46 protein-coding genes and 8 pseudogenes (1 of these 54 running past the window's edge) are annotated in these 57671 nt (G+C 57.2%); 31 read left to right on the top strand and 23 right to left on the bottom strand.

Annotation, left to right across the window (positions count from 1 at the left end):
- Together prfH and AU509_RS11855 are read right to left on the bottom strand one after the other, a co-directional pair.
- Positions 1–77, bottom strand: the beginning of a protein-coding gene (gene prfH, locus AU509_RS11860) for a peptide chain release factor H (RefSeq protein ID WP_094118419.1). It extends 541 nt beyond the left edge of the window; only the first 77 of its 618 coding nucleotides appear in the window; the start codon lies at positions 75–77; the stop codon falls past the left edge of the window.
- Positions 74–1194 (bottom strand): annotated as a pseudogene (locus AU509_RS11855) (RNA ligase RtcB family protein). The gene prfH and the pseudogene AU509_RS11855 overlap by 4 nt, the downstream one beginning before the upstream one ends.
- Before the next feature lie 167 nt (positions 1195–1361).
- On the opposite strand from AU509_RS11855, the gene bsmA reads away from it, so the two are divergent.
- Positions 1362–1904: a biofilm peroxide resistance protein BsmA gene (bsmA, locus tag AU509_RS11850; protein ID WP_244200989.1), complete on the top strand. Its 543-nt coding sequence runs from the start codon at positions 1362–1364 to the stop codon at positions 1902–1904.
- A 23-nt stretch (positions 1905–1927) separates the two neighbouring features.
- Positions 1928–2209 (top strand): hypothetical protein, encoded by a 282-nt coding sequence (locus tag AU509_RS11845; protein WP_085651124.1) that lies wholly within the window; start codon positions 1928–1930, stop codon positions 2207–2209.
- A gap of 48 nt (positions 2210–2257) precedes the next feature.
- Here AU509_RS11845 and rlmB read toward each other — a convergent pair whose 3' ends face one another.
- The 3 genes from rlmB to nsrR all read right to left on the bottom strand — a co-directional run bounded on the left by rlmB (position 2258) and on the right by nsrR (position 6040).
- Positions 2258–2989 (bottom strand): 23S rRNA (guanosine(2251)-2'-O)-methyltransferase RlmB, encoded by a 732-nt coding sequence (gene rlmB, locus AU509_RS11840; RefSeq protein ID WP_085651123.1) that lies wholly within the window; start codon positions 2987–2989, stop codon positions 2258–2260.
- A 137-nt stretch (positions 2990–3126) separates the two neighbouring features.
- Positions 3127–5571 (bottom strand): ribonuclease R, encoded by a 2445-nt coding sequence (rnr, locus tag AU509_RS11835; RefSeq protein WP_094118417.1) that lies wholly within the window; start codon positions 5569–5571, stop codon positions 3127–3129.
- A gap of 43 nt (positions 5572–5614) precedes the next feature.
- Complete coding sequence (gene nsrR, locus AU509_RS11830) at positions 5615–6040, bottom strand: nitric oxide-sensing transcriptional repressor NsrR (protein ID WP_100053524.1); 426 nt, start codon at positions 6038–6040, stop codon at positions 5615–5617.
- A gap of 482 nt (positions 6041–6522) precedes the next feature.
- Between nsrR and AU509_RS11825 the strand changes: the two genes are divergently transcribed.
- The 4 genes and pseudogenes from AU509_RS11825 (at position 6523) to codA (ending at position 11098) form a co-directional block, all read left to right on the top strand.
- Positions 6523–8103 carry a methyl-accepting chemotaxis protein gene (locus tag AU509_RS11825; RefSeq protein ID WP_094118415.1) on the top strand — a complete coding sequence of 527 codons (1581 nt, stop codon included), beginning with the start codon at positions 6523–6525 and terminating at the stop codon, positions 8101–8103.
- Positions 8104–8395: 292 nt separating this feature from the next.
- A pseudogene (locus AU509_RS17840) lies at positions 8396–8551 on the top strand (cytosine permease); the annotation flags it as partial.
- A gap of 80 nt (positions 8552–8631) precedes the next feature.
- Positions 8632–9867, top strand: coding sequence for a PucR family transcriptional regulator (locus tag AU509_RS11815; RefSeq protein ID WP_094118413.1), 1236 nt, complete (start codon positions 8632–8634; stop codon positions 9865–9867).
- Positions 9864–11098: pseudogene (gene codA, locus AU509_RS11810) on the top strand (cytosine deaminase). The gene AU509_RS11815 and the pseudogene codA overlap by 4 nt, the downstream one beginning before the upstream one ends.
- Positions 11099–11151: 53 nt before the next feature.
- Here the strand turns inward: codA and AU509_RS11805 are convergent.
- On the bottom strand, positions 11152–11472 hold the full coding sequence (locus AU509_RS11805) for a hypothetical protein (protein WP_094118412.1): 321 nt from the start codon (positions 11470–11472) through the stop codon (positions 11152–11154).
- A 339-nt stretch (positions 11473–11811) separates the two neighbouring features.
- On the opposite strand from AU509_RS11805, the gene AU509_RS11800 reads away from it, so the two are divergent.
- The 7 genes and pseudogenes from AU509_RS11800 to AU509_RS11770 all read left to right on the top strand — a co-directional run bounded on the left by AU509_RS11800 (position 11812) and on the right by AU509_RS11770 (position 16293).
- Positions 11812–12543 (top strand): YggS family pyridoxal phosphate-dependent enzyme, encoded by a 732-nt coding sequence (locus tag AU509_RS11800; RefSeq protein ID WP_094118411.1) that lies wholly within the window; start codon positions 11812–11814, stop codon positions 12541–12543.
- Between the two features lie 34 nt (positions 12544–12577).
- Positions 12578–13399 (top strand): pyrroline-5-carboxylate reductase, encoded by an 822-nt coding sequence (gene proC / locus AU509_RS11795; RefSeq protein ID WP_085651115.1) that lies wholly within the window; start codon positions 12578–12580, stop codon positions 13397–13399.
- Between the two features lie 57 nt (positions 13400–13456).
- Positions 13457–14011, top strand: coding sequence for a YggT family protein (locus AU509_RS11790; protein WP_085651114.1), 555 nt, complete (start codon positions 13457–13459; stop codon positions 14009–14011).
- Positions 14008–14313 carry a DUF167 family protein YggU gene (gene yggU, locus AU509_RS11785; RefSeq protein WP_085651113.1) on the top strand — a complete coding sequence of 102 codons (306 nt, stop codon included), beginning with the start codon at positions 14008–14010 and terminating at the stop codon, positions 14311–14313. Before AU509_RS11790 ends, yggU begins: the two co-directional genes overlap by 4 nt.
- A gap of 7 nt (positions 14314–14320) precedes the next feature.
- Positions 14321–14913, top strand: a pseudogene (gene rdgB / locus AU509_RS11780) (RdgB/HAM1 family non-canonical purine NTP pyrophosphatase).
- Positions 14906–16042, top strand: a complete 1137-nt coding sequence (gene hemW, locus AU509_RS11775; RefSeq protein ID WP_094118410.1) for a radical SAM family heme chaperone HemW — start codon at positions 14906–14908, stop codon at positions 16040–16042. The pseudogene rdgB and the gene hemW overlap by 8 nt, the downstream one beginning before the upstream one ends.
- 122 nt (positions 16043–16164) lie before the next feature.
- Positions 16165–16293: an entericidin A/B family lipoprotein gene (locus tag AU509_RS11770; protein WP_085651110.1), complete on the top strand. Its 129-nt coding sequence runs from the start codon at positions 16165–16167 to the stop codon at positions 16291–16293.
- A 214-nt stretch (positions 16294–16507) separates the two neighbouring features.
- On the opposite strand, the gene AU509_RS11765 is transcribed toward AU509_RS11770, so the two are convergent.
- From AU509_RS11765 to aas, 3 genes and pseudogenes are all read right to left on the bottom strand, one after another.
- Complete coding sequence (locus tag AU509_RS11765; RefSeq protein ID WP_085651109.1) at positions 16508–16981, bottom strand: GNAT family N-acetyltransferase; 474 nt, start codon at positions 16979–16981, stop codon at positions 16508–16510.
- A 28-nt stretch (positions 16982–17009) separates the two neighbouring features.
- Positions 17010–18205: pseudogene (gene lplT, locus AU509_RS11760) on the bottom strand (lysophospholipid transporter LplT).
- Entirely contained in the window at positions 18202–20364 is a 2163-nt protein-coding gene (gene aas, locus AU509_RS11755; RefSeq protein ID WP_094118409.1) for a bifunctional acyl-ACP--phospholipid O-acyltransferase/long-chain-fatty-acid--ACP ligase, read from the bottom strand. Before aas ends, lplT begins: the two are co-directional and overlap by 4 nt.
- 622 nt (positions 20365–20986) lie before the next feature.
- On the opposite strand from aas, the gene AU509_RS11750 reads away from it, so the two are divergent.
- A complete protein-coding gene (locus AU509_RS11750) occupies positions 20987–22009 on the top strand; it encodes a LacI family DNA-binding transcriptional regulator (protein WP_085651106.1) in 1023 nt (340 codons plus the stop codon).
- A gap of 13 nt (positions 22010–22022) precedes the next feature.
- Here AU509_RS11750 and AU509_RS11745 read toward each other — a convergent pair whose 3' ends face one another.
- From AU509_RS11745 to lysA, 4 genes are all read right to left on the bottom strand, one after another.
- Positions 22023–23189, bottom strand: coding sequence for a CdaR family transcriptional regulator (locus AU509_RS11745; protein ID WP_085651160.1), 1167 nt, complete (start codon positions 23187–23189; stop codon positions 22023–22025).
- A 94-nt stretch (positions 23190–23283) separates the two neighbouring features.
- Positions 23284–24456 carry a glycerate kinase family protein gene (locus AU509_RS11740; RefSeq protein WP_217809397.1) on the bottom strand — a complete coding sequence of 391 codons (1173 nt, stop codon included), beginning with the start codon at positions 24454–24456 and terminating at the stop codon, positions 23284–23286.
- 11 nt (positions 24457–24467) lie between these two features.
- Positions 24468–25775, bottom strand: a complete 1308-nt coding sequence (locus AU509_RS11735) for a GntP family permease (protein ID WP_085651104.1) — start codon at positions 25773–25775, stop codon at positions 24468–24470.
- Between the two features lie 272 nt (positions 25776–26047).
- The gene (gene lysA / locus AU509_RS11730) at positions 26048–27310 is read right to left on the bottom strand and encodes a diaminopimelate decarboxylase (protein ID WP_094118408.1); all 1263 of its coding nucleotides are present in this window, start codon (positions 27308–27310) and stop codon (positions 26048–26050) included.
- Between the two features lie 128 nt (positions 27311–27438).
- Here lysA and AU509_RS11725 point away from each other — a divergent pair, with 128 nt between their 5' ends.
- Complete coding sequence (locus AU509_RS11725; RefSeq protein ID WP_094118439.1) at positions 27439–28389, top strand: LysR family transcriptional regulator; 951 nt, start codon at positions 27439–27441, stop codon at positions 28387–28389.
- A 46-nt stretch (positions 28390–28435) separates the two neighbouring features.
- On the opposite strand, the gene AU509_RS11720 is transcribed toward AU509_RS11725, so the two are convergent.
- Both AU509_RS11720 and AU509_RS11715 read right to left on the bottom strand, forming a co-directional pair.
- On the bottom strand, positions 28436–28972 hold the full coding sequence (locus AU509_RS11720; RefSeq protein ID WP_094118407.1) for a hypothetical protein: 537 nt from the start codon (positions 28970–28972) through the stop codon (positions 28436–28438).
- The gene (locus tag AU509_RS11715) at positions 28921–29217 is read right to left on the bottom strand and encodes a hypothetical protein (RefSeq protein ID WP_094118406.1); all 297 of its coding nucleotides are present in this window, start codon (positions 29215–29217) and stop codon (positions 28921–28923) included. The genes AU509_RS11720 and AU509_RS11715 overlap by 52 nt, the downstream gene beginning before the upstream one ends.
- Before the next feature lie 276 nt (positions 29218–29493).
- On the opposite strand from AU509_RS11715, the gene dusA reads away from it, so the two are divergent.
- Both dusA and pspG read left to right on the top strand, forming a co-directional pair.
- The gene (dusA, locus tag AU509_RS11710) at positions 29494–30546 is read left to right on the top strand and encodes a tRNA dihydrouridine(20/20a) synthase DusA (protein WP_094118438.1); all 1053 of its coding nucleotides are present in this window, start codon (positions 29494–29496) and stop codon (positions 30544–30546) included.
- Between the two features lie 161 nt (positions 30547–30707).
- The gene (gene pspG / locus AU509_RS11705) at positions 30708–30932 is read left to right on the top strand and encodes an envelope stress response protein PspG (protein ID WP_094118405.1); all 225 of its coding nucleotides are present in this window, start codon (positions 30708–30710) and stop codon (positions 30930–30932) included.
- A gap of 404 nt (positions 30933–31336) precedes the next feature.
- On the opposite strand, the gene AU509_RS11700 is transcribed toward pspG, so the two are convergent.
- Entirely contained in the window at positions 31337–32320 is a 984-nt protein-coding gene (locus tag AU509_RS11700) for a quinone oxidoreductase (RefSeq protein WP_085651098.1), read from the bottom strand.
- A gap of 119 nt (positions 32321–32439) precedes the next feature.
- On the opposite strand from AU509_RS11700, the gene dnaB reads away from it, so the two are divergent.
- Together dnaB and alr are read left to right on the top strand one after the other, a co-directional pair.
- A complete protein-coding gene (gene dnaB, locus AU509_RS11695) occupies positions 32440–33849 on the top strand; it encodes a replicative DNA helicase (RefSeq protein ID WP_085651097.1) in 1410 nt (469 codons plus the stop codon).
- An 18-nt stretch (positions 33850–33867) separates the two neighbouring features.
- The gene (gene alr / locus AU509_RS11690; RefSeq protein WP_094118404.1) at positions 33868–34953 is read left to right on the top strand and encodes an alanine racemase; all 1086 of its coding nucleotides are present in this window, start codon (positions 33868–33870) and stop codon (positions 34951–34953) included.
- A 129-nt stretch (positions 34954–35082) separates the two neighbouring features.
- On the opposite strand, the gene AU509_RS11685 is transcribed toward alr, so the two are convergent.
- A complete protein-coding gene (locus tag AU509_RS11685) occupies positions 35083–35334 on the bottom strand; it encodes a YdgH/BhsA/McbA family protein (RefSeq protein ID WP_094118403.1) in 252 nt (83 codons plus the stop codon).
- Positions 35335–35574: 240 nt separating this feature from the next.
- Positions 35575–36339, bottom strand: coding sequence for a transporter substrate-binding domain-containing protein (locus AU509_RS11680; RefSeq protein ID WP_085651094.1), 765 nt, complete (start codon positions 36337–36339; stop codon positions 35575–35577).
- A gap of 322 nt (positions 36340–36661) precedes the next feature.
- Here AU509_RS11680 and AU509_RS11675 point away from each other — a divergent pair, with 322 nt between their 5' ends.
- From AU509_RS11675 to AU509_RS11665, 3 genes and pseudogenes are all read left to right on the top strand, one after another.
- Positions 36662–37129, top strand: coding sequence for an Lrp/AsnC family transcriptional regulator (locus AU509_RS11675; RefSeq protein WP_094118402.1), 468 nt, complete (start codon positions 36662–36664; stop codon positions 37127–37129).
- Positions 37130–37387: 258 nt separating this feature from the next.
- Entirely contained in the window at positions 37388–38002 is a 615-nt protein-coding gene (locus tag AU509_RS11670) for a YitT family protein (protein ID WP_094118401.1), read from the top strand.
- Positions 38003–38064: 62 nt separating this feature from the next.
- A pseudogene (locus AU509_RS11665) lies at positions 38065–39257 on the top strand (amino acid aminotransferase).
- Positions 39258–39435: 178 nt separating this feature from the next.
- Here AU509_RS11665 and AU509_RS11660 read toward each other — a convergent pair.
- Positions 39436–41127 (bottom strand): methyl-accepting chemotaxis protein, encoded by a 1692-nt coding sequence (locus tag AU509_RS11660; protein WP_094118400.1) that lies wholly within the window; start codon positions 41125–41127, stop codon positions 39436–39438.
- Between the two features lie 1412 nt (positions 41128–42539).
- Here AU509_RS11660 and AU509_RS11655 point away from each other — a divergent pair.
- Positions 42540–43916, top strand: a complete 1377-nt coding sequence (locus AU509_RS11655; protein ID WP_244200992.1) for a sensor domain-containing diguanylate cyclase — start codon at positions 42540–42542, stop codon at positions 43914–43916.
- A 22-nt stretch (positions 43917–43938) separates the two neighbouring features.
- On the opposite strand, the gene AU509_RS11650 is transcribed toward AU509_RS11655, so the two are convergent.
- Both AU509_RS11650 and uvrA read right to left on the bottom strand, forming a co-directional pair.
- Positions 43939–44358, bottom strand: a complete 420-nt coding sequence (locus AU509_RS11650) for a secondary thiamine-phosphate synthase enzyme YjbQ (protein ID WP_085652927.1) — start codon at positions 44356–44358, stop codon at positions 43939–43941.
- 82 nt (positions 44359–44440) lie between these two features.
- Positions 44441–47271, bottom strand: a pseudogene (gene uvrA / locus AU509_RS11645) (excinuclease ABC subunit UvrA).
- Between the two features lie 234 nt (positions 47272–47505).
- Between uvrA and ssb1 the strand changes: the two are divergent.
- The 8 genes and pseudogenes from ssb1 (at position 47506) to AU509_RS11605 (ending at position 55665) form a co-directional block, all read left to right on the top strand.
- A complete protein-coding gene (gene ssb1, locus AU509_RS11640) occupies positions 47506–48051 on the top strand; it encodes a single-stranded DNA-binding protein SSB1 (RefSeq protein WP_094100823.1) in 546 nt (181 codons plus the stop codon).
- 867 nt (positions 48052–48918) lie between these two features.
- Positions 48919–49143: a hypothetical protein gene (locus AU509_RS17835; RefSeq protein ID WP_254901569.1), complete on the top strand. Its 225-nt coding sequence runs from the start codon at positions 48919–48921 to the stop codon at positions 49141–49143.
- Positions 49144–50139: 996 nt separating this feature from the next.
- Positions 50140–50895 carry a GH12 family glycosyl hydrolase domain-containing protein gene (locus AU509_RS11630; RefSeq protein WP_244200993.1) on the top strand — a complete coding sequence of 252 codons (756 nt, stop codon included), beginning with the start codon at positions 50140–50142 and terminating at the stop codon, positions 50893–50895.
- A 191-nt stretch (positions 50896–51086) separates the two neighbouring features.
- On the top strand, positions 51087–52496 hold the full coding sequence (gene dalD / locus AU509_RS11625; RefSeq protein ID WP_094118397.1) for a D-arabinitol 4-dehydrogenase: 1410 nt from the start codon (positions 51087–51089) through the stop codon (positions 52494–52496).
- A 1-nt stretch (position 52497) separates the two neighbouring features.
- Positions 52498–52914: a SemiSWEET family sugar transporter gene (locus AU509_RS11620; protein ID WP_085652932.1), complete on the top strand. Its 417-nt coding sequence runs from the start codon at positions 52498–52500 to the stop codon at positions 52912–52914.
- A gap of 297 nt (positions 52915–53211) precedes the next feature.
- Positions 53212–53907, top strand: a complete 696-nt coding sequence (locus tag AU509_RS11615) for a metal ABC transporter ATP-binding protein (protein WP_099045407.1) — start codon at positions 53212–53214, stop codon at positions 53905–53907.
- Complete coding sequence (locus AU509_RS11610) at positions 53904–54758, top strand: metal ABC transporter permease (RefSeq protein ID WP_100053523.1); 855 nt, start codon at positions 53904–53906, stop codon at positions 54756–54758. Before AU509_RS11615 ends, AU509_RS11610 begins: the two co-directional genes overlap by 4 nt.
- Before the next feature lie 29 nt (positions 54759–54787).
- Positions 54788–55665, top strand: a pseudogene (locus tag AU509_RS11605) (metal ABC transporter substrate-binding protein).
- Positions 55666–55728: 63 nt separating this feature from the next.
- Here AU509_RS11605 and yacL read toward each other — a convergent pair.
- Positions 55729–56091 (bottom strand): protein YacL, encoded by a 363-nt coding sequence (yacL, locus tag AU509_RS11600; RefSeq protein WP_085652933.1) that lies wholly within the window; start codon positions 56089–56091, stop codon positions 55729–55731.
- Positions 56092–56333: 242 nt separating this feature from the next.
- On the bottom strand, positions 56334–57671 hold a 1338-nt coding region (locus AU509_RS11595; protein WP_100053522.1), incomplete at its 5' end, for a bifunctional aconitate hydratase 2/2-methylisocitrate dehydratase.

The following is a 57671-nucleotide window of genomic DNA, read 5'->3' as shown; positions in this document are numbered from 1 at the left end:
AGCGTGTGTAATGCCTTGGCGGTCGCCAACATGCACTCATCAGGCCCTTGCGCGGCGGAGAGTTGCAGAAAAATCATGCGGCACCTCCCCGCGTTTTATACGTTAACAACGGCTTCAAACGCGCGATTGGCGTGATCAGTCCCGCCCCTTCCAGAGACGCGATCACCGTATCAATCGACTTGTACGCCTGAGGCGCCTCCTGAAACATCAGCTGTTTATCCTGACAGATGACGCGACTCCCCAGCGCGGTACGCGCCAGATCCTGCATGCTGTAGCGCTGCTCAAGGCGCGCCTTGCATTCGGTACGCATCCATTTGCGGCCTGCGCCGTGCGCCAATGAGTACAGACTGACTGCATCGGGCCGCGGCTGTACCAGATAGCTGTAATCGCCGCGAGAGCCGGGGATGACGACCGGACCGGCATCGGACGGCGTGGCGCCCTTGCGGTGCAGCCACCCGGCCTCGCCGTCGATGGTGGTCGACGTCACCAGATTGTGAGCCACATCCAGCAGGCTTCGCCGTCCGTGTGCCACCGCTGCAACATACGCAGGGCAATGCACTGCCGATTAACCTCGGCAAAGCGCAGCGCCTGTTGATGCTGCCGCCAGTAATCATCAGCGTCGGGCGTCCCCTCCCGCAAACCTTGATGCCCGTGCTTTCGGACGTGCTGCTCCAAAATGGCCTGACCTAGCCCTCGCGACCCGCTATGCACAAGCAGCAAGAGTCGCCGGGCGTCCGGCATCATTTCTTCAAAGAGTGACGGCTGGTAGACCTGATCCACCTGTTGCAGCTCGGCAAAATGATTACCGCCGCCAAGGGTGCCGAGAGAAAACCGGTGCGGCAGCATATCGTCGTCGAGGTCCGGCACGTCGTCCAACGGACCATCGATATTGCCCAATCTTTTCTCCAGCTTATCCAGAGAAATTTTGCCGGCAGATAAGCCGGTGCGCCATAACGCCATGCCACAGCCGATATCGTTACCGACCAGCGCAGGGTAAAAACGGCGGAGAGAGAAAAAAGCGGCCCCAATGGGATAGCCGCGCCCCGGATGCAGGTCCGGCATGCCGGACACCCGCGCCATATCCGGCAGACCGGCTGTAGCGGTCAATTGCTGAATGGCGGTATCATCAATCCAGGTGTTTTGCGACGCGATCACATTCACGCACGCAGAAATAGAGCGAATTGTATTGCCCATAGATCAATCCTAATGATCAATTGAAAAAGATTTCGTGGGCAGGCAGAAGCCGGAACAAGACGCAAAGAAACAGAAAACTGCGGTGATTAATCCTGACATTGCCTGCAAAGGGTTGAATGTGAATAAGTCATACTGAACCTCCTTTGCAATGCGATAGGTGAGTGGAAATGGAAACAGCAGAATATTACGACTGCGATAAGGCAATTGGCAAGCAAAAAACGACAGCCATTAGTCAATCCACCAGCGAAAAGTGCCACACAAAAGGCGAAAAACCAGCAGAGTCATCCACGCACCAGCAGGCAGCGAAGATGCTGTTGACGGAGCCTCAGCCTTTTCAGCGAAAATGTTCAGCGATTTTCTTTTTGGCGCGCAGCGCATTACAACGGACACGTCAGCGACTGGCGATATTTTCATGTTCTCTGCTACTCTCCGCCTGCGGCTTGAACACGCCAGAACCCGCGCCGCCGCCCGGTCAACAGGCGATTGAAATCACACGGCAGCAAAGCTTTTCACTGGATAGAATCGACACGCTTTCTGTTATCGTGCGGGGGAGTCCCGATGACGCGGACCGAGAAGTGAGGCGCCAGGCTAATCAGCGCGGCGCGCAGTATTACCGGATTGTCAGCCGGATGGAGAGCGAAGCGCTCAACCCCGGCGTCTGGAGAGCCTTTGCCGTGCTATACAGGCAGCCGGCGGTCCAGAAACCCTGAAACCACCCGATTGAGAGGATGTAATGAAGAAAATATTGGCCATCGCCGTTCTGCTGTTCAGTGCGGGTTCCGCCACGGCAGCCACCGCGCCCTGCCGCAGCCTGGAATGGAATTTATGGGTAGAGTCCGAACTGAATATCCTCGGCCAATCGCAAATCAGCGTGCAGATTGGTTCGACGACCTGGCAACAGGCCGTAGAGAGTAAGCTGGCGGCGAAATCCTGGCCGAACAAAACCTCTGTACTGTGGTGTAACGCGGTAGAACAGCGCATCGCGGCCAAAGCCTCGTCGACCGCCGCCAAATAAGCGAATCATCCAGCGGGAGCCAGCTTGCTCCCGCCATCACACCCCGTCTTAGCTGCGCTGGCGCACCGCTTCGAACAGGCATACGCCGGTGGCGACCGACACGTTCAGCGAAGAGACGCTGCCCGCCATCGGAATGCTGATCAGCTCATCGCAATGCTCGCGCGTCAATCGACGCATTCCTTCACCTTCCGCCCCCATTACCAGCGCCATTGGGCCGGTCAGCTTGCTTTGATACAGCGTATGGTCAGCCTCGCCCGCCGTTCCCACAATCCACACGTTGTGCTCTTGCAGCAAACGCAGCGTACGCGCCAGATTGGTCACGCGAATCAGCGGCACGCTTTCCGCTGCGCCGCAGGCGACTTTCTTCGCCGTGGCGTTCAGCTGTGCGGAACGGTCGCGCGGAACAATCACCGCGTTCACGCCCGCGGCATCTGCGCTACGCAGGCAAGCGCCCAGATTATGGGGGTCGGTCACGCCGTCCAGCACCAGCAGGAACGGTGCTTCGTGGGCAGCCAGCAGCTCAGGCAGATCGTTTTCCTGAAACTGTCGCCCCGGCTTAACGTTGGCGATGATCCCCTGATGTACGGCACCCTCGACTTTGCTGTCGAGCCACTGGCGGTTGGCGACCTGCACGGCGATGCCGTTGGATTCCAGCTCGGCGACAACCGGCTGCAGACGACGGTCTTCCCGACCTTTCAGAATGAAGACTTCGAGAAAACGCTGTGGGTCGCGCTCCAACAGGGCTTTAACCGCGTGGATACCGTAAATAATTTCGCTCATTGATACTCTTTTGACAGATATAACGGGCGGTAAACCGCCCGCGATGTTGATAATGGAGACGCTTCGCTGCGCCTGACGACACGCCCATCAGCCAAGTTTCCCCTCGCCGACGCTGCGCTGATCGCCAGGCGTCAGACCTATTCCGCGGCGGGCTTTTTGCCTGCGCGTTTGGCCTTGGTGGCGGCGGCGATCTTACGCGTTTTCTGCACGTTCTTTTTGGCTCTGGACGGCGCTTTTTTCCCGCCGTCAGCTTTCTTGACGCCGTCGTTATCGTTGCGGAACGCGCTGTCCGGCTCAAAGTTGACGTGCTTGTTGGCAGGCTTACGACGACGAGGGGATTTATTGTCTTTCCCGTCGCCCTGCTTCATCCGGTCACGCGCCGTTTTTCCTTCACCGCGCACTTTGCGCGTGGAAGAGACCAGTGCGAAGTCGATATTGCGCTCGTCCATATGCACCGCTTCGACGCGGATTTCGACTACGTCGCCCAAGCGGTAAACCTGACCGCGTGATTCGCCAATCAGACGCTGGCCGATATTATCATAGCGATAGTAGTCGTTATCCAGCGACGAAACGTGCACCAGCCCATCGATAAACAGGTCGTTGAGACGGACGAAGAAGCCGAACCCGGTAACGCTGGAGATCACGCCGGTGAAGACTTCGCCCACATGATCCTGCATGAAGTCGCATTTCAGCCAGTCGGCCACGTCACGCGTCGCTTCATCCGCACGGCGTTCCGTCATGGAACAGTGCTGACCCAGTTGCAGGCATTCCGCCATATCGCTATGCCAGCCGCCGGTCGCGGTGGAACGCGCTTTACGGTCGCTCAACAGATATTTGATCGCCCGGTGCAACGAGAGATCGGGATAGCGGCGGATCGGCGAGGTGAAGTGCGCATAAGAAGTCAGCGCCAGCCCGAAGTGGCCGCGGTTTTCCGGATCGTAAACCGCCTGCTTCATCGAACGCAGCAGCATGGTCTGCAACATGTCGCGGTCCGGACGGTCGGCCAGCTGCGTCATCAGCTCCGCATAGTCCTGAGGCTGTGGCTTCATACCGCCTTTCAGCGTCAGGCCCAGCTCGCCCAGCACGCTGCGCAGCGCCAGAACGTGGTCTTCGGTAGGACGATCGTGGACGCGGAACAGCGCAGGCTCTTCGTGTTTCTCAACGAACTTGGCCGCCGCGATATTCGCCAGGATCATGCACTCTTCAATCAGCTTGTGCGCATCGTTACGCACCACGGCTTCCACGCGATCGATACGGCGATCGGCGTTGAAGATAAACTTCGCCTCTTCCGTTTCAAACGCGATGCCGCCTCGTTGTTCACGGGCTTTATCCAGCACTTTGTACATCTCGTGCAACTCTTCCAGCGCGCCGACCAGCGGCTGGTAATGCGCGCGCAGCGCTTTGTCGCCCTGCAGAATGTTCCACACCTTGGTATAGGTGAGACGCGCGTGAGAGCTCATCACCGCTTCGTAGAATTTGTAGGAAGAGAGACGTCCCTGCGCGGAGATGGTCATCTCGCACACCATGCACAGACGATCCACCTGCGGGTTCAGGGAGCACAGGCCGTTGGAAAGCGCTTCCGGCAGCATCGGCACAACCTGAGACGGGAAGTAAACCGACGTGCCGCGGGCGCGCGCTTCGGTATCAAGCGGCGTCTCCGGGCGTACATAGTAGCTTACGTCCGCAATCGCCACCCAAAGACGCCAGCCGCCGCCGCGTTTCTTCTGGCAGAAAACGGCATCATCGAAGTCACGGGCGTCTTCGCCATCAATGGTGACTAACGGCAGCTGACGCAAATCGATGCGACCCTGTTTGGCGCTCTCAGGCACTTCGCTGCTGTATTCGCCGACCTGTTCTTCCACTTCGGGCGGCCAGGCGTGCGGAATATCATGGGTGCGCAGCGCGATATCCACCGCCAGCCCGGTCCCCATGTTGTCGCCCAGCACTTCCACAATCTTACCGATCGCCTTGGAGCGACGCGTGGCGCGCTGCGTCAGCTCGACCACCACGACCGATCCCATACGGGCGGTGGATACCGCCTCAGGCGGGATCAGGATATCGAAGCTCAGACGACTGTCGTCCGGCACCACGAAGCCCGTACCGGCTTCGGTAAAGTAACGGCCGACGATCTGGCTAGTCCGCGGCTCAAGAACGCGGACGATACGTCCTTCTCTGCGGCCTTTACGATCTTCGCCGAGGGGCTGGGCCAGTACGACGTCGCCGTGTATCGTTGTTTTCATCTGTTCGGCAGACAGGTACAGGTCGTCCTTGCGACCCTCGACGCGCAGGAAACCGAAGCCGTCGCGATGGCCCATGACCGTACCGCGAAGCAAATCCAGTTTTTCAGGCAGGGCGTAGCATTTACGGCGGGTGAAGACCAGCTGGCCGTCACGCTCCATCGCTCTCAGGCGGCGACGCAGCGCTTCTTGTTGTTCGTCAGACGTCAGTTCCAGATCTTTGGCCAGTTCTTCACGACTGATAGGGGTATCTCGCTTGGCGAGGTGCGCCAGAATGTATTCTCGGCTAGGAATCGGTGATTCGTACTTTTCTGCTTCTCGTTCGAGAAATGGGTCTTGTGACATTAAGTTTCCTCCGTTGTCATCGGCAGGTGGCTGAACGGATTGCTTATTCAACCAGAAGTAATTGGTATAGCGGCGGATTTTCTTTCACCATATCAGCCAGCGTGTAACTGTCCAGCTCCTGCAGGAAACTCTGCACTGCCTGATGAAGGGCCTGCTTGAGACGGCAGGCGGAAGTTATGTGACACGCATCGCGATCGCAGTTGACCAAGGTCAGCGGCTCCAGTTCTCGCAATACGTCGCTGAGGCGGATGGTAGCCGGGTCCCGGCCCAGTCGGATGCCGCCATTTTTTCCACGGACCGCGTTAATCAGCCCGGCGCGGCTCAGTTGATTGATAATTTTGACCATATGATTGCGTGAGAGGCCGTAAACGTCGGTCACCTCGGTAATACTGGTCATTTTTCCTTCCGGCAACGACGCCAGATAGATCAGCGCTCGCAGGCCATAATCCGTAAAACGTGTTAACTGCACATTCACCTCTGGGGACATTTTCGGGTGTCGCTGAGGAAGCCGCCCCGTGCTTTCAGGTTCCCCGCCGTGCTACGCAACCACACAATCGTAAACGGCATCTCACACTACATGCTCATTTTTTATCAGCAGATAATAAACCAGCGGCAAACATCAGGCCAATTATTTAACGTTTAACGACAATTTCACTTCATTTTGCCCTCTTTTGGCTCCGCCATAAGATAAGGGAATCCTGTTTCCTGCCCTCATCGCTCTTCTGATATGTTCTGATTCCACTCTTCTTGTGGCCTTATCCCATGAGTACACCTCGTTCGAACACGAACAGTGCGCACCCACCTGAGCGTACAGAGGGTACGTCAGGGTACCGAGCACTGCCCAGATTCAACAGGGTCAGTCAGGGACAGATTCTTATTTATAGCAGGCAACGTCCGGCGGCGTTGCAGTGATGCCGCCCGTGATTTTTCTACACACAGGGAATCGACATCATGCGTTTGAAGAACCTCTCCATTCGTACCGGTCTTTTATCGTTGTTAACGCTTATCACCCTGCTGCTGCTTATCGTCAGCGGTATGGGCATTCACGCCATTAATCAAAGCCGACAATCGCTCGGCGCGCTAAATCACATTCAGGGCCTACAGCTAGGCGGCCTGATGAGCGGCTATAACCTCACGCTGCAGGCGAGAGCCTCGGCCACGCTGGCCGTCCGGAAAATCGAGATGGGGCTGCTCGATATCGGCGCGCAGGAAACCGAACGCCTGACCCGCGAGGTCCAAAGCGCCACAAACGTTATCCAGCAGTTTTCCCAGACCGACAATGCGGCGGAGGAAGGACTCACGCTGGCGAAGAACGTCGCGACATCCTATCAACGCTATCTGGAACAGGGCCTCAACCCGATGGTGGAATCGCTGCAAAAACAGTATACGGACGAGTACTACACGCTGTTGGAAAGCAATCTGACGCCGCTGTCGATGGCGTTCGACAGCGCGATTCAAGCGTTTCGAACCTATGCGCAGCAGCAGGCGGTTGACCGTATTCAGGACGCCGAACATAACGAACGCGTCATGCTGTTGCTGATTAGCGTAGCGGGCCTGCTATCGCTGCTGCTGGTGTTTCTTGGATGGATGGCGCTGCGGCATATGCTGCTTAAGCCGCTCGACCGGGCGGTTGACCAGTTGGAACAGGTGGCGGCGGGCGATCTGACGCAGCGGATTCCGGCGGGCGGCGATAATGAGCTGGGCCGACTGAGCGACGCCATTGAGCGCATGCAGCTCGCGCTGCTGGCGTCGGTCGAACAAGTGCGAGACGCCAGTACTCACATTGACCGCGGCAGCCATGAACTCACGTCCGGCAACCGCCACCTCGAAGAGCGTACCGAAGCCTCAGTGGCCGCACTCGAGCAGACCGCAGCCAGCCTGGAACAGCTCAGCGCGACGGTCAAACACAACGCCGACAACGCCACGCTGGCGCATCAGTTAACCGATAAAGTCTCGGACACCACCGACCGGGGCAACGAATCGGTGTGCTACGTCATTGAGAAAATGCAGGAAATCGCCAACAGCGCCAAACGCATCAGCGACATCCTCGGCGTCATCGACGGCATTGCATTTCAGACCAACATTCTGGCGCTGAACGCGGCGGTGGAAGCGGCTCGCGCCGGAGAACAGGGCAAAGGGTTCGCGGTAGTGGCGAGCGAGGTCCGAAATCTGGCCCAGCACAGCGGACAGGCCGCCAAGGAAATTCGAACGCTGATCATGGATTCGCAAACCCACGTGACCGAGGGGCTGACGCTGGCCTCACAGGCGGGCGAGACCATGGACGAGGTATCCGGCGAGATCAACCGCATCACCAGCCTGATGAAGGAAATCTCCTATGCGTCTCAAGAGCAGCACCACGGCATCGAGCAGGTGAATATCGCCTTTACTCAGATAGACAAGGTCGCTCAGCAGAACGCCGCGCTGGTGAAAGCTTCCGCCACGACGACCGAATCGCTGGAAGCGCAATCCCGCCACTTGGTGGACGCGATGGCGATGTTCCGCATCGGCGATAAGCTCCCGCTACTGCCCTGATCCCCGACCGTCGTCGCCGTATTCGCGGCGGCGACCTTTTATCGCCCCGCCCTCACTCATTCCATCGCAACGCCCCTCGAGTCCTCACGACACGCCTGTCGATATCAGTGCAACTATCGGGCAAAACGCACAATCATAGAGCGGTTACGGGAAATAAAGACGCAAAAACCGGGCAAACTGCACAATACTTGACGTATCCACCGCCTACTTTCTCCGAATCAAAAAACGGGCACGTTAATTGCTCTGTTAACTCAGGTATTCCCCTTCCCTACGTTAAACAGAGGCCACCGCCATGTCAGAACGGAATGAGTTTCCCTTGAGTGAAACACCCAAAAATCAGCGCAAAGGGTTGCTCTCGATCTCAATGGTATTGTTCAGCTGTACGTTTTTTACGGCAACGATGTTCGCGGGCGGCAAGCTGGGCGTCGCCTTTCCGCTGGTCGGCATCGCGGCCTCCGCCAGCCTGTACATGCTCTTCACGCTGTTGAGCGGACGCCGCGCGCCCCTGACGCAACGCGAGGAGCTGCCATGAGTTTGACCATCAGTGAAATTCTGTCGCTGCCGGGGCTGGAGCCATTGCAGCTACGCGGCGGCGCGCACAATATTCATCGCGCGGTGCGCTGGTACTACGTGGCGGAAAATGAAGGGATCGCCGAGTGGATCATGGGGGGAGAGCTGGTCTTCGTCACCGGGATCAACCACCCGCGCAACGAAGAAAACCTGTTGCAGCTACTGCGTGAAGGACACCAGCACGGTATCGCGGGCATGGTGATCCTCACCGGAGAAGCGTTTATTCATGCGATCCCCGACGCCGTTATCGCGCTCGCGGACACGCTGGGCATTCCATTGATAGAGCAGCCCTATTCGCTGAAGATGGTGATCGTCACCCAGTGGGTCGGCACCGCGCTGGTCCAGCGAGAAGCGACGCTGCGATCTCAAAGAGACATTTTGATCCAGCTGCTGACCGGCGAGTATCCGAGCCTGGCGATCGCCAGCCAGCGCGCCAGTCATCTCCACCTCGCGCTGGAGCAGCCGCGTCGGATCGCCGCGCTGCGGCTGAGCGGCACTCAAGCGTTGTTCAATGCGTGCGATCCCGTGGCGGCCGAAACGCAGTTGCAGTCGGCCCGCCAGCAGATCCAACAGCAGCTGGAGGCGGATCTGGCCAGCCACGACCACGGACTGCCGCTGATCGTCCTGGGTGAACTGTTTATTCTGCTGCTGTCCGATGACGATCAGTCATTCCGGCGCAGCAAACAGCGGCTGCAACACCTTCAGCAAACGATCGACGCTCAGATCCGTCCCCTGCGCCTGTTCAGCGGCATCTCATCTCCGGTGATCTCGGCGGCGCACTACCGGCAGGGACTGATCGAAGCGCGGCGCGCGCTGGATGTCACGGAGAGCATGCAGCCGGACAAGGGCCAGTGCGACTATAGTGAGCTGGGCGTGCTTAAACTGCTGACCGCCGTCAAAGAGCCCGAGCTGGTCACGCAGTTCATGAAGGAAACGCTGGGGATGCTATTCGAGCCGCACCGCAAACATCCGCATCAGCTGGTGGAGACGCTCGACGCCGTGCTACAGGAAAACGGCAATCTGATCAAAGCCGCCGAGCGGCTGCATATCCATCGCAACACGCTGCACCAGCGTTTGCAGCGCATCGAACAACAGTCGGGGAACGCGTTGAGCGATCCCCAGTTTCGCTTGAATGCGTCGGTCGCTTTGCTGGTCTGGCGTATGTCCAATGCACAACAACAGGAGTTGTTATGAAGATTATCAATGCCGCCCTTCGCCATCAGCCGGGCCTCTACACGCTGAGCTTTCACGACGGCCTGATCGCCGCTATCGAGCCGCAAAGCGGTCCGCTGACGGCGGCGCCCAAGGACATCGATGCGGGCGAGCGTCTGGTGATCCCGCCGCTGGTCGAGCCGCACATTCACCTCGATGCGACGCTGACCGCCGGCGAACCGGAGTGGAACATGAGCGGTACGCTGTTTGAAGGCATTGAGCGCTGGAGCCAGCGCAAAGCCACCATCACCCACGAAGACACCAAGTGCCGGGCGCACAGCACCATCGGCCTGCTGCGGGATCACGGCATCCAGCATGTTCGCACCCACATCGACGTGACCGACCCTACGTTGGGCGCTTTGAAGACCATGCTGGAAGTCAAAGAGGAAGCGCGCGATCTGATCGATTTGCAGATCGTCGCGTTTCCGCAGGAAGGAATCGAGTCGTTCCCCGATGGCCTCAAACTGATGGAACAGGCGATCGACCTGGGCGCCGACGTCGTAGGCGGGATCCCGCACTTCGAAAACACCCGCGAACAGGGCGTAAGCTCAGTGAAGTTTCTGATGGATCTGGCGGAGCGTCGCGGATGTCTGGTGGATGTTCACTGCGATGAGACCGACGATCCTCAGTCACGCTTTCTGGAAGTGCTGGCCGAAGAAGCGCGCGTGCGCGGTATGGGCGATCGCGTCACCGCCAGCCATACGGTGGCGATGGCTCCTACGATAACGCCTACTGCTCCAAGCTGTTTCGCCTGCTCAAACGTTCCGGCATCAGCTTTGTCTCCTGCCCGACGGAAAGCATTCACCTGCAAGGCCGCTTCGACACCTTCCCAAAACGGCGCGGCATCACCCGCGTCGCCGAACTGGACCGCGCAGGGATGAACGTCTGTTTCGGGCAGGACTCCATCAAAGACCCGTGGTATCCGCTGGGCAACGGCAATTTGCTGCGAGTGCTGGATGCCGGTCTGCATATCTGTCACATGATGGGCTACAAAGATCTACAGCGCTGCCTGGACTTCGTGACCGATAACAGCGCTAAAGCGATGCATCTGGGAGAAAATTACGGTCTGGTCGTCGGCCGACCCGCCAATCTGCTGATTCTGGATGCGGAAAATGATTACGAGGCCGTGCGTCGTCAGGCCAAAGCGCTGGTGTCCATACGCCACGGTAAGGTGATCATGCGTCGTACGCCCGAGCGCATCGACTACGCTTAATCCCGCGTTCCGGGCGGGCTGGCCCCGTCCGGAAAGGCGAGCGATTTTCGGCGTTACAGCGCGCTCAGAGAATAAGACTGTTGTTCCTGAGAGCCATCGGAGTAGGTTTCGCTGATGTCGAGCGCATCGCCATGAATGCGATAAGTGATAATTTCATCGGCGGGGTCGTTGCGCCAGCGTCCAATGCTATCGGGATTGTTACTGGCCCACAGCACGCGGTTGTCCGCCAGTTTGCATTTGATCGCCCAGCGAGAGCGGTCGCCCGGTCGGAAGTAATGCACATAGGCGATACCATTTTCGACGGCGTCAAGGTTCATGATCTGGGTACTACGTCCAAAAATTAACGAGGTGGTCGCTTTGCAAATCTTGCCGATAGGGGGGGACGAAGGAGCGGCGGCGCGGGCTGAATCAGCATGAAGGGAAGGAGCAAGGCGACGCCGACGGTCGCGATTGTTTTCTTTTTATTCATTGAAAATTCCATGTATATAGCGGTCACCTTTTAAACTGTCGAACTTAGCAAACTGGCAGGTTGACGCCGAACCCGTTCAGCTGGCTGGGTGTTAGCTTAGACCAAACTCTTCCAAACGCGGGTTTTTTTATGCAGTTGGGAACTCAGTCCGCCGGACAGGTTACCCTTCAAGGTGCAGATCCAGGTCATTCTGTTTTACACTATCTGCCGAACCGATATTTCAAATCACACATAAGCCTCCTGAATGACTATGAGCACGAACCTTACGACACAGACGGTGCAGCAGAATCTACAGGGCGTCAGGCAGCAAATTTCTGCGGCGGCCGAACGCTGCGGACGCCTTCCCGAAGACGTCACGCTGCTGGCCGTCAGCAAGACCAAACCCCTCAGCGCGATCGAAGCGGCGATCGAAGCCGGACAGCGCGCCTTCGGCGAAAATTACGTCCAGGAAGGCGTCGATAAAATCCTGCATTTCCGCGCCGCGAAGCCCGATATGCCGTTGGAATGGCACTTCATCGGTCCTTTGCAGTCCAACAAAAGCCGACTGGTGGCGGAGCACTTCGACTGGTGCCACACTATCGATCGCCTGCGCATTGCGCAGCGCCTGAACGATCAGCGTCCGGACGGGCTGCCGCCGCTCAATGTCCTGCTACAGGTTAATATCAGCCAGGAAGCGAGCAAGTCCGGCATGATGGCGGACGCCTTGCCCGCGCTGGCCGCCAGCGTCGCGGCGATGCCCCGCCTGCGCCTGCGCGGCCTGATGGCGATCCCCGCGCCGGAAAGCGACTATGAGCGACAGCTCGCCGTTTTCCGCCAGCTGTCCGATCTTTTTCAGCAACTCAGGAGCGGCTATCCTCAGGTGGATACCCTTTCCATGGGCATGACTGACGACATGCCAGCGGCTATCGCCGCAGGCAGCACGCTGGTGCGCATTGGCACGGCGATTTTTGGCGCGAGAGATTATTCCGCCGCCTGACGCTTAACAGACACCCGACTACAGCGAGAATCCGATGGAACACCGTAAAATTGCCTTTATTGGCGCAGGTAACATGGCGCAGGCCATCATTGCCGGCTTAATCGACGGCGGCTATCCCGCCACACACATTGCCGTGAGCGCCCCGACGGCGACGCGTCGCGATGCGTTGGCCAGAGAGTATGGCGTCATCAGCTCCGGCGACAACGTCGACTGCGTGCAACAGGCCGACGTCGTGGTGCTGGCGGTGAAACCTCAGCTGATGGCGGACGTGTGCTCATCGCTGGCGTCGAGCGTCGACTTCAGTGACAAGCTGGTGCTGTCCATCGCCGCGGGCGTCAGCGTCGCGCGTTTTCAGTCGCTGCTGGGCAAGCCGCTGAATATCGTCCGGATCATGCCTAACACGCCTTCTCTGGTCTGTCAGGGGATGAGCGGACTGTATGCGCCCGATAACGTGAGCAAGGCTGACCGCGACTTTACCAGCAGCCTGATGAGCAGCGTCGGCGAAGTCTGCTGGGTTGATGAGGAAGCGCAGATTAACGGCGTCATCGCCGCCGCGGGCAGCGCCCCGGCCTACTTCTTCCTGTTTATGGAAGCCATGCAGCGGGAAGCCGAACGTCAGGGATTTGATGCCCAAACGGCACGCCAGCTGGTTCAGCAGGCCGCCACCGGCGCCGCCGCGCTGGTCGCCGCCAGCCCGGACAAAGCTTTGTCTACCCTGCGTGAAAATGTCACCTCCAAGGGCGGCACCACGGCGGAAGCGCTGCGGGTATTCAACGAACAGCATCTGGCTGAAACCGTGTCGGAGGCCATGCAGGCCGCCGTCGCTCGCGCCAAAGAAATGGAAAAGCTGTTTTAATCGTGGCCTTTTCCACACACGACCTCATCCTCTGACCCGAAAGGAACCGTTGCATTTATGCTTACTCTGACGTTTCTAGTCAAAACGCTAATCGACCTGTATGTGATGGTGCTGCTGTTGCGCATCTGGATGCAGTGGTCGCGCAGCGATTTTTATAATCCGCTGTCGCAGTTCGTGGTCAAACTGACCCAGCCGATCGTCGGACCGCTGCGCCGCATCATCCCCTCGCTCGGCCCTATCGATAGCGCATCGCTGCTGCTGGCGTTTCTGCTGACGACCCTGAAATACCCGCTGCTGCTGCTGATTCAGGTCGGCGCGCTGTCGCTCAGCCCGATGAATCTGCTGGTCGGGCTGCTGTCGTTGGTCAAATCCGCAGGTTATCTGGTGTTCTGGATGGTGATCATCCGTTCGCTGATGAGCTGGATCAGCCAGGGCCGCAGCCCGGTCGACTACCTGCTCCACCAGCTGACGGAGCCGCTGATGGCGCCGATCCGCCGCATACTGCCTGCGATGGGCGGCCTCGACTTCTCCGCGATGGTCGTCATCCTGATCCTGTATCTGCTGAACTACCTCGGCATGGATTTGTTCCCCGGACTGTGGTTCCTGCTGTGAGTGCAGTCAGCTACGATCGGGACGAACTGGTGATTCGGCTGTACATACAGCCGAAAGCCAGCCGCGACCAGATTGTCGGCCTGCACGGCGAAGAGCTGAAGGTGGCGATCACCGCACCGCCGGTCGACGGTCAGGCCAACGCGCATCTGGTCAAATTTCTCTCCAAGCAGTTTCGCGTCGCCAAAAGCAAAGTGATTATTGAAAAAGGCGAGCTGGGTCGGCATAAACAGATCAAAATCGTCGATCCCCAGACGATCCCCGCCAACGTCGCGGAACTCATCGCTTCACCTTCTCAGGACTGAATAACTGATGCAAAAAGTCGTATTAGCCACCGGCAATGCCGGTAAAGTGCGTGAGCTCGCCGATCTGCTGGCGGATTTCGGGCTGGACATCGTGGCGCAGACCGATCTGGGCGTGGACTCCGCCGAAGAGACCGGCCTGACGTTTATTGAAAACGCCATCCTCAAGGCCCGTCACGCCTCGCGGATCACCGGGCTACCCGCCATCGCCGACGACTCGGGTCTGGCCGTGGATGCGCTGGCTGGCGCGCCGGGGATCTACTCCGCGCGCTATGCGGGCGAAGACGCCGACGACCAGCAGAATCTCAACAAGCTGTTGGACGCTCTGCAGGACGTGCCGGATGACCAACGCACCGCCCGTTTTCACTGCGTGCTGGTGTTCCTGATGCATGCCGACGACCCGACGCCGCTGGTGTGTCACGGCAGCTGGCAGGCACTATCGCCCGTGAACCGGCGGGCGGCGGCGGTTTTGGCTATGACCCGATTTTCCTCGTGCCGGACGCAGGCGTCACCGCCGCAGAACTGACCCGCAGCGAAAAGCTGAGCCGTTCCCACCGTGGTAAAGCGCTTCGCCAATTGCTGGATGCCCTGCGCAATGCTTAAGCTGCCTCCACTCAGCCTCTACATCCATATTCCCTGGTGCGTGCAGAAATGTCCGTACTGCGACTTCAACTCGCACGCGCTCAAAGGCGAGGTGCCGCACGGGGAATATGTGGATCACCTGCTGGCCGATCTGGATGCGGATCTAGCGATGGCGCAAGGGCGTCCGCTGCATTCGATCTTCATCGGCGGCGGCACGCCCAGCCTGCTGAGCGCCGAAGCGATGCAGCAGTTGATGGACGGCGTGCGCGCCAGACTGGAACTGGTGCCCGAGGCCGAAGTCACGATGGAGGCCAACCCCGGCACCGTCGAGGCCGACCGCTTCAGCGGCTACCAACAGGCGGGCATCAATCGTATTTCCATCGGCGTACAAAGTTTCAGCCCGGACAAACTCCAGCGTCTGGGCCGCATCCACGGGCCGGAAGAGGCGAAACGCGCCGCGCGACTGGCCGAACAGTTGGGCCTGCGCAGCTTCAACCTCGACCTGATGCACGGCTTGCCGCAGCAGTCGCTGGAAGAGGCGCTGGACGATTTACGTCAGGCTATCGCGCTGAACCCGCCGCACCTGTCGTGGTATCAGCTCACCATCGAACCCAACACGCTGTTTGGCTCCCGCCCGCCGACGCTGCCGGACGACGACGCGCTCTGGGACATTTTCAGCGCCGGCCATGAGCTGTTGAGCGCCGCGGGCTATCAGCAGTATGAAACCTCGGCCTACGCCCGCCCCGGCTACCAGTGCCAGCACAACCTGAACTATTGGCGCTTCGGCGACTATCTCGGGATCGGTTGCGGCGCGCACGGCAAGCTGACGTTCGCGGACGGACGCATCGTGCGCACCGCCAAAACCCGCCATCCGCGCGGCTACATGCGGGGCGAGTATCTGCATCAAACGACAGACGTGCCGTTAAATGACCGTCCGTTCGAATTCTTTATGAACCGCTTCCGGTTGCTGGAGCCTGCGCCACGCGCCGATTTCACGGACTATACTGGACTGACGGAGCAGGCGATCCGCCCGCAGATCGACGCGGCGCTGGCGCGAGGTTTTCTGACCGAAACCGACCGCCACTGGCAGATCACCGAGCACGGCAAACTGTTCCTGAATACGCTGCTGGAAGGCTTTCTCGCCGACTGATTCGCCGCCCGTCGTCATGCCGCATAAAAATCGCTGGCGACGCGATAAAGCGCATTGAACTCGCAGGCGAGAATATGACAAAGTGCAGACAGGACTGAGACTGAGATAGCAGGTAAACCACGATGAAAAACATCACAATACTAACGGCCGTACTGTTGATGACCGCTGTCCTGAGCGGTTGTAACACCACGCGCGGATTTGGTCAGGACGTTCAGAAGCTCGGCAGCTCCATCTCCCGTACCGCCAGCTAAACCCTTAAAGCACCAGGCGCACATCGCCCCAAGCGTTATCCACACGCTCGGGGCGTTTTTGCCTCTGCGCCTGATTTTCTCCGACTTATTGTTTGTACGCATTCACTTCGACCGCTGCGGCACTGCGGCTCGCGAGCAGAAATAACTGAAGGGAAGGAAAGGCAAAACGAGAGGATTTCCCGTTCAGCAACGCACGCGCTGAACGGGAACATGATCAATCCGCGGAAGGCAGAGACGCGAGGAACATATCAACGTGCGGTATCCCGTCTTCCTCATAGGCCTCGCCGACGGCGACAAAACCCAGCTGACGGTAGAAGTCTTGCAGGTGCGCCTGCGCCGACAAATAGCACGGACGCTGAGGCCAGTGACGAGCACAGGCCGACAGCGCCTGCGCCATCAGTTGATGCCCCATCTTCTGTCCACGCGCCTCGGCGGAGACGATCACGCGGCCGATGGCGACCGCGTCGCGCTCAGGCGTCGGCGCCAATAAACGCGCATAGGCCAGCAGTTGCCCCTGTCGGCAGGCGACGATATGGCGATGGCCCGGCGTCAGATCCTGCCCGTCGATGTCCTGATACGGGCAGGTTTGTTCCACAATAAACACCTGATTACGTAGCCGCAGCACGTCATACAGCGTCTGTACCGTCAGATCGTCGACGCCCCAGTCATGCCACTCCACCGTCTTCATCACGTCGCCACACTCCTCACGCACGTCATCAACGCTTAACGCGTCCCCATGCCCACAGGACGGCAATCGCCAGCGCGAACAATGCGCCGAAGCCAATCCCGATCGCCATCACCGGCACGCCGAGCTTCACGACCAGCGAGTACAGCGCCAGCATCAGCAGCATCGCGCCGTTTTCCATCAGGTTTTGCACCGCGACGGCGTTGCCCGCGCCGACGCTGGCCTTGCCGATTTCCTGCAACAGCGCATTGAGCGGCACGATGAAGAAACCGCCCAGCGCACCAAGGATCAGCAGGCAGGTGTAGGCGCCGAACAGGCTGTGCTGCAACGTGAAGAACACCACCATCACGCCGATCATCACCCCGGCTGGCAAACAGCGGCGCACGGTTTTCAGCGTCACCAGACGCCCGGCCGCCCCCGCGCCGAAGACGATCCCCACGGCGACCATCGCGTTCAGCAGCGTGGGCGTCGAGTTGTCGCTGATACCCAGCGCCAGCGGCACCCAGAGCACCAACAGAAAACGCAGCGTCACGCCCGCGCCCCAGAACAGGCTGGTGCCCAGCAGAGACAACCGCGTTTCACCGTTCGCCCACAACATGCGGCAGGCATGGATGAAAGCGCCCACCATCTGCCGGGGATGCCATGAACTGCCGCTTTTCGCCGCGTTCAGACGCGGGATCAGCAGGTTAGCCGCCAGTGCAATGCCGTAGGCCAGCGCACAGACGCCTAGCGCCGCGCCCAAATGCCAGTCCGCCAGCATACCGCCCGCGACCGAACCGATCAGAATGGCGGCGATGGTGGAGGCTTCCATCAGGCCGTTGGCCTTCACCAGCTGATCGCCGTGGCTGATTTCGCCCAGAATGCCGTACTTGGCGGGCGAATACGCCGCCGCGCCAACACCGACCAGCGTATAGCCCAGGAAAGGGTTGCCGCCCACGCAAATCAGCAGCGCGCCCGCCAGCTTCAGGCATTCGCCAGCATCATGACGCGGCCTTTGGAGAAGCTGTCCGCGAACTGGCCGACAAACGGCGCCAGCAGGATATAGGCCGCGACGAATCCCATCTGTAGAAACGGCTGGCTCCAGTCGGGATACAGCAGCGATTTCACCAGCGCCAACGTCGCGAACAGCAGCGCATTGTCACCGAAGGCGGAAAAGAACTGCGCTGCCATCACGGCGATCATGCCCCGTGAAAGCAGCGGCGTCGTTGGGGTTGAGACCGGGTTCATGCGGTGCGCTCCTGATCTTCCGCCATCTGACGCAGCGTGACGAAATCCGGCTTGCCGCTGCCCAACATCGGCAACGCCTTCACATAGCGAATATCACGCGGCACCGCCAGCTCTGGGACGCCGTGCTGGCGCGCCTGCACCTGCAATTGGTCACGCGTCAGATCGGCGTCGGTGGTGAACAGCACCAGCGCTTCCCCTTTGCTGCTGTCGCTACGCGCGCTGGCCGCGTGCTGCGCGTTTGGGGACGCCTGCAACGCCAACTGCTCCACGCTTTCCAGCGAGACCATTTCGCCCGCCAGTTTAGCGAACCGTTTCACGCGCCCCACGATGGCGCAGAAACCCTGTTCATCCAGTGTGACGATATCGCCGGTGTCATACCAGCCGTCTTCCCGCTCACCCTGCGCGTTTTCGGCGGCAGGCGCTTCCAGGACGCCGGGCTGTTCGACGCGGAGATACCCTTTCATCACGTTCGGTCCACGCAGTTGCAAACGAGCGCCCGCGGTAATTCCCGGCACCGGGATCAGGCGTCCTTCCATCTCCGGCAGCAGTTGTCCGACGGTATGGGGTTTGGCCGCCATCGGCACGTTTATCGCAACCACAGGCGCGCATTCCGTGACGCCATAACCTTCCAGAATGCGAATGCCGAAACGTTCCTGCCACAGATCACGCGTGGTATCCGAGAGTTTTTCCGCCCCGGCGACGACGTAACGCAATCGGGTGAAGTCGTATGGGTGCGCATAGCGCGCATAGTTGCCCAGGAAGGTCGAGGTGCCGAACAGCACGGTGCAATTACGGTCATACACCAGCTCCGGCACGATGCGGTAATGCAAAGGACTGGGATACAGAAACACTTTGGCGCCGGTCATCAACGGCGTCAGCAACCCCACCGTTAGCCCAAAAGCATGAAACAGCGGCAGCGCGGACATGAAACGATCTTGCGGCGTGAAGTCGGACACCGTGCGGATCTGTTCGACGTTCGCCAGCAGGCTGCTGTGCGTATGCACCACGCCTTTCGGGTGCCCCTCAGAACCCGAAGTAAACAGGATCATCGCAGCATCGTCAGGCTCCTGCGGCACCATCGCCTGCGCGGGGAAGAGCAGATGGAACAGGATCCACAGCTTATCGACGATCGTCACCGTCCCCTTCAGATCTTCCAGATAGACCCAGTTAACGTCTTTCACCTCCTGGGGGAGATGGGTCAGCTTGCCTTTTTCAAGAAACTGGCGCGAGGTCACGATCGTTTTGAGGCTGGCCGCCAAAATCGCGCTCTGCAGCCCTTTCGTCCCAGCGGTGTAGTTGAGCATCGCCGGGACACGGCCGCTCAGGGAGCAGCCCAGAATAGCGGCGGCGGTGACAGTCGCGTTCGGCAGCAGCAGGCCGACGTGCTCTTTGTCTGCCGTGAAGCGTTGCAGGATCCGCGATACCCCCAGCGATTTTTTCAGCAGGCCGTGGTAGCTGTCTTCCTGCATGGCGACGTCTTCAATACTGGAGGAGCCGTAACCATAGCGGCCGCAGGCGGCCAAAAAGGCCTGATATAACGTATGGCGAGGTCGCACCGCCATCCGGGCTTCCATCATGATGCGGTGCAGATGCTCGCCCGCCAGCTCACGGCGCTCACGCGCACTACTGGCATCCGGCATCGGCAGCTTCACGGCGGGCAGCCAATGCAGGGAGATCTGCGGGAAGAGACGCCGCCTCACCACGCCGCGCAGACGGCCGAAGAACGTGAACTCCGGTCCTTCCAGACGCACCGGGACGACGGTCGCCCCTGAACGCGCCGCCACAAACGCCGCGCCGCTGTAGATTTTCATCAGAGCGCCGGTCACCGTGATGCGCCCTTCCGGGAACACCACCACCGGCCGCCCCTGCTCCACCACGCGGATCAGGTGTTTGATGGCCATTGGCTGTGTCGGGTCCAGCGCCACAAAATCCACAAACTTCTTCGTCCACTGCATAAACCAACGGTCAGCGATGGTGGAGTAGACGGCAAAAATCGGTTTTTCTTGCAGAGGCAGGAACAAGGCCAGCAGCACGCCGTCCATAAAGGACGCGTGATTCGGCGTAATCAGGAGTTTTGACTGCCGGAAGACACGATCATCCCCGGTGATTTCGATACGGTACAGGCGACGCAACAGCCAGCGTAGTGCGTTATAAATCATCCCATCTCCCTAGGTAACCCCCCTCGCTGGCACACCATCGGCGCAACGTTTGCGCGGGGTTTTAAACGAATTTAATGGCACAAAATACTATAGCCAACCCATTGCCACCAGAATAAGCGTCTTTACGACGAGCACTGGTACGATACCGCGGCCGAAAACCAGGAGGAGAAGGTGAATCGCGTAACAGGGATGACTGCGGCGGACGCTAAAGGGTCGATTCAGGCAGGGATTTGCGCGCAGCGAAAGGGACAGAATGTCTCAAACGGGAGTAAACGACAGGCAAAAAAAAACCTACGCATCCGCGTAGGTTGGTGAAATAAATATGGTTCATGGTGAACATCACATCCACTTGTCACCCATTAATACCTCTGGGACTTTCACTCTAGAGAGTCGGGTATTTATTCTCTAGTCGCGAATCGCAAGATAACTGCACGAAGTGCAACCATCTGTAAAATTCTGACCCGCCATGTAATCACGTCGGGTGATTAGGGCTATTTCCAAGCTCTAACGAGGGGCGTCGTCGTCCTGAAACGCCGTCGCGCGCCCGCACCCTGTGCGCGCTTTTTCGCCCTTGTGATAGTATGCGAACTCAGACCGATCAACTGAAAACGGGTATAACGCCATGAAAACCATGCTTGATGTGGCTCACCACGCCGGTGTTTCGAAAGCGACCGTGTCGCGCGTGCTTAATGGCACCGGCCAGGTCAAAGCCAGCACGCGGGAAACCGTTTTCAAGGCCATGGCCGAGTTGGGCTACCGGCCTAACTTTCTCGCGCGTTCGCTGGCCAATCGCAGTTCCAACAGCATCGGGCTCGTCGTCTCCCACTTCGATGGCCCCTACTTCGGTCGCCTGCTGCGACGGGCCGCAGAACTGACCGAAAGCAGCGGCAAACACCTGATCGTCACCGACGGACACGATACGCCGGAAGACGAACGCCAGTCGGTTCAACTGCTGGCCGACCGTCGCTGCGACGCCATCATTCTTTATACCCGCCACATGTCCGAGCAGGAGCTGATGACGCTACTGGCGGAGTCCAGTGTCCCGATTGTGGTCATCAACCGCGATTTGCCGCAGAGGCGCGATCGCAGCGTCGTCTTTGAACAACAGCGCGCGGCGTTTCAGGTCGTCGACTATCTGATCACCCAAGGCCACCGCGAGATCGCCTGCATCACCGGACCGATGACCACGCCGACCTCACAGGCTCGCCTCTCCGGCTATGAAGCCGCACTGCGTCACCACGGTCTGGCGATCGATCCCCTGCGGATCGTCCACGGCGATAGCAGCGTGGAGAGCGGCTATCTCGCCGCGCATGCCCTGCTGGCCCGCGGGGTCGAGTTCAGCGCGCTGTTCTCCAGCAATGATGATATGTGTATCGGCGCGATGAAGGCGTTCAGCGAAGCAGGCAAAACGTTGCCGGAGGATCTGTCCCTGTTCGGCTTTGACGATGAGCCGAACGCCGCCTTTCTGAGTCCGTCGTTGTCAACGGTGTATCTGCCGATCGAAGAGATGATGAGCGCCGCCATTCAGCAGGCGCTACGTCTGATTTCCGGCGAGGAAGCCGCCCCGCTGACGCCGTTCACCGGCGAGCTGAAAATTCGCGATTCCGTCCGACCCGGACCTTACGCCCCCGCCGCCCATCCATAATCGGCTCGGCGAATCACCCGTCTTCCAGCTGGAGCGCGATATACAGCAACAGGCGGTCGTCGACGCGGGAGAGGTTCAGTCCGGTAATGTCCGAGATACGGTGCAAACGGTATTCCAGCGTATTTTTATGGATATACAGCGCGTTGGCCGTGACCGTGTTTTGCAGGTTGTAGCAGAACCAGCTGTAGAGCGTTTTGCGAAAGATCCCGTTGCCGTCCATCGCCCGCAGCCGTCTTAGCGGCTGCATCAGCTCATTGGCCTGCCAGCCGCCGCGCAGGCTGTCCAGCAGCACCGGCAGCGCCATATCCTGATAGCTGTAGCAATGCGCGTCAGGCTGACGCTGTTTGCCCACTTTCATGGTGGTCTTCGCCGTCTGATAGGAGCGTTGCAGGCCGCCTTCGCCGGGGAAAAAGTTGCCCAACGCCAGCCGCACCCGCAGGGGGCTTTCATCATGCAGACGCTGGTATAACAGCTGGATACGCCGCAGATGCGCGTCGGGATCCCAGCGGCCATGCTCGGATAGCGGCTGCAACACCACCATCTCGGTCAAAGAGACTATCGCCATCAGCCCCTCTTCCCGCTCCGACGCCATGCCCGGCTCCGTCAGCAGGTTCTGAAACTGCTGTAGCTCGGTCATCGCCGTACTGACGCCCAACTGGCCGCTGTCCAACTCGACCACCAGTGCGACGCGCGGTTTTTGCAGGTCTATCCCCAACCGCCGCGCCCATTCGCTGACCGTCTCGGAGTAGGTATCGCTGCGGATCAGGTTCAACACCAGCTCTTCGCGCTGACGGCTGTTGCGCGCCAGCAGCTGCATAAGCCGCGCCTGCTCCAGCATCATTTCCGCCGTCATGCAGACCAGTTCGCCATACTGGCGCAGTCCGTCCGGTTGACCCGTTAAGCCCACCACCCCGACGATCACGCCGTCGAGCCGCAGAGGAAGATTGATGCCGGGTTTCACGCCCTGCAAGATGTGCATGGACGCGTCGTCGATGGTGACGATACGTTCCTGCGTGAGCGCCAACAGCGCGCCCTCATGAATTTCGCCGATACGCTCCTTGTCGCCGCTGCCGATAATTCTCCCCGTCGCATCCATCACGTTCACGTTGCATTCGATGATCTGCATCGTGCGCGCGACAATGGCACCGGCCAGCGTGGCGTCAAAATGGTAATCCGACATGTCTTTTCTCCAGACGGTGACGCAGACGAGCGGCATCACCGCGCTCGCCTGCACACTCAGCCTAGCATGATCGCGCCCCGACGAAATGCCGGGGCTAACTTCTGGACGCCGCTCTCGCCTGGGAAATACGGATTAAGCGGCCGATGTTTTCACAGGCCCGTTCCATATTCGCAGGCCCCTCTTGCAACAAGGACGCCAGCGGATCGGCGCGGGGGATCATCCCGAAGATGACATCGATCCCTTCCTCATAGAGAGATTCGATGCCGTCGCCGACGCAGCCGGACACGGCGATCACCGGCACCTGCAGCGCCTGCGCGGTCTTCGCCACGCCATAAGGCGTTTTGCCGAAGCGGGTCTGACTGTCGATGCGCCCCTCGCCCGTCAAGCAGTAGTCCGCCCCCCGTAACGTGTCCCGCAGGCCGCTGTATTCGATGACGATATCAATGCCTTTTTGCATCACACAGCGCGTGAAAGCCATCAGCCCCGCCCCCAGTCCGCCTGCGGCACCCGCCCCCGGCGCCGTCGCCACGGATTTGCCCAACTGCTGTAACACCACGTCGGCATAGTGAGACAGGTTGGCGTCCAGCTGAGCCACCATCTCCGGCGTCGCCCCCTTTTGCGGTCCAAAGACGTGGGAAGCGCCCTGCTCGCCGCACAGCGGATTAGTGACGTCGCAGGCCACGATGATCTCGACCTGCGCCAGACGCGGATCCAGTCCACTCACGTCAATGCGCTTCAGCTGTCCGAGCGCCCCGCCGCCGCGCGGCAGCGGTTTATCGTCGCCGTCGAAGAAGCGAGCGCCAAGCGCTTCGGCCATCCCCGCGCCGCCGTCGTTGGTCGCGCTGCCGCCGATTCCGAGGATGATTTTTTCTATCCCCTTATCCAGACAGGCGCGGATCAGTTCGCCGGTGCCGTAGGTCGTCGTCACCTGCGGGTTGCGGGTCTGCGCATTGACGTGGTGGATACCGCTGGCGGAGGCCATTTCAATCACCCCCACATCACCGTCGCCCATGATGCCGTAGACCGCGTCCACCGGCGTACCTAGCGGCCCGGTCACCGACAGGTGAAACAGCTCGCCCTGGGTGGCGTCGACCAGCGACTGCACAGTGCCTTCGCCGCCGTCCGCCATCGGGACATGAATGTAGTTCGCTTCGGGAAAGACCTTGCGCAGCCCTTTCTCCATCGCCACGCAGACCTCTTTCGCGGTCATGCTCTCTTTGAATGAATCCGGCGCCAGTACAAAGGTTTCATGTTTCATAGGAATCATCTCGTCACGGGTTAAAGGAGGCCGTACAGCACGGTGGCGATTATCGTCATGGTGCCGCCCACCATCGCTTCATAAGGAATGAGCGACATACGTTGGCGCAGCGCCATGTTCATGCTGCCGGCGGTCACGTGGAAGTAGTTGCCCTGCGGCAGAGAGTCGATCACGGTTGCCCCGGTGTGCACCATGACCGCGGAGGCGATCGGACTGCCGCCGACGTTGGCGATAGCGCTGCCGAACGTGCCGGTCGCCAGAATGACGCCGGTGGACGTCGACGCCGTCGCTGCCGCCATCAGGATCCCGGAAATCGGCGCCAGGAACGTGCCTGAGATCCCCATCAGGTTGATGATCGCCACCACCTGCGTCGACAGATTCGACGCCGCAATCAGACCGGCTATCGCCCCGGCGCCGATCAGGATCAGGACCGTCGCCGTCATTTTCTCCAGCCCGGACGCGGTGTAGGCGATCAGTTTTCGATGCTGTCCCATCGCCAGCAGGCCGACGATCCCGGCGATGGGCAGGACGTACAGCGCATCCAGCTTACACTCGGAGAGCAGCGGGATATGCAGGATCGAGCCGATAGGATTGATCATCAGCAGGATCACCGCCACCAGCGGCGCAACGATCGCCTGATGCAGCGGCGGGTAGCGTTTGTCGCCCGCGGGCTGATGCGCGGACAGCGCGGCGACTTCCTCTTCGGTCACCTTGGCGCCTTTGTTTTTCAACAAACCCGCGATCAGGATCGTCATCAGCAAACCGCCCACAGCGGGAATGAAACCGGCGATCATCACATCGCTCAAGGTGATGTGGAAACCGTTGGCCGCCGCAATGGCGTTCGGATTCGGGGAAATGATGTTGCCCGCCTTGCCGCCGCCGGAGAGCGCCAACAGCAGCGCCATCTTCGAGATCCCCATTTTATTGCCGACCGACAGCGCGATGGGCGCGACGATCAGCACCGCGACCGGGATAAACACGCCGACGGCGGTGATGATCATAGTGGCTAACGCCAGCGCCAGGATCGCCTTGCCCTCGCCCATTTTTTTCACCACCGCCTGAGCGATAGTTTCCGCCGCGCCGGACTCCATCATCACGCCAGCCAGTACCCCGGCGGCCAGTACGCGGATGACCGTCCCCATCACGCTTTGCGTCCCGGTGGTCAGTAAAGCCAGCGTCTGATCAAGACTCGCGCCGCCGATCACGGCACCCGCGATGGCACCGAAAAACAGCGAATAGACAGGATTTATTTTTCTCAGAATCAAGAAGATGGCAATGAATAGACCGATTAAAGCTCCATACCAACCAAGGGGTTCCATGCCGTTCATAGTATGACCTCTTTATTGTTATATCTGTTGCATAGGGTAGAGAAACGGTGTTGCGACGACGGGCGCCAATAAGGTAAAGCCACGATTTGATAGCCCTTATTTTAGGGCTGGCGGTGGTATTCACCTATGTGCGCAAACACAAAATAAGCACGGGAAATCACGGAGAAAACCGTGTGGAAAGACAAGACGGGGAGAGACCTATCACAGACGTGAGGAGCGATGAGACCAAGAGATGACGCCCCTCCCTGATGCAGGGAGAGGCGAGAGAAGGATTACAGCTGTTCCAGCGCCAGCAGCTCTTCCACCGTCTGTCGACGGCGGATCAGGCGCGGCTCGCCGTCTTCGAATAACACTTCCGGCAGCAGCGGACGGCTGTTGTAGTTAGACGACATCGACGCGCCATAGGCCCCGGTGTCGTGGAAAACCAGATAGTCTCCGACGTTGGCGTCCGGCAGGGCGATGGTTTCGACGCCGCCGCCCGCCTGCTGGGTAAAGACGTCGCCGGACTCGCACAGCGGCCCTGCTACGACCGTGTCGCGCAGCGCGGCGCCATCCACGGCGCGGCCATCTCCCGGCAATAAGGTGATGTGGTGATAGCTGCCGTACATCGCCGGGCGCATCAGATCGTTAAACCCGGCGTCGACCAGAACGAAGTGACGGCTGCCCATTGCCTTGACGGCCCGCACTTCCGCCACCAATACGCCCGCTTCCGCCATCAGGAAACGACCCGGTTCGATCTCCAGCGTGACCGGATGGCCGAGGTGCGCGGCGATACGCTCACGCGCGCCGTTCCACAGCCCGTAATAGTGTTGCGTATCGATCGACTCTTCGCCGTCACGGTAAGGGATGGAGAGACCACCGCCTGCGGAGATGGCGTCCAGATCCTGACCGAAGTCGATCACCTGCTGCACCATCGCATCGCACACCTGTTCCAGATGACCGTAGTCCACGCCGGAGCCAATGTGCATGTGCATGCCCACCAGTTTGAGCTGATGGCGTTCGATCGCCGCCAGCGCCAGCGGCAAATCGCCGTACCAGATACCGTGCTTGCTGTTTTCGCCGCCCGTATTGGTTTTCTGGCTGTGTCCGTGACCGAAGCCCGGATTAACGCGCAGCCAGACCGGATGCCCCGGTGACACGGCGCCGAGCTGATGCAGCATGTCCACGGAACCGGCGTTGACGGGAATGTTCAGCGCCGCCACCCGTTCCAGCGTGGCGTGATCCAGCAGATCGGCGGTAAAGACGATTTCATGATCCGGCGTTCCCGGCTGGAATCCGGCGGCCAGCGCACGCTCGATCTCGCCCAGCGAGACGGAGTCGACCTTGACGCCGTGCTGGCGCATCAACGCCAGAATATGAATGTTGGAACACGCCTTCTGGGCGAAACGGATGGTGTCGAAGTCGCGCAGCTGGGCGATGCGGCTGACGATGGTGTCGGCATCGTAGGCCCAGACCGGGCAGCCGAAACGTGACGGCAGCGCCCGCAGGCTGTCTGCATTGAGTGCGTGAGAAGCGGTATTAAGATCGTGCGGCATAGGGTCAAAACCTGATCAATCAAATCATGTCTGCATTGTGCGAAATCCCCCGCGAGGGAGACAAATATCCTTTTACGCAGAGTCTATTCATTTATGATATGGCTTTATCCCCAAGCGAGGTGTCTACCGTGGCCGCCATCTCCCTGCGACATATCGAAATTTTTCATGCCGTGATGACCACCGGCAACCTGACGGAAGCCGCCAGCCTGCTCAATACGTCGCAGCCGACGGTGAGCCGCGAGCTGGCGCGTTTCGAGCATCTCATGCAGATGGCGTTGTTCGAACGGGTGCGCGGCCGCCTGCATCCGACCGCGCAGGGGCTACAGCTCTTTGAAGAGGTCCAGCGTTCTTATTACGGACTCGACCGGATTGTCAGCGCCGCCGATGATATCCGGCGCTTTCAGCAGGCGCAGCTGTCCATCGCCTGCCTGCCGGTCTTTTCCCAGTCCCTGCTGCCGGAAGTGTGTCAGCCGCTGCTGGCGGAATACCCGACGCTCAATCTGCATATTATTCCCCAGGAGTCGCCGCTGCTTGAAGAGTGGCTGTCCGCGCAGCGTCACGATCTGGGGCTGACCGAAAACAGCGCGACGCCCGCAGGCACCGAGCGTCAGACGCTGATGCAGCTCAGCGAAGTGTGCGTGCTGCCGTCCCGCCATCCGCTCGCCAGCAAGCCGGTGCTGACGCCGGAAGATTTTCGCCACCAGCCGTTTATTAGCCTGTCCAGCGCGGACAGCTATCGTCAGTGGCTCGACCATCTGTTTCAGGAAGCAGGCGTGGAGCGCAGTATGGTGATGGAAACGCACAGCGCCGCCTCGGTCTGCGCGATGGTGCGCGCTGGCGTGGGCCTGTCCATCGTCAATCCGCTGACCGCCGCGGACTACGCCGCCTCGGGTCACGGCGTGGTCGTCCGCCGTTTCAGCATCGACGTCCCTTTTACCGTCAGCCTGATTCGCCCGCTGCACCGCCCCGCCTCTGCGCTGGTCGATACCGTGACCGAACACCTGCAACGGTTTGCACAGGCGTTTCCCGACCGCTTGCAGCGATTGATCGACGGCGAAGAGACGCTCGGTCAGGGATGAGTCACACGCAATGTGTCCGGTGCGTCGAACGCGCCGGACACTGCCGTCACTTCAGCTTGATATAAACGTTGGAAATCAGATTCTGATCGAAGATGTTTTTACGCACCTGTAAGCGGGGATCGTGGCTGGCCAGAAACAGAATGCGCGACATAATCACCACATCCTCCACCTCGGCGTAGCCTTTCGCCCACAGGGACAGCATCACCTTCGCGGTGAGCACCTTGACCGGCTGATAGTGCGCATTCACGACAGACACAATAATGTCGTCGAAGAAGTGCGTGGGCAGCGCCGCCAGCACGTCTTGATGTCTGACGATCAGGTGCCCGGCGTGATAGAGCGACGACAGCATATTTCGTGCGCCGGCAGTCAGCTCGGGAGTGATGGGATTGTTATTTTGCGGCAACGAGAAATCACGATAAATCCGCTGATAGTAGGCCTGCGTGCCTTCCTGAAACGCAGGCCGGGGCAGCTCTGCAAGATCCACACAGCGCAAGGCGATCTTATCGCCCGCGCGCGTATCTGCCAGCCAGATCAGAATTTCATACAGCAGAATTTCCTGCCGGGCGACGCCAGATCGGCCCACAGGACCAGCGTCGAAACGTCCGCGTCGGCGAACCGAGTCGCCAGCTGTCCGTGGAGCGCAGCGCGTTCCTGAGACAGGTCTTTATAGGGATAGACTTCGTAACCGGCGGCGACAGACGCCTCGTCCTGTCGGCTTGAGAAGACGCCGTAAGTGAAATTATGTTGCAACAGATGAAACGGCAGACCGTCGAGGTAGGTCGAGAGATGACGGTAAAATCCGGCGTCCAGTATTAAATCACACTGCATAATTCCCCCAAGTGCATGAAAAACCGTTCTGAAAACGTGTATTGCCCGCATGACTCCGGCGCAGCAAGTGTAGCAATGCCTTCGGCGTTCCGCGCCGTCCCGCGTCGCGTTTTATGCAATATCGCTCCGGGGCTGCCGCCATCCTACACGTTCTCTGCGTTCGGCATCCGCGAGTTTGCGCGACCTTATGTTATATTAATGCAACATACGTTCGGCCCGGGGTCGAACGCCGTTACCGACGCGCTGAGACAGCTCCACACGCCAGAAAGTTTAGACATGCACCCAGACAATAAAGCTGAAAACTCGTTAGATCCCCGTCCGTCCTCCGATGCACAGGCCGCCTATCCGCTGTGCCGTTTTTCCGTCGCGCCTATGCTTGACTGGACAGATCGCCACTGCCGCTATTTTCACCGTCTGCTGAGTCGTCAGGCGCTGCTGTACACAGAAATGGTGACGACCGGCGCCATTATTCACGGTAAAGGGGACTATCTGGCGTATAGCGAGGAGGAGCACCCGGTGGCCCTCCAACTGGGCGGCAGCGATCCGGCGGCGCTGGCGCAGTGCGCGAAACAGGCCGAAGCCCGCGGCTACGACGAAATTAACCTGAACGTCGGCTGTCCGTCCGACCGCGTGCAGAACGGCCGCTTCGGCGCGTGCCTGATGGCCGATGCGGCGCTGGTAGCCGATTGCGTCAAGGCCATGCGCGACGTGGTCAGCATTCCCGTGACGGTAAAAACCCGCATCGGCATCGACGAACAGGACAGTTATCCGTTCCTGTGCGACTTCATCGATACGGTGGCGACGCGCAGCGGCTGCGACAATTTTACCGTCCATGCCCGTAAAGCCTGGCTGTCGGGCCTGAGTCCGAAGGAAAACCGCGAGATCCCGCCGCTGGATTATCCGCGCGTCTATCGGCTCAAACAGGATTTTCCCGCGTTGACCATCGCCCTCAACGGCGGGATTAAAACGCTGGCCGAAGCCCGTGAACATTTGCAGCATCTGGATGGCGTGATGGTGGGCCGCGAGGCGTACCAGAACCCCGGTATGCTAGCGCAGGTCGACCGCGAGCTGTTCGGCGCCGACACCGCGCCCGATCCGTTCAGCGTGGTGGAGTCGCTCTATCCGTACATCGAACGCGAGCTATCGCAGGGAGCGTATCTCGGCCATATCACGCGTCATATTCTGGGGCTGTTCCAGGGCGTGCCGGGCGCCAGACGCTGGCGTCGCTACCTGAGTGAAAACGCCCATCGTCCGGGCGCGGATGTGTCCGTCGTCGAGAAGGCGCTGTTGCTGGTGCCGCGTGACGCGGTGGAATCCGCTAATAGTTAGTGATTCTCGCCGGGGCGTAACGTCCCCGACCTCTCACCCCGCGAGTGAAATCAAGGGTTAAGCCAACCCCGCATTGGCACGCTTCTTGTAATACCTCCTGTCAGGCGTTGATCGCCACTTTCGCCGGACCATGTCCGGCATCACACTGACAGGGGTACGCCATGTTTGAGATTTTCTTCGTCGTCGGTTTCTTCATTATGCTGTTAATGACCGGGCTGTCGCTGCTGGGCGTGCTCGCCGCGTTGCTGGCGGCCACCGTTTTCATGCTGCTCGGCGGCCTGTTTGTCATGGCGCTCAAGGTGCTGCCATGGCTGCTATTGGCCGTCGCCGCGGTCTGGATATGGCGCTGCTACCAGCAAAAACAGCGCCAGCGCTATTACCGGTAGACCCGTGCCAGGCGGAGAGAGGGAGCGGGAGAAACACATCGTCAAAACTGTGCGTGAACGATGAGTTTTTGATTCATCAGACGGGTACTCTTTGGGTCTGTCAGCCTGTGCGCGTTTCACCCCGAACCGCGCACAGGCGACAACTTGTTTTCATCAACGTCGGGACCCATAACAATGACGCCGTACAGGCTCCTCTCCCGACAAGCCGCTGTACCCTACAAGACAGCGCGATGAAAATCCGCCGCGCGACCGTCGCCTTTTACCGGGCGGTTGGGCGCATCCACCCACGCCAGATTTAAACCTCACAGCCTCCCCCGGCGCCAGCGGGGCAGCCCATCCGGCTTGACACATAACAACGCCCGCTTCGCGGGCGTTGTGCTTTCTGGCTCAGAACACGCGGAGTCTTACGGGATCAGCAGGCAAGAGCCTTGAGTCTGACGCCCCTCCAGCGCCAGATGCGCCTGTCGCGCATCGGCCAGCGCGAATTTTTGCGCCTCCGGTACGTCTACCGAAATCGCGCCGCTGGCGATCAGGGAAAACAGCGCATTGCAGGCTTCTTCAAGCTCTTCTCGATGGGTGATATAGCCGAACAGCGACGGCCGCGTGACGTACAGCGAGCCTTTCTTGTTGAGGATGCCCAGATCGACGCCGGTGACCGGCCCGGAGGCGTTGCCGAAACTCACCATCAATCCCCGGCGTTGCAGGCAGTCCAGCGACGCCTCCCAGGTGGCTTTCCCGACGGAGTCGTACACCACGCCGACCTTGTTGCCATCGGTCAACGCCACGACGCGCTGCACGATGTCTTCCTGCTGGTAGTTAATGGTCGCCCATGCGCCGGCCTTTTGCGCCAGCTCGGCTTTCTGCGCGGACCCTACCGTCCCAATCAGCCGAGCGCCCAGCGCTTTAGCCCACTGGCAGGCGATCAGCCCAACGCCGCCCGCCGCCGCGTGAAACAGAATGGTTTCGCCCGGCTGCACGTCGTAGGTTTTACGCAGCAGATAGTATACCGTCAGCCCTTTCAGGAAACTGGCCGCCGCCTGTTCGAAACTGATGGCATCCGGCAGCTTCGCCACTTTGTCCGCGGACACATTGTGCACCTGACTGTAAGCGCCCAGCCCGCCCTGCGCATAAACTACGCGGTCGCCTACCTGCAATGCCGAGACGTCGGCACCGACTTTCGTCACCACGCCTGCCGCTTCGCTACCCAGACCGGAGGGCAAGGACGGCGCGGGATACAGCCCGGAGCGGAAATAGGTGTCGATGAAGTTGACGCCGATGGCGCGGTTTTCGATCTGTACCTCGTCCCGGGCCGGTTCGGCGGGGAGATAGTCCACCAGCTCCAGCACCTCAGGTCCGCCGGGACTGCTGAATTGAATGCGCTTAGCCATATGCTCTCCAGATTCTTTCTCAATTTAGGGGTTCACGGTGACAGCGGGTGTCATTCCCGCTTTTCAGAGATACAATGCCCCCTTCCATTCTGGTAAATCAACCCGTAAGAACGCGCTTCATGGCAGAGAAGAAAAGATCCACCAATAAATCCGCAGAACCTCGCGACCGTCAGGTCGAAGGGCTAAAGCTCCCCCCACATTCATTGGAAGCGGAACAGTCTGTGTTGGGTGGACTGATGCTCGACAACGAGCGCTGGGACAACGTAGCAGAACGCGTCGTCACCAATGACTTCTTTAATCGCGCTCATCGGCTGATTTTCAGCGAAATGCAGCGTTTGCTGGAGATGAGCAAACCCATCGACCTGATTACCCTGTCAGAGTCGCTGGAGCAGAAAGGCGAACTGGAATCCGCCGGCGGCTTCGCCTATCTGGCCGAGCTGGCGAAGAACACCCCCAGCGCCGCGAACATCGGCGCCTACGCCGATATCGTGCGCGAACGCGCCGTCGTGCGTGAAATGATCGCCGTCGCCAACGAGATCGCCGACGCCGGTTACGATCCGCAGGGCCGCAGCAGCGAAGATCTGCTGGATCTGGCGGAATCCCGCGTCTTCCAAATCGCGGAAAACCGCGCCAGCAAGGACGAAGGTCCGAAAAGTATCGACCGCATTCTGGAAGACACCGTTTCCCGTATCGAGCAGCTTTATCAGCGCCCGCACGACGGGGTGACCGGGGTGTCCAGCGGCTATCAGGATCTGGATAAGAAGACGGCCGGTCTACAGAAATCCGACCTGATTATCGTGGCGGCCCGACCGTCCATGGGGAAAACCACGTTCGCCATGAACCTGTGCGAAAACGCCGCCATGACGCAGGAAAAGCCGGTGCTAATTTTCAGTCTGGAAATGCCCGGCGACCAGCTCATGATGCGTATGCTGGCGTCGCTGTCGCGCGTCGACCAGACCCGTATTCGTACCGGTCAGCTGGACGACGAGGATTGGGCGCGTATCTCCAGCACCATGGGGCTGCTGCTTGAAAAGCGCAACATGTACATCGATGACTCCTCCGGCCTGACGCCGACGGAAGTCCGTTCCCGCGCGCGTCGCGTCTTCCGCGAACATGACGGCCTCAGCCTCATCATGATCGACTACCTGCAGTTAATGCGGGTACCGTCGCTGTCGGAAAACCGAACGCTGGAAATCGCAGAAATTTCACGCTCGCTCAAAGCATTGGCGAAAGAATTGCAAGTGCCTGTTATCGCACTGTCCCAGCTTAACCGTAGTCTGGAGCAGCGCGCCGATAAACGTCCGGTCAACTCCGACCTGCGTGAGTCCGGCTCCATCGAACAGGACGCCGACTTGATCATGTTTATCTATCGTGACGAGGTTTATCACGAGAACAGCGACCTGAAAGGCATCGCTGAAATTATTATTGGGAAACAGCGTAACGGTCCCATCGGCTCGGTACGCCTGACCTTTAACGGGCAGTGGTCGCGGTTCGATAACTACGCCGGGCCACAGTACGATGATGAATAATGCGATAAGGGAACGAGCATGCAAACGGCAACCGCCGTCATTAATCGCCGCGCTCTGCGACATAATCTGCAAGTCATCCGCCAGCGTGCGCCGAATAGCCGCCTGGTGGCCATCGTCAAAGCCAATGCCTACGGGCATGGCGCGCTGGAAACCGCCCGTACGCTGAGCGACGCCGATGCGTTCGGCGTCGCCCGCCTCAGCGAAGCTCTGGCCCTGCGCGACGCGGGTATCACTCACCCTATTTTGCTGCTGGAAGGTTTTTTCTCCGCGGAAGATCTGCCTGTGCTGGCGGCCAACGGGCTGGAAACTGCGGTCCACAGCATTGAACAGTTGGAAGCGCTGGAGCAGGCGACGCTGGCGCGTCCATTGACGGTCTGGATGAAGCTGGATACGGGCATGCACCGTCTCGGCGTCCGTCCGGATCAGGCAGACGCTTTCTGGCAACGCCTGTCTCGTTGCCACAATGTGGTGCAACCGGTGAACATCATGAGCCATTTTTGCCGTGCAGATGAGCCAGACGTCGACGTCACCGAGCGTCAGCTGGCGACGTTCGACGCCGTCGCGGCGGGTAAGCCGGGAGCGCAATCCATCGCCGCCTCCGGCGGCATTTTGCTGTGGCCGCAGTCACACCGCGACCAGATTCGTCCCGGCATTATTCTCTACGGTGTCTCCCCACTCAATGGCGACAACGCCGCCCGCTGGGGACTACAGCCTGCAATGCGCCTCGTTTCCCACCTGATTGCCGTGCGCGAACACCAGTCCGGTGAGCCCGTCGGCTACGGCAGCGCCTGGACCAGCACGCGTAATACGCGACTCGGCGTCGTCGCCATGGGCTATGGGGACGGCTATCCCCGTTGCGCGAAAAGCGGCACGCCGGTGTGGATCAATGGACGTAACGTCCCGCTGGCGGGTCGGGTCTCTATGGATATGATCACGGTGGATCTGGGGCCGGACGCGCAGGATCGGGTCGGCGATGAAGTCGAGCTGTGGGGAAAACATTTGCCAGTCGAAAGCGTGGCCGCGATGAATGACGTGAGCGCCTATGAGCTGCTGACGCGCCTGACGTCCCGCACTCATATCGCTTATACGGATGAGCCGTTCTAAATATTGATCGTCCCGACGCAGACGTAAAAAAGGCCCGCAATCACATTGCGGGCCTTTTTATCGGGTGTCTTATCATCGATAGGTTTCATGAGCAGCCAACCTTATGAAGAAGATGCCCCACAGAAAAAATTAGTTATAAAGTTCAGCGACACCGCGGATATGGTTGCTGCTGTCCATCGTGGAGATGATGCGGAATGACTTCGCACCCGAGGCATCAGCCGCGGAAGACAGGTTGGATTGAAGATCGCTCAGGTTTCTTGCTTTGGCGGATACGCTGCCGATGGACGAATCCTGAGACTGGTTGACTTCGGTCGCGGCTAACGTGGCGAATGAAGCGGTAGAAAGTACCACAGCGGCGATAACGGTATTGAGCATTTTCATAAAATATCCTTCACATGATTATTAGGAAGACGATGTCTGTCTTCGATGTGGATAATCATAGTCCAGTTACGGCGCTGTTAAAATTGGGTTAATTTGGTGACTACGTTCAAAAAATATGAACAAAAAAAGCACCGATAGATAAAATATTGTTCCTTTTAGCTATCGATGCGATCGCGTGAAATCTGGTTAAGTGAGGCTATTTTAGCCTAAATCACCTAATACTTACCCATTAATGGATTATTACTTTGTTACGGAAAGCCATCTCCCCATAATCTGCTGGTGCTCTCCGGTGGATTTTGTCAAGTGCAGCCATTGGTCCACATACTGTTTCCAGCTTGAGTCATCCCGCGGCAGTAAAAAGGCTTTTTCTCCATACTGCAACGGATGCTCCGGATTGACCGCACACAGCGAGGGATAGTGTTTCTGCTGGTACAACGCCTCCGAGGCTTCGGTAATCATGACGTCGGCTTTACCGTCCGCCAGCTGCTGGAAGATCGTGACGTTATCGTGCAGCATCAGCTGCGCATGAGGCAAATGAGCGTGCGCAAACGCCTCATTGGTGCCGCCGGCAGGTTCAATCAAACGCACGGACGGACGGTTGATTTGGTCGATCGTCTGATACTTCGCTTTGTCTTCGCAACGCACCAGCGGGATTTTGCCATCCACGTCGATTCGGTTCGTAAAGAACGCTTTTTTCTGTCGCTCCAGTGTCACGGAAATGCCGCCAACGGCGATATCACACTGCCCTGCCAGAAAGTCGGGCATCAGCGTTTTCCAGGTCGTTTTCACCCAGGCGACCTTCACCCCGAGGCTGGCGGCCAGCGAGTGCGCCATATCGATATCGATCCCTTCGTATTCGCCGTCTTCTCGCAGCAAGCTGTAAGGCTTGTAATCGCCGGTGGTACAGACTCTCAGCACGCCCTGCTGCTGCACGCTATCCAGATGGGATGCGGCGCTTGCGGCGCCGGAAGCCAGCAACAGAGTCAGCGGGAACCATTTCTTCATTCATTTCACCCTTACTATTGACGTTGAGCGACGTCGTGCTTGCGCCGACGTGATAATTTTTCACTCTTTATGACACATCCCGACAGGCGCACCAACAGTTAGAGCGCAATCCACTATCCTGCGCTTTCAAACTCAGCGTCCTTGGCATAATGCTCCAGATTTTCGCCCGAAAACCGCTCGTGGATCGCATGCCGATTCCCGCATTACAGCGCGCTTAATACGCGTTGTCGTTCAGACGCCTCTCGCCGGGACGGCCGCAGGGTTTCCGAGCGGTAAAAACCTGTTAGTCTGTAAGACCGTCTTTTGCCCGGTAAACATCGCCATGTACAACATTGATGACTTTGACCTGAAAATTCTGACGCTACTGCAGTCCAACGGCCGACTGACCAATCAGGAGCTCAGCGAGCTGGTCGGGCTGTCCGCATCGCAGTGCTCGCGTCGTCGCATTGCTCTTGAACACGCACAGCTGATTTTGGGCTATCACGCCCGCTTGGCGCCGGACGCGATGGGGCTGGAAACGCTGGGATTGATCGAAGTACGCCTCATCAATCACACCCCGGAATGCGTGGACAGCTTCCACCAAATGCTGGGCGAAGTGGATGCCATCATCGACGCCTATAAAACGACCGGCGACGCCGACTACCTGCTGAAAGTCGCGGTGGCTGATCTGCCCGGGCTGAGCGAACTGATCAGTCATATCCTGTCGCAGAACAAGAGCGTGGCGCACCTGAAAACCTCGGTGGTCCTCAATCGTCTTAAGGAAAATGGGCTGATGGCGGCAACGGTCTGATTGCCCCAAATTGGGGCATAAGGCTTTATTATGGTGCACATGGATCAGTCAGATTACGCACCAGTGAAGGATATTTCTCACACCCCAACGAAAAAAACCTCATTTAACGCGCGTTTCGTGCAAAATTAACCCTCCGCGATTTCAATACGTTAGCCTTGAAACTGTTTGCAGATCACCCAGACTACTCCGGACTGGCGTAGCCTGGTGCGCTTTTTGCTTCCTATTCTCTATCGTTCAATCAACTAACGTACTGTTCTTATGGATAGTGTCATCAGCCACGACGATCTGTCGCACACCCCCATAGAGGATATGATCGCGCTCCTTATCGGTACACTTATGGTGTCTTTTGGCGTCGTGCTGCTGCGCCAGTCCGGCGCCCTGACCGGGGGAACCGCAGGCATGGCCTTTTTGCTGCACTATGTGCTTCATCTCTCATTCGGCGTCGCGTTCTTCCTGATCAACCTGCCGTTTTACTATCTGGCGATCCGCCGTATGGGCTGGCGTTTTACGCTCAAGACCTTCTGCGCTGTCGCGCTGGTCTCGGTATTTTCCGACCTGCACGGACACTTCATCCATATCGACCGGCTGGATCCTTTTTATGCGACGCTGTTCGGCAATGTGATTATGGGGTTGGGATTTATCGTCTTGTTCCGCCACAAAGCCAGCCTGGGCGGCGTGAATATTCTTGCGCTTTATCTACAGGATAAAAGTGGAATCAGGGCCGGGAAATTTCAAATGGTAGTGGATGTGATTATTGTGCTGGCGTCGTTGTTCGTGGTAAGCATACCCATGCTGGTTGCCTCTATCATGGGAGCAACCATCCTGAATCTGATTATTGCCATGAATCACCGCCCCGGACGCTACGCGGTGTAACGTCTTAGGACTATCGGCATTATCACTACGCGAGATATCGACTAATCCAGGAGTATGTGACTGTGTTTCAACATGTTGACGCCTATGCGGGCGATCCCATTCTGTCGCTGATGGAACAATTTAAACAGGACCCCCGAGCCGATAAAGTCAACCTCAGCATCGGGCTGTACTACGACGAGCACGCGGTGATCCCCCAGTTGAAAGCGGTCAGCGCCGCACAGGCTCAACTGACGGATCAGTTCAAACATGCGAGCAGCTACCTGCCGATGGAAGGATTGGCGTCTTATCGCAGCGCGATTCAGCGGCTGCTGTTTGGCGATCACCACCCCGCGCTGAGCGCCGGGCGCATCGCCACGATCCAGACTGTAGGCGGCTCAGGCGCGCTGAAAGTCGGCGCCGATTTTCTGAAGCGCTATTTTCCTGATTCTGAAGTCTGGGTCAGCGACCCGACCTGGGAAAACCATATCGCCATCTTCTCCGGCGCTGGCTTCCAGGTTCATACCTACCTTACTTCGACAACGACAGCCGCGGCGTGAACTTCCAGGGCATGCTCGACGCGCTGAAACAGCTGCCAGCACAAAGCATCGTTCTGTTGCATCCCTGCTGCCACAATCCGACCGGCGCGGATTTGACCCATGCGCAATGGGATCAAATGATTGAAGTGCTGCTGTCACGCAAGCTGATCCCTTTCCTGGATATCGCCTATCAGGGATTTGGCGCTGGCATGGACGACGATGCTTACGCCATCCGCGCCATCGCGGGCTCCGGCTTGCCTGCGCTGGTGAGCAATTCGTTTTCGAAAATTTTCTCGCTATACAGCGAACGCGTCGGCGGGCTGTCCGTCATTTGTGAAGACCGTCAGGCCGCAGAGCGCGTATTGGGTCAGTTGAAAGCCACGGTGCGCCGCAACTACTCCAGCCCGCCGAACTTCGGCGGACAGCTGGTTTCTCACGTGCTCAACGATGAAACGCTGAACGCCGAATGGCATGCCGAGGTGACGGCGATGCGTCAACGTATCTCGGAGATGCGTCAAACGTTGGTGGATGCGCTGAAGCAAGCCCTGCCCGATCGTAATTTCGACTACCTGCTGACGCAACGTGGAATGTTCAGCTACACGGGTTTTAGCCCTGAACAAGTGGATCGGCTGCGCGAGGAGTTCGGCGTTTACCTCATCGCCAGCGGTCGCGTTTGTATGGCCGGACTTAATCACAGCAATGTACAAAGGGTTGCCGCGGCATTCGCCGCCGTGCAATAACATCGTTTGCTCATACTGCCTGCCGGCATCAAACGGCAGGCTTTTTTTTGGGCTTTTTTTGAGATTTGTTCAGGCGGGACGACGGCCGCCGAAGTTCAGCGACCGCCGGAGGGACATGCAGATATCCGCCGAGGCGGATATCTGGGGCCGACGGCAATGCGCCGCCAGCCGTGACGTTTTAGAACGACGTCCAGTCTTCAGAGCTGGCGGCAGCCGTCGCTGGCAGCGTTTTTTCCTGCTTAACCGCTTTCGCTACGGGCAGCGCGCTCGCCGCGGACGCCTGTGGCTGCTGACGGCCGCTTGTGGCGACAAAGCTGTGGCTCAATTTGAAGGTGCTCACCGCATCGGTCAGCATCGTCGCCTGCGACTGCAGAGACAGCGCCGCCGAGGCGGACTCTTCCACCAGCGCGGCGTTCTGCTGCGTTGTGGAGTCAATCTGGCCGACCGCGATGTTGATCTGGTTGATGCCATCGCTCTGCTCGCCGCTGGCCTGAGAGATTTCGCTGATGATCTCGTTCACGTCCTGCACATGCGTGGTCAGGCTGGACATGTTGTCTTCTGCGGAGTCCACAAGCTGCATGCCTTCCTGGATTTTGCTGACGGAGTCGTCGATCAGTTCTTTGATCTCTTTCGCCGCCGTGGCACTGCGTTGCGCCAGAGAACGAACTTCACCCGCAACCACCGCAAAACCTCTGCCCTGCTCGCCGGCACGCGCCGCTTCCACCGCCGCGTTCAGCGCCAGAATGTTGGTCTGGAAGGCAATACCGTCGATCACACCGATGATTTCCGCCATACGCTGGGACGAGTCGCGAATACCGCGCATTTTGTGCGTCACAGACAGCATAACGTCGCTGCTCTGCTTCGCCGCGGTAGAAGCCTGATCGGCAATACTGGTCGCATGGCGGGTATTTTCTGCGGTATTGGTGATGGTCGACGTCAGCTCTTCCATAGAAGACGCCGTCTGTTCCAGAGAGCTCGCCTGCTCTTCCGTACGTGCGGACAGATCCTGGTTGCCGGCCGCAATCTGTGACGCCGCAGAGGAGATACTTTCCGCGCCGTCGCGCACCTGACCGACAATCTGGCTTAGGCTGACGTTCATGTGTTCCAACGAACGCAGCAGTTGGCCCATTTCATCTTTGCCTGAAGACGGCACTTCAGAGGTCAGATCGCCTTTGGCCACGCTTTCGGCCAGATCCAGCGCCTGACGGATGGGATAAGTAATGCTGCCGGTCAACACCCGGGCAATCACGACCACTAACACCACGCAGGAGGCCAAAATACCCAGCAGCAACCAACGCGTGAAGTTATAGGTGTCTTCCATTTGGTGCATCGTGTTGCCCATGGCATCGTCCTGATGGTCGATGAGCGAGGCCACGGCTGCGCGGTACTGGCTTTGAATAACATCCAGATGGGTATTGAATTCAATGGTCGCCCCCGCCGTATCGCCCGCTTTGATTCGGTCGATGATATTTCTTCCCGAGATCAGGAATTCGCCGCGGATCGCATGGATGTTATCCATAATGCGCTTGGAACCCTCATCGTTCAGCTGTTCGGCGTTTTTGTCGATATCCTGCATCAACGCGGTGATTTTCTTCGCCTGATCGGCAATCTCGTTCATGACGACGCGACTTTTTTCTTCATCCTGCACCAGAAGGAGTTTCTGATACGCGAGGACAACGGCGTTGACGTTATCAATCAAGTTATTCGATTGTACCGTCTGCGGATAAATATCCGTTACGATGCCGCGCGCATCTTCGTGAAAGTCCGACAGTCTGGAAATAGAGACGAAACTGACGATGCAAATCATTAACACTAAAACGGCAAATCCGGCGGCAAGCCGATAGCCTATTTTCCAATCAGATAAACGCATAATCTTGTTCCCTTTTTTATACAAAAATGAAAAACCATAACAGTAAAAACCAGAGTGAATATTTTCTGACTAAATAATCACTAACATGAATCACATTGCGCAGTGACAACATGAAAGACCGTGGGAGATGTCTATTTTCACAGCGCAAAATCAGCGCTCCTCACGAATGACGGAGAGTTAAGCGAGATGACGAAACGGGGAAAAAACAAAAAGCCTATCCCAGCAGGCGTTATTGACTCGGCGAGGCTGACACGGGCGACGCAGAAAAAACGTCTGGCATTTTGTGTCGACGACATCCGGTCAACCTGTGCGAGCACAATACTCATCCGACACGTAGGCGAAATACGTGGGATAACGAGTACTTTCTCAAACCACTGCGGCCAGAGAACTCGACCTATATGGGATAGGCTCTAAGCCCATTGACTGATGACCTGACGTTTATTCAACAGTGACGCCATGTAAAAACGGTGCGCCACGACAACGCACCGCCGACAGCATCTTTCATGCTAAATTTTCATGACCGCCATCAAGCAATGGGATAATTCCCCCGATATCGCGCTACCGACAAAACGGAAGAGAGCCGAATTAACCGTGCCGAATTTAAAACAGAGTGGAAAATACCAGAGGAAATTTTGGATAAATGACAACGATTATCGCCGCGTTAATTATCCCAATGACCTCCAACGAGCCCTGCCAACAACACAGTCGTGTGTGCTCTTCATCGGCCACAAATGCCACAACTTTACATATTAATCGCCATCTTTACACATAACCGCAAGCTCACTGCCTGCAAAGTCTACTATTTAGACAAAGGGCTATTACACAAAAACACCCAAAACCCATCACCACAATCGCATCATTTCTTATCATTTTGTCTCACCGCTGCAATCTGGGATGACGAAAAAAAGAGAAACCGGTTACCATTTAGATAATAAATTTTATTTAATGCCCCTCCTTATAATAAAAGACAAGATACTTTTTTTACTCCTATAAGAATTAATGACACCATCCATTCATAAATAATAAAAATTATTATTACCACTAACTTTTTGGATATTTTTTTGCTATTTTCACGTAATAAGTTTTAATTAGAAATAACACCAGAAACTCTAAACCCTATAAAAATAGTTCGCACGCTAACACAATGACTTTGTGATTACCTCCACCATGATAAAGTTTTAAAAACCGGTTGGAACTGGATGAAAATAAAGAAGATATTTCAGATCAATTTGCGGGGGCTAATTCTATCCATCTCAATAGCAAGCATGTTGGTCACACTGACAAATGGTTATCTCTCTATCTATAACGTCTATAAAGAGTTGTTCGCTAATCAGTTAGCCAAAATCAATATAGATTATTCCTCACGTCTGGCCGCGAGCGTGGAGAACGTATTATCTATTTCAAAAAAACAGATGACTTACAGCGCACGCTTCATCTCAAAATATTTTCCTGACACCAGCCAAATTCAGGAAGAGACCGATCGTATCTTTCAATTAAGCCAAAATTTTAATTCGGTCATTATCGTCGATAATAATAACAATCTGGTCGCGTTCTCCCCGGATAGTAATGTGCAGGAGGTCAATAAACTGGTCGCAGATACCAGCCTCTCTCCCCTCCAACCCGACAACGTCGCCGCCAGTCTCCCCTATAAAACCAACGAAAACGACTACGCGATCGCCTTGTCAGCGCCCATAGTCAGTGAACAAGGCGTACACCTGGGAGATATTCGCGGCGCCATTCATCTGACCAAATTGCGCATCATGGATGAATTCACACCGCTCAATAACGACAGATCAATGGTTTATATTATTGATAATGAAGGGAATACCATCTATCACTACAACAACAAAGTCCCGTTAGGCGAGCACATTAACGATCAACAATTGAAGAAAGCCACCGCCAGTCAGGACACCGGTTCTTTCATGATGCCCGACGAACAAAGCAATCTGGTATTGGCCGGCTTCGCCAAAGTGCATAAAACGGGTTGGACCGTCATCACCCTGCAATCCTCCGCCGTGACGGACAAAGCCTTGAATAACGTGATGTACAGCGTGCTGAAAGAAGCTACCCCGGTCGCCCTGCTGACACTGTTGGTCTTGATGATCTTCGCCGTCTTCATCGCCCGGCCGCTGCGCCAGCTGGCAATGACGGCTAGCCGAATGAGCGAACAGGGTGCAATCAGCCAGATTCGCGCGGTGCCCTCTTGGTATGTGGAAGCCGCTCAGCTCAAGGATGCGATTTTGCTTGGCACCATGATGCTGCATAAACGCATTGGTCGCCTCAGTTCGGAGGCGCATACCGATCCGCTGACGGGACTGTTAAACCGTCGGGGACTTCAGGAAGGGTTGGAAATGGTCATGCTGGAAAAGAAATCGGTGTCGGTCGTGGTGATTGATATTGATAACTTCAAGCAGGTCAACGACACCTATGGCCACGACATCGGCGACGAGGTTATCCGCCAGCTTGGCCAACAGATCCGCAGCAACGCCCGCAAGATGGATATTATGTGTCGAACCGGCGGAGAGGAGTTCTTGATGCTCTTGCCCGGGACAGATATCCATATCGCTTCCATCATCGCCGAACGCCTGCGTAAGAGCGTGGAGCGCATGATCTTCCCCATGTGCCGCCACGTGACCGTGTCGTTAGGCGTAACGTCCTTTACGCCGAAACAGTGTCCGCTAGACATGGCGGTCAAGACCGCCGACAACGCCTTATACAAGGCAAAAAATACCGGTAGGAATCGCGTGGTGGTGGAGTATATCGCTAGCGGAAGCATTGCCCCGCTCTAAAGAAGACGGCGGCCCTGCATGGCTATTCGCCCTGCAGCGTCAGCACCAGCGAACGACTCCCGCCGTGATTACGGTGTTCACACAGGTAAATGCCCTGCCATATCCCTATATTCAGGCTACCGTCGCTGACCGGTAACAGCACGCTGCTGCCCAGCAGGCTGGACTTGAGATGCGCGGGCATATCGTCGCTGCCTTCATCGCAGTGAAGGTAGTCATGCTCATTTTCCGGCACCAGTCGGTTGAAAGCGCTTTCAAAATCCTGACGCACCGTGGGATCGGCATTTTCATTCAGCGTTAACGCCGCGGAAGTGTGCTTGATGAACACCTGCAACAGCCCAATCCGCAGCTGTCTGATTTCAGGTATCGCCGCAAGGACGTCGCGGGTGATCAGATGAAAGCCGCGGCTTTTTGGCTTCAGAACGACGTCTCGTTGCATCCACATATGCAGCCTCTCTAGCATGGCAGACGGGTTCGTCCGTGCGGACGATTTCTCCACGCGGACGAACGGTTCAGACAACGCGCGTTTAGTCTCGCGCCAGTAGTGGTTTGAGGAAACGCGCGGTGTGCGAAGCTTTGCACTCCGCCACGGTTTCCGGCGTGCCGCTAACCAGTATTTCACCGCCGCCGCTGCCGCCTTCCGGTCCTAAATCCACAATCCAGTCGGCGGTTTTAATCACATCCAGATTATGCTCGATGACGACAATGGTATTGCCCTGATCGCGCAGCTGATGCAGTACCGCCAGCAGCTGTTGGATATCGGCGAAATGCAGCCCGGTGGTCGGTTCATCCAGAATGTACAGCGTTTGGCCTGTGCCGCGCTTGGACAGTTCACGCGCCAGCTTGACGCGTTGCGCCTCGCCGCCCGACAGCGTCGTGGCCGACTGGCCCAAACGGATGTAGGACAAGCCGACATCGATCAGCGTTTGCAACTTACGCGCCAGCGCCGGAATGGCGTCGAAGAATTCACGGGCGTCCTCAATCGTCATATCCAGCACTTCGTGAATGCTTTTGCCTTTGTATTTAATCTCCAGCGTTTCACGATTGTAGCGATGGCCCTTGCACTGATCGCACGGCACGTAAATATCCGGCAGGAAGTGCATCTCGACCTTGATGACGCCGTCGCCCTGGCACGCTTCGCAGCGGCCGCCCCGCACGTTAAAGCTGAAACGACCAGGGTTATAACCACGGGTACGTGATTCCGGCACGCCGGCGAACAGCTCACGAATCGGCGTGAACACGCCGGTGTACGTCGCCGGGTTGGAGCGCGGCGTACGCCGATCGGGCTTTGATCGATATCGATCACTTTGTCGAAGTGATCCAATCCCTGAATATCGCGATACGGCGCGGATTCAGCGATGGTGGCGCCATTCAACTGCCGCTGAGCCAGCGGGAACAGCGTATCGTTGATCAGCGTAGACTTGCCCGAACCGGACACCCCGGTGATGCAGGTAAACAATCCTACCGGCAGCGTCAGCGTCACATCTTTGAGGTTGTTGCCTTTGGCGCCGATCAATTTCAGTACCTTGGTGGGGTCGGCCGGTACGCGTTCAGCCGGCACCTCAATTTTTCGCTGACCGCTGAGGAACTGCCCGGTCAGGGATTCGGGAACGGCCATAATCTGGTCGACGGTGCCTTCGGCGATCACCTCGCCGCCATGCACCCCGGCGCCGGGACCGATATCAATCACGTGATCGGCGGCGCGGATCGCATCCTCATCATGCTCAACCACGATCACCGTATTGCCGAGGTCGCGCAGGTGGATCAACGTTTCCAACAGACGTTCGTTGTCCCGTTGATGCAGACCGATGGACGGCTCGTCCAGCACGTACATTACGCCGACCAGCCCCGCGCCAATCTGGCTCGCCAACCGGATACGCTGCGCCTCGCCGCCGGACAGCGTTTCCGCCGAGCGGGAAAGCGACAGATAATTCAGACCCACGTTCACCAGGAAGCGCAGCCGATCGCCGATTTCTTTCAACACTTTTTCGGCAATCTTCGCCCGCTGACCGCTCAGCTCAATATTCTGGAAAAAACTCAACGCCTGACCGATGCTCATGTCGGAAATGTGCGGCAGCGTGGTCTCGGCCACGTAGACGTGGCGAGCCTCTTCGCGCAGGCGGGTACCGTGGCAGCTGGCGCAGGAGCGGTTGCTGATAAACTTCGCCAGCTCTTCGCGCACCGCCGTTGATTCCGTTTCTTTATAGCGACGCTCCATATTGTGCAGCACCCCTTCGAACGGGTGTCGTCGCACCGAAGTATCGCCGCGGTCGTTAATGTATTTGAATTCGATGTTCTGTTTGCCGGAACCGTACAGCACGACCTTTTGAATGTCCGCGCTCAGGCTGTTGAACGGTGCGTCGACATCAAACTCGTAGTGTTCCGCCAGCGATCGCAACATCTGGAAGTAGTAAAAATTGCGGCGATCCCATCCGCGAATCGCCCCGCCCGCCAGAGAGAGTTCCTGGTTTTGGATGACGCGGGACGGATCGAAAAATTGTTGCACGCCTAACCCATCGCAAGTCGGGCACGCGCCGGCGGGGTTGTTGAAGGAGAACATGCGCGGTTCCATCTCATGCATGCTGTAGCCGCAGATTGGACAGGCAAAGTTGGCGGAGAACAGCAGTTCGGCCACACTGCTGTCATCCATGTCGGCAACGACGGCGCTGCCGCCGGACAGCTCCAGCGCGGTTTCGAACGACTCCGCCAACCGCTGGGCCAGATCGCTGCGGACCTTGAAGCGGTCAACGACGACCTCGATGGTGTGCTTCTTCTGCAGCTCCAGCTTCGGCGGATCGGACAGGTCGCACACCTCGCCGTCGATTCGGGCGCGGATGTAACCCTGCGTCGCCAGATTCTCCAGCGTTTTGGTATGCTCGCCCTTGCGATCTTTTACGATCGGCGCCAGCAGCATCAGCCGCTTGTCTTCCGGCTGCGCCAGCACGTTATCCACCATCTGACTCACGGTCTGCGCATCCAGCGGAACGTTGTGTTCCGGACAGCGCGGCTCACCGACGCGGGCATACAGCAGGCGCAGGTAGTCATGAATTTCAGTGATGGTGCCGACGGTCGAACGCGGGTTATGCGACGTCGACTTCTGTTCAATGGAAATAGCCGGCGACAACCCTTCGATATGATCGACGTCCGGTTTTTCCATCAGGGACAAAAACTGCCGGGCATACGCTGACAGAGATTCTACGTAACGTCGCTGCCCCTCGGCGTAGAGGGTGTCAAAAGCCAGCGATGACTTTCCGGATCCGGATAATCCCGTGACCACAATCAGCTTATCGCGAGGGATTATCAGATTGATATTCTTGAGATTATGAGTACGGGCACCACGAACTTCGATATTATCCATTCACATACTTCCCGTCATTGACGCTGTTTTGCATCCCTCACACAGAGAGAAATCCAGTACGAAACCAATGATTATGGCATAAATAAAACTGAATGGATAACCAGTGGTGGTTGTCAATTAACCGCGTAAAGGAAAAAATTATGCGGCGCGCATCGCGAGTATTATAAGGCGGTGTAGCATGCTAGAATTCATCGTTTAGACTATTTAAAAATTGATCCATCAGGAGACACCCACATGGCCAGCAGAGGCGTTAATAAAGTCATTCTTCTCGGGAATCTCGGACAAGACCCGGAAGTTCGTTACATGCCGAATGGCGGCGCAGTAGCCAACATTACCCTGGCCACGTCCGAAAGCTGGCGCGATAAGCAAACCGGCGAGCAGAAAGAAAAAACCGAGTGGCACCGCGTTGTGCTGTTCGGCAAACTGGCTGAAGTCGCCGGAGAATACCTGCGCAAGGGTTCTCAGGTTTATATCGAAGGCCAGCTGCAGACGCGTAAATGGCAGGATCAAAGCGGCACCGACCGTTACACGACGGAAGTCGTCGTCAATATCGGCGGCACCATGCAGATGCTCGGCGGCCGTTCAGGCGGCGGCGCACCGGCGGGCGCGCCTGCAGGCGGCAACAACCAGCAGCAGGGCGGCTGGGGTCAGCCTCAGCAGCCGCAGGCGAACAACCAGTTCAGTGGCGGCGGACAGGCAGCGCGCCCGCAGCAGAATACCGCTCCGGCAGCGCCGAACAATGAACCGCCGATGGATTTCGACGACGATATCCCGTTCTGATTTGAACCCGACTCATTCGTTAAAAAATCCACTAAAAAACCCGAGATATCGGGGTTTTTTAGTGCGTGGAGTTTAGAAAATCATTTACCAGTAGGCATCACCGAAAACACCTAGATGCCGCCTGACAGGCGATAAGAATACATATTCAGGCAAATGGACTCCGCGCCTCTTGCGTTGGCCTCCTCCACCACAATCAATACTATCGGTCATTTGACCTGAATGTGAAACAGCCAGCAGAATATCTCCCGGCAACTTTAGCGATGCGCTCATTAGCTATTTATGGCTGCCGCTGATCGCATAAGGAAATACACCCAATTTTAGTGGCTTGTGATTGAAATCCCCATAGACGACGCCAAAACCCCCACAGCCCGCGAGAATGATTTTCGCCCCTTACGGGGAAGGTAATCGGCAGCGGTGCAAGGGATTCTATGACACGACAGCTTATCGCTTCCAAACTGTCTTATAGGAAAAAAATAGAATTGAATGATGTGATCTCAATGACTTTATTAGTATAAAGATCCGCGTCATGTATAACGGGAATTTCGATAATCTCTTCCAAATTAACCTCTTTCTTAGCAATACTCATTTTAAGATCGTGAAATATGGTAAACCCGGTGATTTATAAACATTGGTAATACCGGCAACGCTGCCATTCAGGTCGCGGGAAATATCAGAAATAGACATCGTCGCCAGGATATCATCGATAAATAAGGCAATCGCTCTTTCTTTTCCAATTCCGGGATAAATGTTTGAGAAAATAAAAAATCACGAAAACCAGGACTGCCTAAAAATCTACCATGGGCTATATCGGCCTGACCATATTCATGATCGGCGATGACGTCGAGCAAGCCTGGGGGCTGCCCTTTTATGCCGTACGCGGTATCGGTTATCTCCTATTCGCCTACTCCTTCCTTATGTGGAAAAACGACAATACGCCCGGCCATCGACGCACTGCTTTACTTTTCGCTCGGCGCCGGCGGCGTATTAGGCATCTATGCAGGATTGTATATTCTGAGTGCTGTACTGACGCCCTTCCTGAAAACGCCGGATGAGCTTGCTCTCCGCTCGGCAATGAAAAACAAAGCAGCCTGATGCTGACTTATTTATGTGCCTCTGAGGTGTCTGAGTCATCTTCAGGCACCTTTTATTTTTGATAGACCAACTCATTCCTTCGAAAAAATCAGTATATCAACCGTAACAATTCCGCTGATATAACTATTTTAGCCACTGATGAACACTTGATTAATATATCAATCATTAACTTCATAATAAATGAATACTAAAAAGCCCAACATGTATATCTCAAAAAGAACTAAAAAATAACCGTATCACCTCAAAAAACCGCTTATATTTCACATTAAAATAAAAAATAAATAATCAAAATCCTTTAACTATCCCAATCAACTCACTGAAATTGTTGAGATTATATCTTTTATCTGCTTCCACTTATTAAGCGCATCAGCAATAAATTGGTCTTTTCCATTGAAGAACCGTTTATCTTTGCCCATAATTCAATGGCAGTTAAACAGCACAATGAAAAAATCGAAAAAAAGCATATCGATCGGTGAAAAATATTCGTGCATTAATGTCGATGGGAATAATCTCATTATATAACCCATATTCAACATGTAATGCCCTCATATCAAACTTGGTTTTATTTTTTGGAAACGAGATCAAAAAAGGTCAGTTAATTTACTAAAAATAGACAGAAAGGTTATTCATGCATCACAAAAATGACGATATGAGATATGTATATCACATCAATAATGTCGCAATTAACTTTAATAGAACGAGACAAAAAACAATTTTAAGAAGTGGTCTTTTAACGCGCAAACAAAGCCATGAAACTCAATAAATGAGCGATACATCCAGTTATTCATGGAAACTTTGGAATAACTTGATTATCCACAGTAAGATCGTCTTTACTCGAATAATTGATTTTTTATTATTTTATTTAACACCGACTCATTATATACGCCAGAACCCCTATTCGTGAACGAAATGGAATCGATGAAAGAAACCGGTTAACAACGACAATGGGTGTTAACAGGTCATATTTATTTTAGGTATAAAACAAGGAGCATGTTTATGAAAAAGACAGTGGGTTTTGCCTCTATTGCCATGGCGGTGATCATGGCGAACGGCGGCGCGTTAGCGGCGTCATCCTCTGGCGATAATGCCAAACTTTTTCTACCGAGCGGCATCGATTATGTCTACAACAATACTTGGGGAAAAAGCGCAGTGCCTAACGGGCAGCAAGCCATTTATGTCAACAGCGCGACGGATATGGGATGGTCGTGGTCATGGCCCAGCGACGTCAACTCGGTGAAAGGCTACCCCTCCATCGTTCATGGTTGGCACTGGACCACGGGATACGGGACCAATACCGGACTGCCGGTTCGCCTGTCCGAAAACAAAAACATTAATACTACCGCGGCCTGGTCCTTTTCCAATGCAACGGGCACGTACAATGTCTCTTACGATATCTGGTTCCACTCAGACAACAATGCAAACTGGTGGTCGACCCCGACAGATGAGCTGATGATCTGGATGAACAGCACCAATGCCTCACCGGCCGGTAGTTATGTGAATACCGTCACCATCGGCGGCATTCCTTGGGATGTCTACAAAGGCACGGTCAGCAGCTGGAACGTCTATTCTTTTGTCATCAAAAGTAATCAGACTTCCGCAAATCTCAATATCAAAAATTTCACGGACTATCTGGTCAAATCGACACAGTGGATGAGCAACACCAAGTACATCAGCAGTATCGAATTCGGCACCGAAGTGTATAAAGGCTCGGGTACCTTTAAAGTCTCCAAATGGAGCGTAAACATCAAGTAATCCCCCAGCCGGCGAGTCGGGCGGAAACGTCGATGCTGACCCTCAGGTCATCGTCTCCCCTCGGTCGTCGGCTTGTCCCCTTTATTCGAAAAAAACATCAAGTGACTGATAATTAACATATTTTTATTATGTTGCAAAAAGTGCTACCCTTAATATCGAATAAATTATCTCCAATGGAGTAAGGAAAGGGTTTGGCTATATCAACGACAGATTCCTCTAACTGGCTTCATCTGGGTGCAAGTGCGTTCTTTCGATCGCATCAGGCCTGGTACCTTAACCAGCTGCGAAAGCAGGGCAACAAGCGATGGCACATGGCGCTATCCAACATCCGCAATAGCTCAACGCAAAAAACGCTTCAGCAGCTCAAATCTCAGAACGGTCTCTACACGCTGGAAACCATTTCCCCTGACGGCGAACATACCTACGAGACCATAGACGCAGTCGATCAAATCATTCTTTGGGATAGCCAATTGGCCTCCACGGTGGCTGTAGGCGCCGCTCCCGAGACAAAAATTATTTCTTTCACCGTTACCGAGGGAGGTTACTTCCTGGACGACGATGGCCACCTCGATCTGACGCACCCCGCGGTGCAGGCCGATCTTCGCGATGAAGGTGAAATAAATACTTTATATGGCGCATTGACGCTGATTTTGACCGCCCGTCAACAACAGCAAAGCGGACCGGTGACTTTACTGTGCTGCGACAACCTGCTGCAAAATGGCGATAGCTTCTCGCAGGGGCTGCGTGAATTTCTGGTCGCCAAGGAACGGCAGGATCTGGTTGAGTGGATGGAAGACAACACCTCCGCCCCCAACAGCATGGTCGACCGGATTACGCCGAAATTTGACGAAGCGCTCTATGCCCGTCTGGAAAAACAGGGCATCACCGACGATGCGGCTCCGCTTTCCGCCGAACGTTTCGCTCGCTGGGTGATCGAAGATCATTTCGTGAGCGAACGTCCGCCGCTGGAAGAAGTCGGCGTCGAATTCGTCGAGGACGTCACGACGGTCGAAGAGGCGAAAATCCGCCTGCTGAACGCCAGCCACAGCGGCATCGCCTGGGCCGGCGCTTTGCTGGACAAACGCTACATCGATGAAAGTCTGACGCCGCAGATCACGTCATGGATACGAGACTACGTGATCCAGGACGTGCTGCCCGCGCTTCGCAGCCGCGGCATCACTCACGTACAGGAAGAGGAGTGCGAAAGCGTACTGGCGCGTTTCGGCAACCGCGGCGTCCGTGACACCGTGGCCCGCGTCTCTTCGGATAGCATCGCTAAACTGCATGGATTTATCGTGCCGACGTTGAAAGACCGCTATCACCAGAATGAAATCCCGCGAGCGACGCTACGCTTGCCCGCGCTGTTTTTCCTCTTTATGCAGCAGCATCATGCTGGCGAACTGCCCTTCAGCTATGAAGATCGCGCCATCGACAGCGTCGACTTTGACGCCATTTTCTCATCCGCAGATCCGCTGACCGCGTTCTCGCAACACCCCGCGCTGTTTGGTTCATTACGCCGTCATGAAGCATTAGCTGACCACCTGGGCTCCGCCGTAGAAGAAGTTCGCGTGGTGCTGCAGCCGGTGAGTGAAGGAGCATAATATGAAGAAGAACATCACGATTGTGACCGGAACAATGGTGGCGGCCGCTGCCGCGATTGCCATACTTTATCGCTGGCCGATGGCGCTCGGGGCGCTGGCCGCTTGGGTCACCACTGGCTCTTTTTTCCTGCAAGTGCTGCACATCATTCGCAATAAAGACACGACCGGTATCTCCCTTGGGATGTATGCCGCTCTGTTCTTCGGGGTGACGTCGTGGACCGCGTACGGCTTCAACGTACAGGACATTCCTGTCATGACGGCTAACGGCATTACCGCCGTGTTGGCGTTGGTGGTGATCGTTCTGAAGCTTTATCATGAACGTGAAATCAAGCCCTCACGCCGCCGCACCATCAAGGTGACGCCGATGCCATCGCGTCGCCGTATGCCGGTCGCCGACCCGCTGAACAAGCAGCTGTAATCCTCCGAACACCCCGCACGGCGTCCTTATAAACAAGTCAGGCCCGCGTCTCTCCAGAGCGCGGGCCTGACTTGTTTATGACGAGTGTTGCCACGCTCAACATGGGCTCAAGACTTTCTGAAAAACTTTTTTACGTCTAAAACGCCTCGCGCTAAGTTTGTTATGTTATAACATAGTCAAACTCAAGGGAGAGAACATGCACAGCCTTTATTCCTTTTCCACACTGACCCGCTCCGTCATCGCCGCTCTGGTGCTGACCCTGCTGTGGGGACTGATTTCCTGGGCGGTCACACTCGCATGATCGCGTTACATCACCTCACCTACGGGTATCACCGGCATGCGCCGTTGGGGACGATTAACGGCAGCTTCGAGCCCGGTTCGCTTACCGCCATCATCGGTCCTAACGGTAGCGGAAAATCCACGCTGTTAAAAACGCTGGCCGGGTTAATGCCGCCGCTGTCCGGTTGCGTCTGCATCGCGCCGGACGTCACGCGGCCGATAGGCTATTTACCGCAGCTGTCCGAGTTTGACCGTCAATTTCCCCTCAGCGTCGGCGATCTGGTGCTGATGGGCTGCGTACCGGACAGCGGCCTGTTTGGACGCCTGACGCCCGCGCTGCGCCAGCAAGCCCGGGCGGCGTTGGACACGGTAGGGATGAGCGACGTCGAACACGTCCACATTGGTCAGCTATCCGGCGGTCAACTCCAACGCGTTCTGTTCGCCCGGCTTCTGGCGATGCGCTCCCCGATTATTTTGCTCGACGAGCCGTTCACCGGTATCGATGCCGAAACGGTCCGCATGCTCTGGCAGGTCATCCGGCAACTCCACGAAGAAGGGCGTACCCTGCTGGCGGTGTTGCACGATCTGGAACAGGTGGAGCAGCACTTTCCCCGCGTCGTCATGCTGAACGAAGACGGTCCCCGCTGGGGCGACTGCCATGAACTGCTGTCGCCAGCGCCCTCGTCCATTCCCCCGCTGAGGAGAGTGCAGTGACCTTCATTCATCTGCTCACCCAGCCGTTCGCCGACTTCGGGTTTATGCGTCGGGCGTTGGTCGGCTGTTTTGCATTGACGCTCGGGGCCGCGCCGCTGGGCTGTTTTCTGCTGCTGCGTCGAATGAGCCTGATCGGCGATGCCCTTTCCCATGCCGTCCTGCCGGGCGTCGCCATCGGCTATCTCATCTCCGGCATGTCGCTGGTCGCGATGGGAATCGGCGGCTTCGTCGCCGGGCTGGCCGTTGCCATGATGTCCGGACTGGTCAGCCGCCGCACCGAACTGAAGGAGGATGCCAGCTTCGCCGGTTTTTACCTCGGATCACTGGCGCTCGGCGTCACGCTGGTTTCGCTACGCGGCTCCAGCGTCGACCTGCTGCATGTATTGTTCGGATCGATTCTGGCCATCGACGCTCCCGCGCTGCTGACCATCGGCGTCATTACTTCCGCGTCGGTGCTGATACTAGCGGTGATCTACCGCGCTCTGGTGATGGAGTCGTTCGACGTCACCTTCATGCGCATGCTGTCGGGACGCGCCCGCGCCGCCATTCACGGTCTGTTTTTATCGCTGGTGGTCCTTAATCTGGTGGCGGGATTCCAACTGCTCGGCACGCTGATGGCGGTCGGTATGATGATGCTCCCCGCCGCCTGCGCACGCTTCTGGACTCAACGTCTCAGCATGATGCTAGCGTTGTCAGTCGCTATCGGCTGCATCGCCAGCCTGATTGGGCTGCTGTGGTCGTATTACGCCGATTTGCCCGCCGGGCCAGCGGTGATTCTGACCGCCACCCTCCTCTTCTGTATTTCCGTATTTTTTGGCTCTAACGGCGGCATGTTACGCACGCGCCGTTGATGATTGCGTCACACACTGAGGGAAAAAAATTGAAACGTTCTACTTTACTACTCCTGCTGTCCGGCTTTCTGATGAGTCCGTTAGCGATGGCGAAAGATCTCGGCGTCGTCGCCAGCTTTTCCGTACTCGGGGATATGGTCAATCAGATTGGCGGCGAGCACGTCCACGTCACCAATTTGGTCGGGCCGAATGGCGACCCGCATGAATTCGAACCATCGCCGAAAGACAGCAAAACGCTGGCGAAAGCGGATCTGGTCTTCGTTAGCGGATTGGGGCTGGAAGGCTGGCTCGACCGGCTGATCGCCGCTTCGGGCTATAAGGGAGAGGTGGTTACCGCCTCAACGGGCGTCACGCCGTTAACCCTGGTCGAAGACGGCAAAACCGCCACGGATCCTCATGCCTGGAACAGCATGGCGAATGGGGTCATTTATGCGCGCAATATTCTGGAGGCGCTGATCAAGCCGATCCGGAGAATGCGCAGGACTATCGCCAGCGCGGCGAGCGTTATATCCAGCAGTTGCAACAGCTGGACGACAGCGCCAGAAAGACCTTCGCCGCCATCCCGCAGGATAAACGCAGGGTGCTGACCAGCCACGACGCCTTTGGTTATTTCGCCGCCGCCTATGGCGTGAAATTCCTGGCGCCGCTAGGTTATTCCACCGAGTCGGAAGCCAGCAGCAAAGGCGTGGCTGAACTGATCACCCAGATCAAGCAAACGCACGTGAAGAGCTACTTTATCGAAAACCAGACCGATCCCCGTCTGGTGAAACAGATCGCCAATGCCAGCGGCGCGGAGCCGGGAGGCGAACTGTATCCGGAAGCCCTGACGGACGCCACGGGTCCGGCAGCCACCTACACGGCGGCATTCAGCCATAACGTCGCCGCGATGGCGGCCAGTATGCGTTAACGTACGCGAAGGGAGGGAGCGCTCAGACAGGCTCCCTGCTTATGGGGAAGGCGAAACCCGCGTTTACCGCGTTTGTATAAACTGCCGGTATTTCGAAAGCAGCGCGAGGAAATCCTCCAGACCGCACAGAGACAGACTTTCCTCATCGTAGTAGCTCATCCCTTCTTCCATCTCGTCGCAGGTTAAAGAGAGCTGATTGGCGCGGATGATGACCTCTTCTTCATCCAACAACAGGGAGTATTCGTGCCCCTGCAACTGCCACTGACGTTCGCTGCCGAGCACCGAACGCGCGCCGGCTTCCACCTCATCCAGCACCGCCAACTGACCGTTAACTTCTTCATTGAGCCAATGCCCTACGGCCTCATGCCCCATCGACATGCGCACGATGACCACGCCGGTGACATCACGCAAAAATTCATAGTCCATCCCGTCGCTCCTGTGAATAAGCCGGTTATCAGTGTCATCATCGTGATGTGAGGCAGATGTCCTTCGCCGTTCGAGAGACCGACGGTATTCAGCCCTCGTCGTCTTACCGACAAGGCTTATGTCAGAGACACTCCACGCGTTATATCTTCTCTGGCTGCACCGCCCATCATGATAAAGGGGGCCAGAGGCCCCCTTATGCGACGCGCACTATAGCGCTTAGCTTGCGATTTTACATCCGTGAATTACACGGCGCTTTGGAAGATCACGCCATCCGCTTTTTCCGTGTACTGAGACAGCCGGTCAAAGTTGAGATAGCGATAGGTATCGAGCGCCGTTTTGTCGACCTGCGCCATATAAGTCAGGTACTCCTCCGGCGTCGGTAAACGTCCCAGCAAAGCAGCGATCGCCGCCATTTCAGCGGAGGCCAGATAAACGTTGGCGCCGTCGCCCAAGCGATTCGGGAAGTTACGCGTGGAAGTCGATACCACGGTCGCGCCATCCGCCACGCGGGCCTGATTACCCATACACAGCGAACATCCCGGAATTTCCACCCTCGCGCCACTTTTCCCAAAGACGCTGTAATAGCCCTCTTCGGTCAGCTGAGCCGCATCCATTTTAGTGGGCGGCGCCATCCACAGGCGCGTCGGCAGCTGGCCTTTATGCTGCTCCAGCAGCTTACCGGCGGCGCGGAAGTGCCCGATGTTGGTCATACAGGAACCGATGAACACCTCATCGATTTGGCTGTTAGCCACGGATGACAACAGACGAGCATCGTCCGGATCGTTAGGCGCGCACAGGATCGGCTCGGTCACATCGGCCAGATCGATCTCGATCACGGCGGCGTACTCGGCATCTTTATCCGCTTCCAGCAGCTGCGGATCCGCCAGCCATTTCTCCATCCCCTGAACGCGACGTTCCAGCGTACGGCGATCGCCATAACCTTCCGAGATCATCCATTTCAGCAGCACGATGTTGGAGTTGAGATACTCCACGATCGGCGCCTGATCCAGCTTGATGGTGCAACCTGCCGCCGAACGTTCCGCCGAGGCGTCCGCCAGTTCGAACGCCTGCTCCACTTTCAGCTCCGGCAGCCCCTCGATCTCCAGAATCCGGCCGGAGAAAATGTTCTTTTTGCCTTTCTTCTCCACGGTCAGCAGCCCCTGCTGAATCGCGTAATACGGAATGGCGTGGACCAAATCGCGCAGTGTAATGCCCGGCTGCATCTTGCCCTTGAAGCGCACCAGCACGGACTCCGGCATATCCAGCGGCATCACGCCCGTCGCAGCGGCGAACGCCACCAAACCGGAGCCTGCCGGGAACGAAATCCCAATCGGGAAACGGGTATGGGAGTCACCGCCAGTGCCGACCGTGTCCGGCAGCAACATGCGGTTAAGCCAGGAGTGAATAATGCCGTCGCCGGGACGCAGCGAAACGCCGCCGCGGTTCATGATGAAGTCTGGCAGCGAATGGTGGGTCTGCACATCCACGGGTTTCGGGTAAGCGGCGGTGTGGCAGAATGACTGCATCACCAAATCGGCGGAGAAGCCGAGGCAGGCCAGATCCTTCAGTTCATCGCGCGT

The sequence above is a fragment of the Lonsdalea britannica genome, assembly GCF_002111595.1.
GTDB lineage: Bacteria > Pseudomonadota > Gammaproteobacteria > Enterobacterales > Enterobacteriaceae > Lonsdalea > Lonsdalea britannica.
Note: the sequence above shows the minus strand (reverse complement) of the source record. Positions and strands in the feature narration are given on the sequence as shown.

What these genes read in the sequence shown, in the direction of transcription:
- AU509_RS11770 (WP_085651110.1), top strand. Translation starts at nt 16,165, where the DNA reads ATGAAAAACATCACAATACTAACGGCCGTACTGTTGATGACCGCTGTC.
- AU509_RS11745 (WP_085651160.1), bottom strand. Translation starts at nt 23,189, where the DNA reads ATGTCGGATTACCATTTTGACGCCACGCTGGCCGGTGCCATTGTCGCG.
- ssb1 (WP_094100823.1), top strand. Translation starts at nt 47,506, where the DNA reads ATGGCCAGCAGAGGCGTTAATAAAGTCATTCTTCTCGGGAATCTCGGA.
- AU509_RS11845 (WP_085651124.1), top strand. Translation starts at nt 1,928, where the DNA reads ATGAAGAAAATATTGGCCATCGCCGTTCTGCTGTTCAGTGCGGGTTCC.
- AU509_RS11790 (WP_085651114.1), top strand. Translation starts at nt 13,457, where the DNA reads ATGCTTACTCTGACGTTTCTAGTCAAAACGCTAATCGACCTGTATGTG.
- AU509_RS11715 (WP_094118406.1), bottom strand. Translation starts at nt 29,217, where the DNA reads ATGCAGTGTGATTTAATACTGGACGCCGGATTTTACCGTCATCTCTCG.
- bsmA (WP_244200989.1), top strand. Translation starts at nt 1,362, where the DNA reads ATGGAAACAGCAGAATATTACGACTGCGATAAGGCAATTGGCAAGCAA.
- aas (WP_094118409.1), bottom strand. Translation starts at nt 20,364, where the DNA reads ATGATTTATAACGCACTACGCTGGCTGTTGCGTCGCCTGTACCGTATC.
- yacL (WP_085652933.1), bottom strand. Translation starts at nt 56,091, where the DNA reads ATGGACTATGAATTTTTGCGTGATGTCACCGGCGTGGTCATCGTGCGC.
- AU509_RS11630 (WP_244200993.1), top strand. Translation starts at nt 50,140, where the DNA reads ATGAAAAAGACAGTGGGTTTTGCCTCTATTGCCATGGCGGTGATCATG.
- AU509_RS11700 (WP_085651098.1), bottom strand. Translation starts at nt 32,320, where the DNA reads ATGGCTAAGCGCATTCAATTCAGCAGTCCCGGCGGACCTGAGGTGCTG.
- AU509_RS11620 (WP_085652932.1), top strand. Translation starts at nt 52,498, where the DNA reads ATGAAGAAGAACATCACGATTGTGACCGGAACAATGGTGGCGGCCGCT.
- AU509_RS11655 (WP_244200992.1), top strand. Translation starts at nt 42,540, where the DNA reads ATGACTTACAGCGCACGCTTCATCTCAAAATATTTTCCTGACACCAGC.
- AU509_RS11750 (WP_085651106.1), top strand. Translation starts at nt 20,987, where the DNA reads ATGAAAACCATGCTTGATGTGGCTCACCACGCCGGTGTTTCGAAAGCG.
- rlmB (WP_085651123.1), bottom strand. Translation starts at nt 2,989, where the DNA reads ATGAGCGAAATTATTTACGGTATCCACGCGGTTAAAGCCCTGTTGGAG.
- dusA (WP_094118438.1), top strand. Translation starts at nt 29,494, where the DNA reads ATGCACCCAGACAATAAAGCTGAAAACTCGTTAGATCCCCGTCCGTCC.
- alr (WP_094118404.1), top strand. Translation starts at nt 33,868, where the DNA reads ATGCAAACGGCAACCGCCGTCATTAATCGCCGCGCTCTGCGACATAAT.
- lysA (WP_094118408.1), bottom strand. Translation starts at nt 27,310, where the DNA reads ATGCCGCACGATCTTAATACCGCTTCTCACGCACTCAATGCAGACAGC.
- AU509_RS11800 (WP_094118411.1), top strand. Translation starts at nt 11,812, where the DNA reads ATGACTATGAGCACGAACCTTACGACACAGACGGTGCAGCAGAATCTA.
- dnaB (WP_085651097.1), top strand. Translation starts at nt 32,440, where the DNA reads ATGGCAGAGAAGAAAAGATCCACCAATAAATCCGCAGAACCTCGCGAC.
- AU509_RS11615 (WP_099045407.1), top strand. Translation starts at nt 53,212, where the DNA reads ATGATCGCGTTACATCACCTCACCTACGGGTATCACCGGCATGCGCCG.
- proC (WP_085651115.1), top strand. Translation starts at nt 12,578, where the DNA reads ATGGAACACCGTAAAATTGCCTTTATTGGCGCAGGTAACATGGCGCAG.
- pspG (WP_094118405.1), top strand. Translation starts at nt 30,708, where the DNA reads ATGTTTGAGATTTTCTTCGTCGTCGGTTTCTTCATTATGCTGTTAATG.
- AU509_RS11735 (WP_085651104.1), bottom strand. Translation starts at nt 25,775, where the DNA reads ATGAACGGCATGGAACCCCTTGGTTGGTATGGAGCTTTAATCGGTCTA.
- hemW (WP_094118410.1), top strand. Translation starts at nt 14,906, where the DNA reads ATGCTTAAGCTGCCTCCACTCAGCCTCTACATCCATATTCCCTGGTGC.
- AU509_RS11765 (WP_085651109.1), bottom strand. Translation starts at nt 16,981, where the DNA reads ATGAAGACGGTGGAGTGGCATGACTGGGGCGTCGACGATCTGACGGTA.
- AU509_RS11740 (WP_217809397.1), bottom strand. Translation starts at nt 24,456, where the DNA reads ATGATTCCTATGAAACATGAAACCTTTGTACTGGCGCCGGATTCATTC.
- AU509_RS11815 (WP_094118413.1), top strand. Translation starts at nt 8,632, where the DNA reads ATGAGTTTGACCATCAGTGAAATTCTGTCGCTGCCGGGGCTGGAGCCA.
- AU509_RS11660 (WP_094118400.1), bottom strand. Translation starts at nt 41,127, where the DNA reads ATGCGTTTATCTGATTGGAAAATAGGCTATCGGCTTGCCGCCGGATTT.
- AU509_RS11685 (WP_094118403.1), bottom strand. Translation starts at nt 35,334, where the DNA reads ATGAAAATGCTCAATACCGTTATCGCCGCTGTGGTACTTTCTACCGCT.
- AU509_RS11675 (WP_094118402.1), top strand. Translation starts at nt 36,662, where the DNA reads ATGTACAACATTGATGACTTTGACCTGAAAATTCTGACGCTACTGCAG.
- rnr (WP_094118417.1), bottom strand. Translation starts at nt 5,571, where the DNA reads ATGTCACAAGACCCATTTCTCGAACGAGAAGCAGAAAAGTACGAATCA.
- AU509_RS11650 (WP_085652927.1), bottom strand. Translation starts at nt 44,358, where the DNA reads ATGTGGATGCAACGAGACGTCGTTCTGAAGCCAAAAAGCCGCGGCTTT.
- AU509_RS11825 (WP_094118415.1), top strand. Translation starts at nt 6,523, where the DNA reads ATGCGTTTGAAGAACCTCTCCATTCGTACCGGTCTTTTATCGTTGTTA.
- AU509_RS11680 (WP_085651094.1), bottom strand. Translation starts at nt 36,339, where the DNA reads ATGAAGAAATGGTTCCCGCTGACTCTGTTGCTGGCTTCCGGCGCCGCA.
- AU509_RS11670 (WP_094118401.1), top strand. Translation starts at nt 37,388, where the DNA reads ATGGATAGTGTCATCAGCCACGACGATCTGTCGCACACCCCCATAGAG.
- AU509_RS17835 (WP_254901569.1), top strand. Translation starts at nt 48,919, where the DNA reads ATGCCGTACGCGGTATCGGTTATCTCCTATTCGCCTACTCCTTCCTTA.